Consider the following 57671-nt stretch of genomic DNA (forward strand, 5'->3'; position numbering starts at 1 on the left):
ATCCGCCAGCTGCACCAGCGCCTGATTGATCTGTTCGGCGCCGGTGGCCTGAGCCTGCATGCCTTCGTTGACCATAAGCACACGGGGTGCCAGTGCCTGAACCTGATGAATGATCTGCGACAATTGCTCGCCGACCTGAGTGACCTCGAACATGCCGCGGCGCACCTCTTCGGAAAACTTGTCCATGCCCATCACGCCAGCAGACACCGCCGACTGGATTTCCCGCACCATCTGCTCGATGTCATAAGTGGCGACGGCAGTCTGGTCGGCAAGGCGACGCACCTCGGTGGCAACCACTGCAAACCCGCGACCGTACTCACCCGCCTTCTCGGCCTCGATGGCGGCATTGAGCGACAGCAGGTTGGTCTGGTCGGCGACCTTGACGATGGTGACGACGACCTGATTGATGTTACCGGCCTTCTCGTTGAGGATCGCCAGCTTGGCGTTGACCAGATTGGCAGCGCCCATCACCTGATGCATGGTGTCTTCCATGCGTGCCAGCCCCTGCTGGCCGGAACCGGCGAGAACCGACGCCTGATCGGCCGCCGAGGTGACTTCGGTCATGGTCCGCACCAGATCCCGCGAGGTGGCAGCGATTTCCCGCGACGTGGCGCCGATCTCGGTGGTGGTTGCAGCGGTCTCGGTGGCAGTAGCCTGCTGCTGGCGGGACGTTGCGGCGATCTCGGTGACCGAGGTAGTGACCTGCACCGAAGAGCGCTGCGCCTGCGCAACCAGCGCGGTGAGCTCGGTGACCATGTCGTTGAAGCCGGTCTCGACCGCATTGAACTCGTCCTTGCGCGACAGGCTCAGACGGGTACTCAAATCCCCCTTGCGCATGACGTCCAGGATACCCACGATCAGTTGCATCGGGGCCATGATCGAGCGCATCAGCAACAGCCCGCATGCAGCTGCCGCCATGATAGCGATCAGCAGAGAAAGCACCATGCTGACCTTGGCACCCAGCACAGCATTGACGATATTGGTGGTGGCCTGATCCGCCAGCTGTTTATTGGCCACGATGAGCTCATTGAGCTGCTTGCGGCCCGCGAGCCAGACCGGGTTGACTTCGCCATAGAACTCGGCGCGCGCACCTGCGTAGTCGCCGCGATCGTACTTGGCGTGAACCTCGGCGAGCATGCGCGAATAGGCTTCGCGGCGCTTTTCGAAAAGCGCGAAGCTGTCTCTGTCTGAATCATCGAAGATAGACTTCTTGTAGCCGTCCATCTGTGCCTGCAGGTTTTCGTCAAAACCCTGAAACTGGTCTCGTTCCTGCTTGGTCAGCGGCCGCCCCTGCCCTTCGGCAATCAGCTCCAGCGTGCGGATGTAACTCTCGCCCCAGGCACTGCGCACCAGGGTGCTGTAGTAGACACCGGGCAACGCATCGAGACGAACATCTTCCTCGCTGGACTCGATGGACAACAACCGTGAATAAGATACAACGACCATCAGTAGCATGATTGCGATGATGACGGCGAAACTCGCCAGAATCCGTTGGCGCAAGGTCCAGTTCTTCACAGTCAGCCCTCAAGAGTTCAACGACGGCGTCGGGCCGTGTTCAAGAAGCGGACCGACGAACGGTCCAAACGGCGTGAGTATAGCCCAGCCGTCAAACGTTACATGGGTAATACAGAACGAAGTCACGGCCGCTATCGACCATCGCTCTTTTGCCCTCTTCATGTCTTGTCGGCCATCGTCACCACTACTTGAGCAACGGCCTTCAGAAACAGCAAGCGTACATAGATAGTTAACACTTGAACGGCAAGTCGCGGCCGTAAGCTTTGTCGCCTGTTCATTCACGACAAGGCACTTAAATGCTGGATCTATCTCCGTCGGGCAAGGCGCCTGCGCTCCCGCATCTGCAACTGATAAAAGACAAATCCCCCGCGTGGCTGCTTCAAGCTGAGCCGGCAACTCATGCAGCCTTGCGCAAGGCTTCGCGCCGGCCCGTGCAATGGCTGGCGAGCGCACGCACGTCCAGCCCTGCTCAAGTCGCCGAGCTGCAGCGCCTGTATGCCGAGCACCGCGACCACGAGCAACAGGTACGCCCGACGCTGGATCGCCTGTCGACGCTGGAGGACTTCGCAAGCCCCCTGCTGACAGCCGCCATCAAGGATCGCTTCGGGCTGGAGGTGGACGTTGCCGACACCTGGCTGTTCCACGCCAGTCGTGCGCGAGTCGACCAATCGTTCAATACGGCATCCAGAGACCCGGTAACACAGGCCAACATTGCCCTGAGGGCCGCAACCCAAAGCCTGCTCAAGGCAGCGCTGCAGAATTTCGAAGCCTGGGAAACAGCACCGGGCGCAATGGACTCCAGCACCGGCATCAAGGCCCAGGTGTTTTCTTCCTTTGAAATCCTCGGCCAACAGATCACCGGCAAGTCCTTGCCCATTTCACCGACCGATTTTGCAGCGCTGTGCCGTGAGCTGGACCTGGGCGGCCGATACCAGGCGCATCTTCAGTCCGTCTTCAGCACACCTTTGACACCCGAGGAAACTGCAGACGCTGCGGCATCTAGACTGAGTCAGAGCTTCATGCAACTGGAATCATCGTCGATCCGGCTGCAGTTACAGATTGCATCCCTGCAACAACAGGTCAGCCCGGCGTTGCAAGGCGCCGTTCTGGACATTCTCGATGGCAAACAACATGTCCGGCTCGATAACAGGCCGGTCAACTGCAGCGTACTGTGCCTGGGTGATATCGAACTAACCGGTATTCTGGTTATTGGCAAGGATCGGGATACTGCTACTCAGGCAGAACGGATTGTGGTGTATATCCCGGATGATCCCGTTGCGCCGCTGAAGGAATACGACTCGGTCGAAGTGTTCATAAATGCATTGCGCGACCGGATGTTCATCAACGGCTACCTGAACTTCTTCATGCGCTTCATACCGGCGCGCCATAGAAGTGCCTTGTTTGAAAAGTTGTCTGAACGCCTGCACCCCAAAGTCAAGAAAGGCGGCATTTTCGAGCGTCAGTGGCTGGAGCGTGAAGCCGACCGAAACGCCCGACTCGACCTGAGAGAAAGCGTGCTGCAAGGTCCACTGCTGGACAACCTGTACGAGCGCAAACGCGCAGCCTTGCGCGACGACGCACTGTTTCATGGTGTACCTACCGCGGCGCAGGACCAGAAGACCTTCGATGAGCGCGTGCAGTACTTCATGGACACCGCCTTCAATGTCCTGAATATCGCAGGCTTCGTCGTTCCGGTATTGGGCGAGGTGATGATGGCCGTTACCGCCATTCAGCTGGCTCACGAAGTGTACGAAGGCGTGGAGAGCTGGGCCAAGGACGAGAAACGGCAAGCGTTCGCCTACCTGTTCGATGTGCTCGAGAACGTTGCGCTGATATCGGCGCTTGGCGCCGCAGCGACAGGCGCAGCAGGCATCCCCGCGGTACAGGCGCCCGAGTTCGTGACCAGCCTCAAGCCTGTGGATTTACCGGGTGGCACAACCCGCCTGTGGAAGCCTGACCTGACACCCTTTGCCCATGACATCGTCCTGCCCAAGGGGCTGCAGCCCGACGCTAAGGGCCTGTACACATGGCAAGGCAAACAATGGTTACCACTTGAAGGACGCACCTATTCGGTCAGCTCTGCCGCCAACGGCGACGGTTACCTGATCGAGCATCCGACCCACGCGGACAGCTACCAGCCCGCCTTGCGACACAACGGCGCGGGAGCATGGCTGCATGAGCTCGATCAGCCGCTGGAGATGGAAGGTCTGACCTTGTTTCGACGGCTGGGCTATTCCAGCGAAACGTTTTCCGACAGCACCGCCAGGCGCATCGTCAACGTCAGCAACACGCCTGAATCGGTGATGCGCGAGGCACTCACCGATCAGCGTCGCCCTCCGGCATTGCTTGAGGACACGGCGCGCCGCTTCAAACTGGACCAGGAGATCAATCGTTTCATAGAGCAACTGGAAGCCAACGATGTAAACGCGGCGGCACCGCTTCAACTGGAGCTGCTGAGCCAGGACCGTGGCTGGCCGAGCAATCGCGCGCTGGTCCTGGTAGATGCCGAGGGCCGCACACTCCAGACATTCGCTCCGGTCTATCAGCCGGTCGCGGCTGACACCCTCGACATCACTGTGCGTGCCGATCAACCGGATGCCCTGCGCCAAGTGCTGGAAAAACTGAGCAACAACGAAATCCGCACCCTGCTCAACGAAGAGTTCGGCGCAGGTCAGCTAGGCATGTCACCGCGGCTGATCACGCTACGGGCGCAATTGGCGGTACGCGCACGCGCCACCAGAGGCTGGCTGTTCGAATCCCGTTACCGCGCATTGAACGTCGCCGAGGCGCACGGAGCGCAAACCCTGCAGAAGGCATTTCCCGGCCTGCCAACGTTGGTTGCTCAGGAGCTGGCCAGCCACGCCTCGCCGGCAGAACGGCTGCAACTCACGACGGAACGCCGTGTGCCGCTACCCATTGCCGAAGAGGCCAGCGTCTATCTACAACAGGTGAGGCTGGCGCGAGCCTATGAAGGGCTTTATCTGACCTCAGCCTCCAGCGCTGACACCGACTGCCTTGCGTTGCACAGCCTTGCAGCACTGCCGCAATGGCCGTCACAGGTCAGGCTGGAGGTCCATGACCGGTATTTCGGTGGCCGGCTGATCGACAGCATCGGTCCCGAGGATGCGCCTGTGCGCAAAGTGCTGATCAAGGACGGCAATCGTTACGAGACCCGTGACGCTGACGACCAGCACCTGCACGGGCTGGATGATCTTTACTCGTCCGTGCTGCACGCCCTGCCCGATGCCGAACGCAACCAATTGGGCTTTGCCCACACCGGCCAGGGGCAGGCGCTGGCCGCGCTGATCCAGGACAATCCCCTGCCCCGCCAGCACCTCGCGCCACTGCTGAATATGCAGGCGATCAAGCCTGGCAGCAGATCGCCCATGCGCCTGGCCGACGGTCGCCTTGGTTACCCATTGAGCGGCGACGGCAAGGTCGACTGGCACATGACCGATGAGAGCCTGCTGGACAAGATTCGCATGCTTGAACTGGAAGACGCGTTTCCCGAAGACATCCTCGGCCGTCTGCGCCACGCCGGCTGGGACAACAGAACCATTGATGCACGGCTCAACAACCTGCTGGGCGAGCAAATGCTGCTGCGCGCCAGTCTTGACGCCTGGGCCTATGAAACCGTGGCAATGCCTCCCATGAGTCAGGCTTATATCGACAGTCGCGCGCGCATCAACGACGCGATCTGGAACCACTGGCGCCTCAACAATCTCCCCGAGACAGGACGGACGCTTGAGCCGCTGCGCCTGCAACAGGTCTCGCTGAGTGACTTTCCGCGACATCTGCCGGACTTCGTCTTCAATCGCGTTACCGCGCTGCATCTGGAAAACATATCGGTCGAGCCCAGAGCACGTCCGGGTGCAATTGACCTGACACCTGCCGGCATGAACCTGCCCAGGCAGTCGAACAACAGCGCCGATCTCGTCGCGTTTCTGCAACGTTTCCCGAATACGCGATCGCTGAGCCTGATCAGTGAACCGGCCGCCGGCCTGGCGTCCGAGACCTCGGTGTTTCTCAATCTGCCTCAACACGTCTCCAGTGCCTTGCCGCAACTGACCGATCTGGCGCTGATCAATCAGGGGATTTTTCTGGATCAGGCACAGATAGACCACTTGCGCAGCATGCCCGGCCTGAGAGTGCTCAATCTCAGTGGCAACCGACTGATCAGCATGCTGCCCATGGACCTGAGCTGGCTGCACCTTGATCGCCTGGTGCTGGAGCGGGTCGGCATGCATCGCTGGCCATCCTGGCTGACCGACATGATTCCGAACAATATTCGGGAGCTGTCGGTAGCGCACAACCACCTGACGGAGCTGCCGGGCTGGATCCTCGACAATCCGCCCAGCGCCGGACATAGGACACTGATCGACGTACGCGGCAACATCCTGTCCCGACACAGCGCAATGCATGCACGTATCAATGAAGCGATGTCCGGCAATTCCTTCAGTTTTGTCATGGACACTCCGCTTGCCGTACAGGCCGCTATCAACAGGCAATTGAACGAAGGTGCTGAACTGTCTGCCGCCGTTGATCAGTGGACACATGCCTCCAGTTCGATGGCCGTGCCGAGCGAGCAGATCATCGAATCACGCCGTCAGATCGGCAGGATACTGATCGATCACTGGCGAACCTTCAGCCTGGGGCAGATCCATAGACCCCTGCGCCTGGCAGATATTGCCTTGACCGATTTTCCGCGACAGCTGCCGGATTTTTTTTATCGCCAGGTGCGCTATCTGCATCTGAGCAGAATCACCGGCACGGTTTCTGATCTTGATCAACTGTTGCGCCGCATGACCGACCTGACCTCGCTGGAAATAAACGGGCATGTCACCCCCCTCCTGCAACTGCCACCGGCGCTGCTCGAGCTTCGCTCGCTTCGTTCGCTATCGCTGATGGATCAGGGCATGCTGGTCGATCAACAGCACATCGATTTTTTCGGCCGGATTGCCACGCTCGAGCGGCTGGAGCTGGATGGCAACCGGATAGGCGCCATCAGCCACCTGACCAGCCTCAGTGACACAGCGCTTAACTGGCTGTCACTGAACAATGTCGGATTGGTCGAATGGCCAGCCTGGGTGGAGAGCATGGTTCCGGCGCAAATCAGGACACTGTTGCTGGAGGGCAATCTGATCAGCGAATTGCCAGAGCACATACTCGCCAATCCCGGCAGCGAGTTTGCGCACACGGAAATAAGCCTGCTGAGCAACCCGCTTTCCGAAGACAGCATGCGGCGGGCGCATTTGTCGGAGCGTTACGGACGCTCGTTCACCTTCGACATGGACCTGCCGCCCGAACTCAGCTCGATGGACTGGACAGAACACCATGACTCGGACTCATCAATGTCAGAGTATCTGTCGTCGGCAGGCAGCCGCACATCGACTCCGGAACCCGTCACCGTCGAGCCCTGGCTGGACGACAGCAACCCGCTGAGCGCCGGGCGGCGCGAAATCTGGGAGCAACTGGAAGCCAGCGAGCACACCCGCCACCTGCTCGACCTGATCGACTCGCTGCGTCACAGCGCCGACTATCGCAACATCACCAGCCGCACAGCGCTGCGTGAACGCGTCTGGCGAGTGCTGGTCACCGTGAGTCAGGACCCTCAACTTGGCCAGACCCTCAACGCCATTGCCGAAGAACCGCTCAGGCTGTTCCGTGACAACAACACCTGCCCGGACGGCATCCTTCTGGAGTTCAACCAGATGGAAGTGCTGGTGTTCATCCGCCATTCGCTGCAGGACGTCATAGCGGAGCAGCGAGGTACCCAGTTGTACCGGCTGACCGTCCGTCTGTATCGCCTGTCCGAGCTGGATGCCGCCGCCCGCGAACAGACCGGGAGCCGTGACGAAGCCGAGGTACGTCTGGCGTATCGCACGCACTGGGCCAGCGCGCTGGACCTGCCCGTGCCGCCGGAAGGCATGCTGTACCAGGCCCACGCCGCCATCAGGCCGGGGGAGTTCGATACGGCACTGCTTCGGGTGCAAAACGGAGAGCACGGCGAGCCCTTCCTGCGCTTCGCCCAGCAGCAGGATTACTGGATCAGCTACCTGCGCGAAACCCATGCTGGACGCTTCGAAGCACTCGAACGTGCCTACAGGACTGAACTGAACCAGCTCACCGACGAATTCGAGCAACGCAATATCAGCCTCGACGATCCGGAATACGAAGGACGGATTCTAGAGTTCGAAGCCAGATTCAAGGAGCAGCAGACAGCGTTGATCAGAGAGCTGACCAACGCTGAAGGACTGGAACATCATTGATTGAGCAAGTTGCCTGGCACACAAGGCGTGCCAGGCAACCCGCTGGCGGGAGCGCTCGTTTACTGAGCGTTTCGCACCTGCCCTTCAAGCTCGGTCTTGAGGCCGGGCTCCAGCTTCAACTGACGCGCCAACTCATCGAGGTAGGCGCGCTCCATGAAGTGCTCTTCATCCACCAGCATCACACTGGCGATGTACATCTCCGCCGCCATTTCCGGCGTGGTCGCGGCCCGGGCCACTTCTGCCGGGTCCAGCGGCTTGTTCAGCTCAGTGTGAAGCCACTGCTGAAGCGCCTGATCGTTGTTCAGCTTGGTGAACTCACCCTCGATCAGTTCGCGCTCACGCTCATCGACATGACCATCAGCTTTTGCAGCAGCGACCAGTGCGCGCAGGATTGCCTGGCTATGCTGCTCGGCCTCAGCCTCGGGCAACCGGTCGATGGTTTGCGGCTCGCGCTGTGCGGCGAGCCCCTGACTGGCCTGCCAATTGTTGTAAGCCTTGTAAGCCAGCACCCCCAGCGCCGCCAGGCCTCCGTAGGTCAATACCTTGCCGCCCATCCCGCGTGTGCGTTTGCCACGCAGAAGGCTCATGGCACCTGCAGCCAGCGCACCACCACCAGCGCCGGACAACAGCCCCCCAAGCCCATTCTGGGAAACGCCCTGGCCTTTGCCACCGCCAAGCAGGCTGCCGAGACCATTGATCAGTGAATCGCTGCCCGACGATTGCTTGCCGGATTTGCCTTTGTTCTTGTCCTGCAACATGCTTTGTCCAGACTTGAGCAATTGATCGAGTAAACCACGCGTATTCACAGGAAGCCTCCTACAAGGTTTGTCAGATAATTCATTGACCAACAAGTTGAAGAGAAGTCACTGTCTGGCTATTACTGGTGTGCTTCCGGATGTTACGGGTATAAACACTCTCCGTTCGTCAATCTGCCCCACGCGCCGGCGAAATGTGTGCAACCCGCACCTGCGGCAAAGAGTCAATAATGTACAAGCTGCAGATAAAAGCAGGTATGCAGACCCGCTCCTGAATTGACCAAATACACCCCTGCATTCATATGAATGCCATTGCACCTACATGCAGATTTTCAGGAGCTTGTCTGACGTGATATCACCCACTGGTTTCCCGACCGCCAACGGCAACGCCGCCGGGATTATCCGTTCCAGGGACTGGAGCCAGACCTCACTCGGACCTATCGAGCACTGGCCGGTATCGCTGAAAAACACCCTGAATCTGATCCTCAATTCCCCGGAGTCCATGTACCTGCTGTGGGGGCCGGATCTGGTGTTTTTCCACAATGACGCCTATACCCCGATCCTCGGCCCGCGCAAGGACAACGCCATCGGAGCGCTGATCCCGGATCTGTGGGCGGACGTCTGGGATCAGGTCGCGCCGTTGGTGATCGACGCGCTTGCCGGCAAGCCCTGCCATTACAAGGATTTGCCGCTGATCATGGCGCGCTACGGTGAGGTCGAGCAGACATGGTGGTCATTCTCGTTTTCACCGGTGATCGACGAGCACGGCGTAGTGGTCGGCATGTTCTGCATCACCAACGAAACCACCGCGCATGTCCTCAATCAACAGGCTCTGCAGGAAAGCGAGCGCAAACGTCTGAAACTGATCGATGACCTGGTGAATCTGGAACGACAGCAGACCGCCAGACTTGAACAACGAACGCTGGAGCTGGACACGTTTTGGGAGATATCTCCGGACCCGCTGGCGATCCTCGATTTCAACGGTATCTTCCTGCGCGTAAACCCGGCCTGGACAGCGCTGCTGGGCCACCCGGAACACGAGCTGCTCGGCACCTCCATCATGACCTTGCTGCATCCGGATGATGTCCGCAACACCCAGAACGCCCTGAAACACGCCACCAACCACGTACTGCCGCTGTTTGAAAATCGTTACCAGCATGTCGACGGCAGCTATCACTGGTTCGGCTGGACCGCTGCACCCGGCAATGCAATCATTTTTGCGCTGGGCAAGCACCTGACCCACGAAAAGGACCGCATCAAGGCCCTGCGTATTGCCGAAGAGGCCCTGATTCAATCGCAGAAAATGGAAGCGGTCGGGCAATTGACCGGTGGGCTTGCCCATGACTTCAACAACCTGCTGATGGGTGTGACCGGCAATATGGAGCTGCTGCTGTCGAGGATCAGACAGGAACGCTTCACGGAGCTGGATCGCTACATCAACGCAGCACTGGAAGGATCGAGACGTGCGGCATCCCTGACCCATCGACTGCTGGCATTCTCGCGCCGTCAGACGCTGGCCCCCAAGGCCACGGATATCGACCTTCTGGTCGCGGGCATGGATGAACTGATCCGGCGCACCGTGGGGCCGGCCATCGACATGCAGGTCAGTGCCTCCTGCGGACTATGGTCGACCCTGGTTGATCCGCATCAGCTGGAAAACTCGCTGCTCAACCTGTGCATCAACGCCAAGGACGCCATGCCCGATGGCGGAAAACTGCTGATCCAGACGGGCAACCGCCACCTGACTGCAGCCACGGCAACCAGGTATCAACTGCCCGCGGGCCGCTATGTCGAGCTGTCCGTCAGCGACACCGGCACGGGCATGAGCAAGGACGTCATGGCGCGGGCCTTCGACCCATTCTTCACCACCAAACCGACAGGCATGGGCACTGGTCTGGGGTTGTCGATGATTTACGGGTTTGCCCGGCAGTCAGGCGGCGGCGTGCACATCACCTCGAAGCTGGGAGAGGGTTCGAAGGTCTGCATTTTGCTGCCGATGCACGAAGGTGAAGCTGAAACGGTGGCCCTCGATGAAAGCCCGCTGCAAGTCCCCGCCGCCAGCACCGGCGACGAAACCATTCTGGTCGTCGATGACGAGCCCGCCATACGCTTGCTCATTGCAGAGTTGCTTGAAGACCTTGGCTACGTCGTTTTACAGGCTGAACGAGGCGCCGACGCGCTGACTATTCTGCAATCCAAAGCGGCGATCGACCTGCTGATTACAGACGTCGGTCTGCCGGGCGGCATGAACGGCCGTCAGGTCGCAGACGCGGCTCGCGATGTCCGGCCTGACCTGAAGATTCTGTTCGTGACCGGTTATGCTGAAAACGCTGCGTTGGCGCATGACACACTTGAGCCGGGCATGCATGTACTGCCCAAGCCGTTTGCGATTGCCGAACTGATCGGCCGCGTCACCGAGTTGCTGGAAGGCGAGTAATAAAAAACGAGCGCCGTGCGGCGCTCGTTTTTCGGTATCGCTATCAGCGCGCCGACTGGCGATCAGTCGCGCAGGTCAGACTCATGGATGGGCTGATCACGGTGTGTCGCGCGTTGATACTGCGCAGGCCAGGTGGCCAGGCGGCCACCCAGGTCTTCATCGGCCCGCAGTGGCCAGTACGGATCACGCAGCAGCTCACGCGCCAGCAGGATGATATCGGCCTGACCGGTGCGCAGAATATGTTCTGCCTGAGCCGGGTCGGTAATCATGCCCACCGTACCCGTCGCAATGTCGGACTCTTTGCGAACCCGCTCGGCAAAGCGCGTCTGGTAGCCAGGGCCGACCGGAATTTCAGCATTGGCTGAAGTGCCGCCCGACGATACATCGATCAGATCGGTTCCGATCGCTTTCAACCGACGCGCCAGCTCGACCGTTTCATCGGCGTTCCAGCCGTCTTCCACCCAGTCGGTAGCGGACACGCGAACGAACAATGGCAGCTCTGCAGGCCACACTGCACGCACTGCTTCGGTCACTTGCAGGGTAAGGCGAATGCGGTTCTCGAATGAACCGCCATACTCGTCGGTACGCTGATTGCTCAGCGGCGACAGGAACTGATGCAGCAAATAGCCATGGGCAGCGTGGATTTCCACCACCTTGAAGCCCGCTTCCAGGGCGCGTCGTGCGGAATCGACAAACGCCTTGATCAACTCCTGAATCTGCATCTCGCTCAATTGCACAGGCGAAGTGTGCTGCGGATCGAAAGCAATCGCCGAAGGCCCGACCGGGGTCCAGCCGCCTTCATTGAGGGAAATACTGCCGTGCTTGCCAAGCCATGGGCGCCAGGTGCTGGCCTTGCGGCCAGCGTGCGCCAGCTGGACGCCTGCGACAGCACCCTGAGCGTTGATAAAGCGGGTTATGCGTTGCAACGGTTCGATCTGTTCGTCGTTCCACAGCCCGAGGTCTTCAGGAGTGATACGACCGTCCGGCGTCACCGCCATCGCTTCGGTGATGACCAGGCCGGCACCACCGACGGCACGGCTTCCCAGGTGAACCAGATGCCAGTCATTGGCCAGGCCATCGACACTGGAGTACTGGCACATCGGCGAGACTGCGATGCGGTTGCGAAGGGTCAATTGACGCAGGGTGTAGGGTTCAAGCAGCAGGCTCATGGCGACCTCTCGTAATGAAAATTCAGGTGTCCAGGCCCCGTTCATTCACAGAACAGGTTTGGCAGACTGTGTAGAGTCGACAACCCGGTAGGGAGAGGGGTTCCTGCTATCGTCAGCGTGGTGCGATATGCACCACCATCAATTGCACGGTTTCGTTACCGCGAAACTCGTTGAGGTCGAGTTTGTAGGCCAGCTCGACCCAGCGGATATTCGGATTGGGCCAGATATCGCGGTCGACGCCGAACGCAATGCCATCGAGTTTGACGCTGCCGCACTCGGTCTTGAGCACCATTTTCAAGTGACGCTCGCCCACTACCCGCTGCTCGACCAGCTGAAACACGCCATGGAACAAGGGCTCGGGGAAGTGCTGCCCCCAGGGACCGGCATTACGCAGGGCGCGGGCCAGTTCCAGATGAAACTCCTCGACCGCCAGGGAGCCGTCGGACAGCAGACGACCGGTCAGGTCCTGCTCATCGAGCTGACGACGCACCTCCTGGTCGAACGCGTCGGCAAACGCCGGGAAGTTCTCTTCAGGCAGCGAGAGGCCTGCCGCCATCGCGTGACCGCCGAACTTGCTGATCAGATGCGGATGACTGGCCGCCACGGCGTCCAGCGCATCGCGAATGTGAAACCCCGGTACCGAACGGGCCGAGCCTTTGAGCACGCCCTCCCCCGCGCTGGCGAACGCGATGGTGGGACGGTGGTAACGCTCCTTGAGACGCGAAGCGAGGATGCCGATGACACCCTGGTGCCATTCGGCATCGTACAGGCAGAGGCCGAACGGCATCGACTCCAGCGGCAGGTCCTTGAGCTGCGCGAGCGCTTCACGTTGCATGCCCTGCTCGATGGATTTGCGATCCTGATTCAACTCGTCCAGCTGCACGGCCATTTCCCGCGCCAGTGTCGGGTCGTCGCAGAGCAGGCATTCGATGCCCAGGCTCATGTCATCCAGACGCCCTGCCGCGTTCAGGCGTGGCCCGAGAATGAATCCCAGGTCGGTGGAGGTGATGCGCGCAGGTTCACGTCGTGCAACTTCCAGAATGGCGCGCAGCCCCGGTCGGGCACGCCCGGCACGGATACGCATCAGCCCCTGATGGACCAGAATGCGGTTGTTGGCATCCAGTGGTACCACATCGGCCACGCTGCCCAACGCAACCAGGTCCAGCAGCTCGCCCAGATTGGGCTGGGCACGCTGATTGCTCTCGAACCAGCCGGTCTCGCGCAGACGCGCACGCAAGGCCATCAGTACATAGAAAATGACCCCGACACCGGCCAGCGATTTGCTGGGAAAGGTACAGCCTGGCTGATTCGGGTTGACGATGGCGTCGGCGGCCGGAAGCTCGTGGCCGGGCAAATGGTGATCGGTTACCAGTACCTGCAGGCCTGCCGCCTTGGCCGCCGCCACGCCCTCGACGCTCGAGATGCCGTTATCCACGGTGATCAACAGCTGAGGTTCGCGCTGCAACGCCACTTCGACGATTTCCGGCGTCAGGCCGTAGCCGTATTCAAACCGGTTGGGCACCAGATAATCGACATGCGCCGCGCCCAGCAGACGCAGGCCCAGAACACCCACGGTGCTGGCGGTCGCGCCATCGGCGTCGAAATCGCCGACGATCAGCATGCGCTGACCTTCGCGCAGCGCAGTGACCAGCAGGTCTACTGCAGCATCGATACCCTTGAGTTGCTGATAGGGGATCAGCCGCGCCAGGCTTTTGTCCAGTTCGGCCTCGCAGGCCACACCGCGCGCTGCGTACAGACGAGTGAGCAAGGGCGGCAGGTCGCCAAGGAACGGCAAGGTGTCGGGCAATAGACGAGGTTCGATGCGCATGCGGGTCAGCTGATTCTCTTTGCAGTGTCGATGAATATGTTTTTCGATCGGAACCGGCGGCTGTCAGCCGCGCTCGCCCGCAAGCCATTGCAACTGGACTTCATGCTGGCCGCGGTCGTCAGTGACGAACACCGTCCCTTCACTGATCATCACATCCCACTTGATGACCCGCGGCATGTCCTTGGCCAGCACTTCCAGCACTTCCTGCGGGACGGCGGCGATATTTACGTTTTTCAGGTTCTTGATCGCCGGGATGACCTTGCCTTCCCAGACACGCAGGCTGCCGTAGGCCAGCAGGCTGGTGCGTTCGGTGCGGCGCGAACACCAGGTCAGTCGGTCGGCGTCCGGCTGGCCGACTTCGATCCAGTGCAGAACGCGGTCATCCAGGCTTTTTTCCCACAGAGCGGGCTCGTCCACATCAGACAGACCGCGACCGAACGACAACTGTTCGTTGTACCAGAAGGCATAGGCCAGCAGACGCACGGTCATGCGCTCTTCGGTTTCCGAAGGATGGCGGGCAATGGTCTGCTTGACGCTCTCGTACACGCCGCGATCAAGGTCGGTGAGATTGAGTTCGAATTTGTAAGTCGTGGACGGCTGGGCCATGAACGGGCTTCTAGAGTCTGGAGGGAAGACGGCAAGTCTACCCGATGCCGGGCCTGTGAACGAACTTGCTCGCGCAAGGGTGTGCTTGCCCCCCATTTGCAGGACGAACAAAAATCGATAGTTTGAAACAAATTTCTGATACATATCTGTGCTAAAGACGATCTGCAGCGAGCACCCGGCCGCCCTACCGGGGCAGCTGAATGTGACGCCACTGGCGCAGCGCAACTCAAAGAGCTGCCAACCCTACCTCAGACTGTTGAACCCTTTTCGAGGATGACACCCGCGAATGCCCCTTCCTGCCTCGTACTGTACAACGGCTCGATTGATGCTCGCCCTGTCGCTGGCTGCCATGCCGTGTGTCAGCCAGGCCAGGGAGACGCTGACCTGGCTGATGCGCGACATCCCTCCTTCGACGATTTTTTCCGGTTCCATGCGCGGGCAAGGAGCAATTGATCAGCTGATGCCCTTGCTGACCGCGCAAATGCCCGAATACGATCATGTGCTGATGCGGGTCAACCGCGCCAGGGCTCTGCAAATGCTGAGCGACGACACGTCTCTCAGTTGTGATCCCACCATGCTGTGGACGGCAGAAAGAGCCAGAACCCTGCTTTTTTCCATACCGATCGGCGCCATCCTCAGCAGCGGCCTGATTGTGCGCAAGGAGGAGATGCCGAAGTTCGCGCCCTACGTCGAGGACGGAAAAATCGACTTCGCGGCCTTGATGGCCAGCCGGACAATCAAATTGGGCATCGTTGCCGAACGCAGCTATGGAGAAATGATCGACCACACGCTGCACGACGTCGATGAAGATACCCTCGTGCCGCACTACGGTAACGATGCCGTCGGCAGTCTGGTGCAAATGGAGCGCCTGGGGCGTCTGCAAGCCTTTATCAGTTTCTGGCCGGAAGCACGCTATCAGGCCATGCAACAAGGCATAAGGCCGGAGGAACTGACCTTCTTGCCGATCAAGGGCAATCCTGCGTACCAGTTCGTCTACGTCAGTTGCAGCAACTCGCCCGAGGGCGAGCGGGCCATTGCACTGATCAACCGCGAGATGCGCGTGCTGCGCGAAACCAGCCTGATGGGCTTTTATGCGCAGTGGCTGGAGCCCGCGCAACGGGCCGGCTACCTGGAGGACGTCAAGGCACTGCTGGACAAGGAGTGACTGGACAAAAGAAACCCCGGGCAGAGGAGGACCTGCTCGGGGTAAACATGACCATTCCGGTCAGTACGTCAGCCTTTGATCACCGGAGCACAATGATCAAACCTGACGTAATGGATAGGAGTGCAGCAAACCCGTCAGGTTCCAATATCCTGAACGTCGGTTAAGCAACTGTTAAGCAAATGACGGAGTGCCAACAAATGTGCGGCTGGTTGCAGCATTGCGCATGGCAGCAATGACGCAGGGTTCGATTCGACCCTCGGCAACCATCAGATCGCGGCGCAAACCGTCTACCACGTCGGTGAGCTGACGCTTGTCGCTCAGTTGATCAGCGCCGAAGGCTCGCTCGATCACGCAGGTGCCCGCTTTGTCTTTCAGAGTCACCAGACGTTCGCCCCGAGAGCCGGCCGGGCCAATGCTGGCCTGATAGGGAGCCAGCGCTTCGCTTAGCAGTAAGCTGATATTTTCCATCCGGATCACCACTCAACAGTTTGAATGCAAAGGTGCTAACCAATGACCATCGGCGACAGCAGAAAGTTCTTTCTATCGCCAGATCGCAGCACCTGTCTGTCATTTCGAGCATGCCTGTTGAATGTGACAAGGAAAAAACCGTACGCCGATGACAACAGAATGTGAGCCTGTAGGAAGAATCCAACACAATTCCGCTACACGTCCTACAAGGTGCCTATGCTCTTGATCACTGCTTCAACTCACTGCATCGCGTGCAATACGCGTATAGCCTTTTTGACGGAGCCACCTCTTGAGCGATTCCGCTGATCGCCCGTTGCGGGTCATCGTGGCTGATGACCACCCTATTTTTCTCATCGGCCTGCGGGTCGTACTGGAACAGGACAATCTCGCCAGCGTCATCGCCGAGGCCTGCAATCCGGACGAACTGCTTCAGGTGCTCGAACGCCACGCCTGCGATGTGCTGGTGACTGACTTCATGATGCCCGTCGAACGGCAGAACGATGGCCTGCGTCTGCTGCAGCGCATTCGCCGGGACTTTCCGGCGCTGCCAGTGATCGTCGTGACTACCCTGAGCAATGCCGGGCTGTTTCAGTCCATGCTTGACCTGAATGTGCGGGGTCTGTTGAGCAAGGCCAGCCTTGCCGGGGAGCTTCCTGCTGCCATCCGCAGCGTCAGGCGCGGTGGGCTTTTTGTCGCTGAGTCCGTACGCAGGGTACTCAGAGAGGCTCGGCAGCACGGGCCTGATACGCCGCTGCCGTCAGAACGCCTGTCGCCGCGGGAACTGGAAGTGTTACGCCTGCTGTCGGCTGGCCACACGGTCGGCCAGATCGCGGCGCAACTCAATCGCAGCAAACAGACCGTCAGCGCTCAGAAAGTCGCCGCCATGCGCAAGCTCGGACTGGCCAATGATGCTGCCCTGTTCATTTATTTGCAGGAAAGCGGCATGTCCTGAGGCGAGTCGTCTTGCGAAACGGCTTGCAGATGGCAGCTATCACGCTCCGCCATCCAGCGCATGAACGCCGGCACCGGCATCGGACGGGCAATGAAATACCCCTGGATGGCGGGATCGCCCAACGCAAGCAGACTGTGGACGTCCTCAATCGTCTCGACACCTTCAACCACTACCGACATCGACAACCGCTGCGCCATGAGCAGGGCACCGGCCACCACCGCCGATTTACGCGCGTCGTCGGCCATGCCGCGCACGAACTCGGTCGGTATTTTCAGTTCGCTGAAAGGTAATTGCAGAAGCCGGTCGATATTCGAAGCGCCCATGCCAAAGTCATCGATAGACAACTTGCAACCCTGCATGCACAACCTCAACAGGCCTTCGAGCTGCCAGGTTTCCGGGCGGGCGGCGTCCTGCTCGAGAATTTCCAGGGTCAGCGCGGTTGCCGGTACGCCATGACGGGCGAGCGCTTGCGTGATCTGCTCGGCGAAATCCAGCTGTTGCAGCACTTGCGGGTCAATATTGACGGCAACCGACAGCGGTTCACCCTGCTCGCGCATGACCTGCGCAGAGAACTGCAGGGCCTGATCCAGGACCCGCCAGGTCAACGCAACCGTCAGCCCTTCAGCCTCGATGGCGTCGATGAACCGCCCGGGGGCCAGCAGGCCGTAAAGGGGATGCTGCCAGCGAACCAGCGCTTCGACACCCAGCAACTCGCCCTGCAGACTGACCTTGGGTTGAAAATAGGCGATCCATTGTTCGGCAATGGATGCCACGTCTATAGGTCCATTGCCTGTCGGGTCAAACAACTCAATGGCGGAAAGAGCTCCGAACACGCTGCCGGCAGATGCCTGCGGCACACAGTCTGAGCGGCCGGGCCCATATGCTTCGAGCAGCTCGTACAAGGCCACGGCGGAGGCAGGTTTCTGCATGTAGCCCAGAACGTTCAGGCCTTGGGCGAGCGCCAGCTGCGCGACCCCTTCCAGCACGCAGGCGGCGGAACAGCTGACAATGATCAACGCTCGCGCCAGACCGTTCTCGGCCATGAAGCGGATCAGTTCCAGACCATCGGGCCCTTCCATCTGCAAATCACAGATCGCGATGTCGACAGGACCGCGGCTTTGCAGGGAAAGCCTGGCAACCTCGACACTGTCGGCCGCCAGCACATCGAACACCTGATTGGCGTTGAGCATCTGATGCAGAGCCATCAGCTGAAAGGGATGATCTTCGAGAATCAGAACCTTGAGTGAGTGCACAATCACGCCTGCGGAGTCGGAGCCATCGGCCCGGGATAGCACTCACTGTAGCTCGTCCAGGGCACCCGCCCCATAGGACATGTCCTAAACCCGCCAGATCTTGTCCGCAGGGCTCAATCGCCTGGCACGGCAGTCTCGGGCACGACCACCAGTTGCAATTCGATATCGGCGCGCAGGCCGGTCATGGCCGCCTCCAGTGCCTGCCAGCGTTCAACCAGACTGGTCGCGCTCTGCAGCCGGACACTGTCATCCAGCGCGGCGCAGGCCTTGGCAAGCGGTACTGCGTCAACCAGACTCGCAGCGCCCTTGAGCCGATGCAGACAGGCGCCCAGCGTCTTCCAGTCATTGGCCGACACCGCAGGCTCCAGCAAAGCGTGTTCATGCCTCAGATTCTTCCATAGCTCGCCCAGCAACCGTTGCATCTGCTGCGGGTTGGCCTGAGTCATGGTTTGCAGCGTACCGATGTCGAACGTCGGCTCACGTACCCGATCCGCCAGCTCCTGAGCCAGACGCGCCAGTGACAGGGGCTTGATCAGCAGGCCGTCCATGCCAGCCTGCTCGCAACGTGCCGCCTCGTCGCTCATCGCGTTGGCGGTACACCCAATCACCGGGCAGCGCTGACGCTGCTCTTTTTCTTCAATCTGGCGAATGGCCTGGGTCAATGCGTAGCCGCTGATGCCCGGCATGTTGCAGTCGGTGATGACCGCATCGAACCCCCCTTCACACCAGCTCGAAAGCGCCGCCTTGCCGTCTTCGACAGCCGTTACCTGATGGCCAAGAAACTCCAGTTGTCCGGTCAGCACCAGACGATTGGCCGACATGTCATCGACCACCAGCAGGTGCAGGCTGCGCGTATCGACAGGCGCATCCAGAACATCCTCGGTTGGCGACACCGGCTCGTTCAGCCTGGTCAACGGCAAGTCGACAGTGATCAGTGTCCCCTGCCCCGGCTCGCTATGCAGACTGATATCGCCCTTCATCAATTCCACCAACTGCCGGGTAATACTCAGCCCCAGCCCGCTCCCTCCATAGTGTGCGGCCGTGTCGTCGCTTGCCTGAGTGAAGGGTTGAAATACATGCTGCTGACGCTCCGGCTCGATACCTTCGCCACTGTCCTGAATACTGATACGCACGCGCGTAGAGCCGGATGATTCACTGGTCACATCGACCTTCACGACCACCGCCCCTTGCCGGGTGAACTTCAACGCGTTACCCAGCACGTTGTGCAACACCTGACGCAACCTCATCGGGTCAAGCCAGTAGTCGCCTCGCGCCTGCGCGGAAAACTCCATGCGCAGCTCGACAGACTTCTCCCGGGCCTGCGCGGAAAACAGTTCGATCACGCCGTCGAAAAGGTCGTGCAAGGGGGTGATGGCCAGTGACAACTGCAGACTGCCCGCTTCGATTCTGGCCAGATCAAGACTCTCACCGATCAGCGCTACCAGCTCCGTAGCCGAACGGTACGCCACCTGCAGGCCATGCGAGGGGGTCTCTCCACGGCGCAAAGTATGTTCGCGCTCCAGCTCCAGCAGGCCGATGATTGCCCCCATCGGCGTGCGAATTTCATGGCTCATGCTGGCCAGAAAAGCGCTTTTCGCTTCGTTGGCCTGAGCGGCCATGCGCATGGCGTTCTGAAGTTGCTGTTCCAGTTGCTTGCGCTCGGTGATGTCGATCCAGCCCCCGAGCAGCCCCTGCAACTGCCCGTCGGCGGCGAAGAACGGCACCGTCCATTGCCAGACATCCATACGTTTGCCGGGCAGTTCGAGGGTGCGATCGGAAAAGACCGGCTGATGGTCCTTCAGCAGATTAAGGTAATCGGTGTGCATCTGCTCGGCCAAGGCACGCGGAATCAGATTGACATCTGTGAGGCGTCGGCCATTCATCTGTTCGAAGCTGATGCCCAGACTCTGCTCATAGCTACGGTTGCAGGAAATCAGTCGCCCTTTGAGGTCGCGCACGTAAATAGGATTGGGGATACCGTCGAGCAAAGCGTGTTTGAACGCGAGTTGATCATTGAGCTGCCTTTGCGCCTTTTGACGCTGACGAATCTGCACCTTGAGACGACTGCTCCAGGCCAGCGACACCAGTCCGGCCAGCAGCGCCAGGGATACCACCCAGAATACCCACTGTGGTATGCGCCCCCAAAGGGATGGCTGAGGCAGCGCCGAGCCCAGCCACCGCATACGGATCGAGCGCAACTCGGCCACCGGAAACTCTTCCAGTGCCTTGTTCAGAATACCCAGGAGTTCGGGCTGGGTCTTGATCACTGAAAACCTGTCTGGCGACCACTGTCCTTCGACACTGCGGGCAACCTTCAGCCGTCCGGACGGAAACAGATAGGCGCCCACTTCATTCTGGATGGTCGCGTCAGCAGCGCCGCTTTCCACCAGCGCACGGGCCTGATCATAGGTGTCTACCAACCGCAACTGGATCGTGGGGTGCTCGCGCCTGATCATGTCCTCGAGCGCATGCCTGGCAGGCAGTGCCAGTACTTTCCCGGACAGGCTGTCGAGCGATATGTGCGACGATTGGTCGGAGCGCACCACAAACATCCAGCTATTGCCGCCGAACGAATAGGTAAAATCCAGAAACCGTCGGCGCTCGGTGTTTTCCGCGAGCGTCGTGTTCGTGTCGAACTGACCCGCGCGCAGCACGTCGATAGCCTGCTGCGTGGAAGGTAATTCCTGATGAACGAACTGCAGGCCGGTCATGCGTGAGATGCGTGATAGCACATCAGCGTTCAACCCTACCCAGTGGCCATTATTGTCCTTGTAGATATACGGAGGGTGCTGGACCGTGGCGATGGTCACACTCGGGTGCTTGAGCAACCAGCCCCGCTCGGCACTGGTGAGGCGAATCCGCTGCCCTTCAACATCAGCGCCCAGGCCCATGGTCCAGCGACCGAACACTTCACGACCGGTCGACGGGGCAATGCTGTCCAGGGCCCGATTGATCAGGGCCAGCAAGCGGCGCTCGTCATCACGTACCGCAAAGGAAAACCCCACCGGGGGCAACCGACTTTCGAATTTGATCTGCAGACCGAGATAGGGACGCAGGGCGGTATAGGCACGGACAATGACTTCGTTGCCGATGAACACATCCACTTCACCCTGACTCAGGGCTTCCAGGGCACTGTAAAGGTTGGGCGCAATAATGATCTGGCTGTCAGGATAAACACTGTGCAGCACGTCCGAATCGGCATAGCCATCAAGCAGCACGACGCTCTTGCCGGCCAGGCCCGACGAAGGTCCCAGGTCGTTGCCACGGCCAACGACTACCGATCGATCGGGCATGTATTCGGTTGAGAAGGACAGACCTTTCACACCCCGTTCGAAACCATTGGCACTGGTCAGCAGATCTATCTTGCCGTCGCGCAGCGCTTCGATAGCCTCATCACGCTTGGCATACCCGGTAACCTGCACCGGGAGGTTCAACTGGTCGCTGACCAGCCCCAGGTAGTCGGCACTGATGCCCTGATAACGGTTACGGTCACTGGTGATATCAATTGGCTCGTAGTCGGCAATCGCAATGCCCACCCGAAGGACCTTGCGCTGCTCCAGCCAGGCCCGATCCTGATCTGCGAGACTAAGATCCTCCGAAGCCACGAACGGGGCTGTCAGTGAAAACGGCAAGCTCTGCGCCGCATTGGCTACCCCGGCAAAGACCAGCGCCAGCAATACCCATACCCTGCGCCACGCGCGGCCTCTCGATGTGCTGCCTGCCTCCCTGACTACGCTTTGCATACTTGCCTGCTTCACTACGAATGACCCGACTCTATGGTTCGAAAAACCAGCGAAGTTTGGCACGTAGAAACAGAAAGGCCCGCCAAGTGGCGGGCCTAAAGTTGTTACACGACGCTTCGATCAGAGCGGCTTGCCGCGATTGCCGTGCTGGCTGACAAACGCCTGTATGGCTTTCAGGTCGTTTGGCAGAACAGTACAGCGCTCGTCCCGCTCGAACAAATCAGACAAATGTGCAGGTAGCTCAAGCGCTTTTCCTACACCGGCCTTCTCCACCGCTTCCGGAAACTTGACCGGATGCGCCGTGCCCAGAATCACCATCGGCGTGTCCAGACTGCGTCGGCATTCGCGGGCAGCCTTCACCCCGATAGCGGTATGCGGGTCGAGCAACTCGCCGGTACTGGCGAACACTTCGGTGATGGTGGTGCAGGTGTCTTCGTCGCTGACCGCCAGCGAATCGAACAGTTTGCGGGTCTCGGTCCAGCGCTCTTCTTCGACGCTGAAGCCGCCACCCTGGCGGAACGTGCTCATCAACTCGGCAATGGCAGCGCCGTTGCGACCGTGCATATCGAACAGCAGACGCTCGAAGTTGGACGACACCATGATGTCCATGGAAGGCGACAGCGTGGCGTGCAGGGTCTCCTTGACGTACTGATTGCCGCTCATGAAGCGGTGCAGGATATCGTTGCGATTGGTGGCAACGATCAACTGGTTGATCGGCAGCCCCATGTTGCGCGCCAGGTAACCGGCGAAGATATCGCCAAAATTACCGGTCGGCACCGAGAACGACACCGAACGCGCAGGCCCACCCAATTGCAGTGCTGCATGGAAGTAGTAAACGATCTGAGCCATGATCCGCGCCCAGTTGATCGAGTTGACCGCGACCAGACGCGTGCCCTTCAGGAAGCTTTGATCGGCGAAGCTGTCCTTGACCATTTCCTGGCAGTCGTCGAAGTTGCCTTCGACGGCGATGTTATGAATGTTGTCGCCGAAGATAGTGGTCATCTGCCGACGCTGTACATCCGATACCCGATTGTTCGGATGCAGGATGAAGATATCGACGTTGTCGCAGCGACGGCAGCCTTCGATGGCCGCAGAACCGGTGTCGCCCGAAGTCGCGCCGATGATCACGACACGCTCGCCGCGCTTGGCCAGTACGTAGTCCAGCAGACGACCAAGCAGTTGCAGTGCGAAGTCCTTGAAAGCCAGCGTCGGACCATGGAACAGTTCGAGCACCCACTCGTTGCCGTGGAGCTGGCGCAGCGGCGCAACAGCGCTGTGGGCAAACACGCCGTAGGTCTCTTCGAGAATCTTTTTGAAGTCGGCATCCGGGATGCTGCCAGCCACGAAGGGGCGCATCACCCGGAAGGCGAGTTCGTGATAAGGCAGACCTGCCCAGGAAGCGATCTCTTCCTGCGTGAAGCGTGGCAGGTTTTCCGGCACATAGAGGCCGCCATCGCTGGCCAGACCAGTCAACAGCACGTCTTCGAAATTCAGGGCCGGCGCCTGGCCGCGAGTACTGATATAGCGCATGGGATCAAACCTTTGGTCTGGGCTGAAAGCCAGGGCCCTCAGGCTGCAAAATCGAAACGATCGGCTTGCAGCCTGGAGCTGACAGCTTGCAGTTGATGTTAATTAAGGTGCTCGACGCGAATACGAACCACCGGTCCCACTACGTCATGCAGGGCTTCCAGGGCTTGAATGGCGTCATTGATACGCTGCTCCACTACCCGGTGAGTCAACAGAATCATCGGTACCAGGCCATCGTGTTCCTCGACTTCCTTTTGCATGATCGATTCGATGTTGATGCCACGCTCGGACAGGATGCTCGCGACCTGAGCCAGCACGCCCGGATGATCCTTGGCCTGAATGCGCAGGTAGTAGGCGCTCTCGCAGGCTTCGATCGGCAGGATCGGATGGGCGGACAGCGAATCGGGCTGGAAGGCCAGGTGAGGCACACGGTTTTCCGGGTCAGAGGTCATGGCACGGACCACATCGACCAGATCGGCCACCACGGAGGACGCGGTAGGCTCCATGCCGGCACCCGCGCCGTAGAACAGCGTCGAACCGGAGGCGTCGCCATTGACCATCACGGCATTCATGACGCCATTGACGTTGGCGATCAGGCGATCGGCCGGGATCAGCGTCGGGTGTACGCGCAGTTCGATACCCTGAGCAGTGCTGCGTGCAACGCCCAGATGCTTGATGCGATAGCCCAGCGCTTCGGCATAGTTGACGTCTGCAGTCGTCAGTTTGGTGATGCCTTCGGTGTAGGCCTTGTCGAACTGCAGCGGAATGCCGAAGGCTATGGAGGCAAGGATGGTCAGCTTGTGCGCCGCATCGATCCCTTCGACGTCGAAGGTCGGATCGGCTTCGGCATAACCCAGGGCCTGAGCCTCGGCCAGAACATCCGCAAAGGTGCGGCCCTTCTCGCGCATTTCGGTGAGGATGAAGTTGCCAGTGCCGTTGATGATGCCGGCAACCCAATTGATACGGTTCGCCGACAGGCCTTCACGAATGGCCTTGATGACCGGGATACCGCCGGCGACAGCCGCTTCGAAAGCGACGATCACGCCCTTCTCGCGTGCCTTGGCGAAAATTTCGTTGCCGTGAACGGCTATCAGCGCCTTGTTGGCGGTTACCACATGCTTGCCGTGTTCAATGGCCTTGAGCACCAGTTCGCGGGCAATGGTGTAACCACCGATCAGTTCTACGACGATGTCGATCTCAGGGTTGGTCGCAACGGCGAATACATCGCTGGTGGTCGGCGTACCGGTAATCTGGCAATTGGGGTTTGGTGTACGAACCGCAATTTGCGCGACTTCGATTCCACGCCCGGCACGGCGGGCAATCTCCTCGGCGTTACGCTGAAGTACGTTGAAAGTACCGCCACCGACAGTACCCAGCCCACATATGCCTACTTTGACCGGTTTCACTGATGAACTCCCCGAAAAACAGCCGAACCTGAATCGGCTGTGGAAAAACGGCCGCATGGCGCCATGCGGCTGAAAATTTGACGACCCGCCGGACACGTGCACCCTGCATGCACAAGGCGCACCCGATACACCGGCTTACTTGGCGCTCAAGGCCAGCTTGGCAACCTGCGCTGCTGGCTGATAACCCGGAATCACCTGACCGTCGGCCAGGACAATGGCAGGCGTGCCGTTGACGCCGATCGACTGGCCAAGCTCGTATTGCTTGCTGACCGGATTGTCGCATTTGGCGGCCTTGATGTCCTTGCCATCGACCATGCGGTCCATCGCGCCTTTGCGGTCCTTGGAGCACCAGACGGCCTGCAACTGCTCGTCACCCGGAGAGCCAAGCCCCTGACGCGGGAAGGCCAGGTAACGGACTTCGACACCCATCTTGTTCAACTGAGCGACTTCCTGATGCAGCTTGTGGCAATACGGGCAGGTGGTGTCGGTGAATACCGTGATGTGAGACTTGGTCTCGCCCACCGCCGGATAGATCACCATCTCGGAAGCAGGAATGGCATTGATGGTCTTGGAAATGGCCAGACGCTCGGTCTTCTCGGTCAGGTTGACCGGCTTGCCGTTCTGCACCTGAAACAGATAGCCCTGAACCACGAATTGACCGTCGGCACTGGCGTAAAGGACGCGGCCACCCTTGAGCTTCACTTCGTAGAGGCCATTGAGGGGGCTCGGCGAGATGCTCTCGACCGGCAGCTGCAATTCCAGCGAGTCGAGGGTCTTGCGGATAGCCTGATCGGGGGCTGCATCAGCCAGGGCAGACATACTGAAGGTGCCGGCCAGCATTAAAGCGGCGGCAGCGAAAATCTGTGGCAAACGCATGAAAACTCCTATGACGGCGGACAGGCTGGCGACTGTCGAAAAAGGAGCGCCAGCCTTGATAGGCGAAACCGGCAAAGCCTACCACATAAGCCTCGCGGGGCCGACTCGGAGCGACGTAAGAAGCTTCGCAAAATGCGTCGTGAATCAGCCGCGCGGATGGTGCCTGGCGTGCATTTCCTGCAACCGCGCACGCGCAACGTGGGTGTAGATCTGCGTGGTGGAAAGATCACTGTGCCCCAGCAGCATCTGCACCACGCGCAAATCAGCCCCGTGATTGAGCAGATGGGTGGCGAAGGCATGGCGCAGGGTGTGCGGTGACAGGGATTTGCCGATGCCCGCAACCGTTGCCTGATGCTTGATGCGGTGCCAGAAAGTCTGCCGGGTCATCTGATCGCCGCGCGTGCTGGGGAACAGCACGTCGCTGGGTTTTCCGCCAAGCAACTCGTCGCGGGCACCGCGCAGGTAGCGCTCGACCCAGACGATGGACTCCTCTCCCATAGGCACCAGCCGCTCCTTGCTGCCTTTGCCCATCACGCGCAGCACGCCCTGACGCAGATTGACCTGCTCCAGGGTCAGGCTGATCAATTCGGTCACACGCAAACCGCAGGCATACAGCACTTCAAGCATGGCGCGGTCACGCTCGCCGATGGGCTCGCTCAGGTCGGGAGCAGCAAGTAATGCTTCGACGTCAGCTTCGGAAAGCGATTTGGGCAGCGGTTTGCCTAATTGAGGCATGTCGATCTGCAGGGTAGGATCGACAGAGATCAGCTTCTCGCGCAACAGATAGCGGTAGAAACCACGTGCGCCAGACAGGAAACGCGCCGTGGAGCGCGGCTTGTAGGCATTTTCAACGCGCCACGCAAGATGATCGAGAATGACTTCACGCCCGGCACTGATCAGGTCAACGTTGCGCTCCTGCAGCCAGCCGTGGAACAGCGCCAGATCACTGCGGTAAGAATCCCGGGTGTTGTCGGACAGCCCCTTCTCGAGCCAGAGCGCATCCAGAAACTGGTCAATCAAAGGGTGGTCGATGGCAGCCATGTTTACTCAGTGCGTGGGTCGGTAGACAAGGGATGAATCATCAAACAGCAGGCAGCAAAAAGGCAGCCCTGAGGCTGCCTTTTTTATGCATCGAAAAACTGTATCAGGACAGTTTTTCCTTGATGCGCGCTGCTTTACCGGACAGGTCACGCAGGTAGTACAGTTTGGCCTTGCGAACGTCACCGCGACGTTTCACAGCCATGCTGTCGATTTGCGGGCTGTAAGTCTGGAAAGTACGCTCAACGCCAACACCGTTGGAGATTTTACGAACAGTGAAAGCACTGTTCACGCCACGGTTACGCTTGGCAATTACAACGCCTTCGAATGCTTGCAGACGAGCGCGGTCGCCTTCCTTCACTTTAACCTGGACGACAATGGTGTCGCCTGGTGCAAAGGTAGGGATCTCTTTGGTCATCTGCTCTGCTTCGAGGGCAAGAATGATTTTGTTAGTCATGCTGGTGCTCCTAAGGTAATCCGTCTGGATCGACCATCGATACGTTAACTATCGTCCCGCTCGCGGATGTATTCCGCCAGCAGCTTCTTCTCTTCTCCAGAAAGCGAGCGGCTTTCCAGAAGATCAGCGCGTCGTTCATAGGTCCGCCCAAGGGACTGCTGTAAACGCCAACGCCGGATGTGCGCGTGATTGCCACTTAGCAACACGTCGGGAACACGCTGATCCGCATACACCTCAGGTCGGGTGTAATGCGGGCAATCCAGCAGACCGTCCGTGAAGGAATCTTCCTCCGCGGAGTCCACATGCCCTAAAGCTCCAGGCAGCAGCCGCGTAACCGCGTCAATCAGGACCATAGCCGGCAGCTCGCCACCGGAAAGAACATAGTCACCAATCGACCACTCTTCATCGACATGAGCATCAATAAAACGCTCGTCAATGCCTTCATAACGACCGGCGATGAGGATAATCGCTTCCTCCTGCGCCAGTTCGCGTACCGCAGACTGATTAAGCTTGCGGCCTTGTGGCGACAGGTAAATCACCTTCGCCGCATCCCCTGCCGCTTGCCTGGCCTGAACCAGAGCATCTTCAAGGGGCTTGATCTTCATCACCATGCCCGGACCACCGCCAAATGGGCGATCATCCACAGTGTGATGGCGATCAGTGGTGTAATCCCGCGGATTCCAACAAGTCAGCTGCAACAGCCCTTGTTTCACCGCACGGCTGGTAATGCCGTATTCGCTGATGGCGGAAAACATCTCGGGAAACAGACTGATGACTTCTATGCGCAGGCTGGCCATGGCATTCAGAAGTCCGCGTCCCAATCCACCTTCATCTCGCCAGCAGCCATATCGATTGCCAACACGCATTGCTCCGTATAGGGCAACAGGCGTTCGCGATCATCCAGGCTACCCGCGCAGGGCTTTACAACCATTACATCGTTCGAACCGGTTTCGAGCAGGTGATCGATTTTCCCGAGCAGTTGCCCAAGTTGGTCGATGACCTTGAGGCCTTCAAGCTGGTACCAGTAGTACTCGCCATCGTCCAGATCAGGGAACAGGTTACGCGGCACGCAGATTTCGTAACCGGACAGAAGACGTGCTTCTTCACGATCATCGAGACCCTTGAGCTTTGTGACCAGAAACTTGCTTTGCAAGCGTCCGCTGACCAGCTCCACCTGTTTATCAACGCTGCCTTCGCGCCGAAGCGTCCAGGTTTTGTAGTCCAACAGGTTTCCAATCGGATCAGTAAAGGAATAAACCTTCACTTCGCCGCGAACGCCATGAACCGAGTAAATCTTGCCAATGACGATCAGATCGTCGGCAGATGCAGGCGTCGCGTTCATAAGACTCAGGCCGCGGCCTTGGTCTTGTTGTGCTCTTTAAGCAGCTGGGCAACGCGCTCGGAAGTTTGTGCACCCACGCTCAACCAGTAGTTGACGCGTTCTTCGTTAACGGACAGACGGATTTCCTGACCACGGGCAACCGGGTTGAAGAAACCAACCTGTTCCTTGTGGGAACCGTCACGAGCGTTGCGGCTGTCGGTTACGGTCAGGTGGTAAAACGGGCGCTTTTTGGAGCCGCCAAGGGCAAGACGGATGGTTAGCATTGAACATCGTTCCTGTAGTCGGTGCTGCAAATCTAAGATGCACAGCGGGCATAGGTGCCCGAAAGGCCGCATATTCTAAGGAATATCCCGACTTTTGCAAATGTCTTTTTCCGGCGCCTATCGGCATGCCATCCAGATTTGCGAGGGAGCTGTCGGTATGACAGCCGGCAAAAGCCCGCATAGCGCGGGCTGACTGGGGGTCACCCCCCAGATGGGAAGCGTGCAAAGCCTCTTGCACGCGACGCAATTACATTTTTGGCATGCCGCCGCCGGGGAACATTCCACCCATGCCGCGCATCATTTTGGCCATTCCGCCCTTGGCGGAGAATTTCTTCATCATCTTCTGCATCTGTTTGTGCTGCTTGATCAGACGCCCGATGTCCTGAACCTGAGTGCCCGACCCCATTGCAATGCGGCGCTTGCGCGAGCCACTGACCAGATCCGGATCACGACGCTCGGCAGGGGTCATCGAGTTGATGATGGCTTCCATCTGCTTGAACTGCTTTTCCGCCGCGCCCTGGGCATTGCCCATCTGTGACAGGTTGACGCCGCCGATGCTCGGCAGTTTGTCCATGAGGCCACCAAGGCCACCCATGTTCTTCATCTGCTGCAGCTGGTCGCGGAAGTCTTCGAGATCGAAGCCCTTGCCCTTCTTGAGCTTTTTCGCCAGCTTGTCGGCCTTGTCCTTGTCGAGGGTCTGTTCGGCCTGCTCGATAAGGCTGAGCACATCGCCCATACCGAGGATGCGTGACGCGATGCGGTCCGGGTGAAACGGCTCCAGCGCTTCGCTCTTCTCGCCCATACCGATGAACTTGATCGGCTTGCCGGTAATGGCACGCACCGACAGAGCCGCACCACCGCGCGCATCGCCGTCGACCTTGGTGAGGATCACGCCGGTCAGCGGCAATGCGTCACCGAAGGCCTTGGCGGTGTTGGCCGCATCCTGACCGGTCATGGCATCGACCACGAACAGCGTCTCGGCCGGCTTGACCGCCGCATGCAGCGCCTGGATCTCGCCCATCATCTCGACATCGACGTGCAAACGACCGGCGGTATCGACGATGACCACGTCGATGAACTTGAGCTTTGCTTCTTTAATGGCAGCCTGGGCGATGTCCACCGGCTTCTGGCTGATGTCGGAGGCGAAGAACGTCACACCGATGTCATTGGCCAGGGTTTCGAGCTGCTTGATGGCCGCGGGACGATAGACGTCGACCGATACCACCATCACGGTTTTCTTCTTGCGCTCTTTAAGGAAGCGCGCCAGCTTGCCGGCAGTGGTGGTCTTGCCCGCACCCTGCAAGCCCGCCATCAGGATGACGGCAGGCGGCGTGACATTGAGTACCAGGTCTTCGTTGGCAGCGCCCATCAGGCTTTCGAGTTCTGCCTGGACGATCTTCACGAACGCCTGACCTGGCGTCAGGCTGCGCGACACCTCGGTGCCGACAGCGCGCTCCTTGACGTTGTTGACGAAGTCTTTGACCACCGGCAAGGCGACGTCGGCTTCGAGCAACGCCATACGCACTTCGCGCAAGGTATCTTTGATGTTGTCCTCGTTCAGCTTGGCCTTGCCAGTAACATGGCGCAGCGTCTGCGAGAGGCGGTCAGTCAGATTTTCAAACATGCGCGATCCTTTCAGGCTCTCGTCGAACCCCGGTTGATGCGGCCCGGCCCGTAATGCAGAAATGGCGCTCGGCGAGCCTGCGGCTTGAGCAGGTCGCGGATTATAGCGAAGACTCCGTCGCACGGACACCACGCAGACTGCTTCTGTGGTCTTTCGTGATTTACCGGTTCTATGCCAAACTCAGCGTCTTTTCAGGCCCGTCCATCAGGATCTATGTCCCCTTTGCCACCCAGCCTGCTTCCCAGCCTCGCCGCCGCCATCATTTATGCCGCTGCGACCGTCTATCAGAGCCTGCGTCTGAGCCAGGCCATCAAGCCCGACAAGCGGCTGCTTTGCCTGCTCGGTACGCTGGCGGTCATCGCCCATGCCATCGGTCTGTTTTCCCAACTGACGCACTCGGTCGGCCTTGGCCTGGACTTTTTCAACTCCGCCAGCCTTATCGCGGCTTCGGTGATCGTCGTCACCCTGATCGCCACGTCGCGCATCCCGGTGGAAAACCTGCTGGTGCTGCTGTTCCCTCTGGGAATGGTCACCGTATTGCTCGCCCAGTTCGCCCCTAGCGGGACTGTGCAGCCCATCATGGAAGAGCCCGGCATTCTCAGCCATATCCTGCTGTCGCTGCTGGCGTACGGGATGTTCACCATCGCCGCATTCCAGGCGCTTTTGCTGCTTTTGCAGGACTACCGGCTCAAGCACAAGCACCCTTCCGGGCTGATCAAGAACTTCCCGCCGTTGCAAACAATGGAAAGCCTGCTGTTCGGCTTCCTGTGGGCTGGCTGGTCATTGCTTTCGCTGTCGCTGATTTCCGGATGGCTGTTCGTCGAAAACCTGTTTGCCCAGCATCTGGTACACAAGACCCTGCTGGCCTGTCTGGCCTGGATAGTGTTCAGTGTGCTGCTGTGGGGGCGTAACCGCCTTGGATGGCGCGGTCACAAGGCCATTCGCTGGACCCTGGGCGGTTTCTGCCTGCTGATGCTCGCCTATTTCGGCAGCAAGCTGGTACGCGAATTCATCCTGCACATCTGACGGGCCCTGATCATGGATAATCTGCCCCTGGGCCCATTGCTCGGTGTCCTCGCCCTCCTCCTGCTTTGGGCCGGCCTGCTGACCGCAGTCGAAGCCGCTCATCATCAGGTCAAGGCGATGCGCGCCGCCAGCCGCCCGGAAAAATCGGCGCCACTCCCCGAGCTGGCGTTCAACCTGAACAGCCTGATTCTGGGCAATACGCTGATCAGGGTACTGATCACCGTCATCGCGACACTTATTGCCGCCAATTACTGGTTCTACAACGGCCCGACCGTGGCCTGGCTCGCAACCGTGAGCATCATGCTGGTGTTCGCCGAATACATGCCCCGTCGCCTGGCGAACCGCCATCCTGTCTCGACACTGCTGCTGGGCAACGGCGTACTGCGCATTCCGATGAAGATCGTCTGGCCGCTGGCCTACGTGTTCAATGTCCTGGCCAAGACACTGCTGCGTCCCTTCCTGTCACGCGCCGTACAGCAGCAGGATCAGGCTTTCGAGGACGACACGCAAAATACCCCGCGCAACGACGCTGCCCAGGAATATTCTCCACGCGCCAGCGTGCTGTCAGGCATTCGTGCGCTGGACAGCATTACGGTCAATGACATTCTGATCCCGCGCAACGAAGTGGATGGCGTCAATCTTGATGACCCCATGGAAATGATCATCGAACGCCTGATCATTTCACGGCACACGCGCCTGCCGGTCTATCACAACGACATCAATCAGGTGCAAGGCGTCATCAATACCCGCGACATCAGCCACCTGCTGCCCAAGGGCACCTTGACCAAGGAGCAGTTGCTGGCGGTCTGCTACGAGCCTTATTTCGTGCCGGAAAGCACCCCGTTGCAGTTGCAGTTGCTGAATTTCCACAAACAGCAACGGCGTCTCGGCGTGGTGGTCGATGAATACGGTGAAGTGCTGGGCATCGTCACCCTCGAGGATATTCTCGAAGAGATTGTCGGCGAGTTCGAAAGCGAGCAGCGGCTGGATAACCCGCACGTCAAACAACAGGAGGACGGGCGTCTCGAAGTCGAAGGCGCAGCGTCCATCCGCGATTTGAACAAGAGCCTCGGCTGGCACCTGCCGTCAGACGGTCCGAAAACCGTCAACGGCCTGGTTACCGAAGCGCTGGAGACCATCCCGGATGCTCCGGTCTGCTTGAAAATAGGGCCTTACCGGCTGGAAATCCTCGAGACCGAGGACAACCGCGTCAAACGTGTGGCCATGTGGCAGAACACGCTGGTGCGCACCTTCAAATAGCTGTCTGCCTTTAAATAGATCGCTGCACCGCCCTTGCCTCCCGGTCCATTCGGGTTACTCTGCTCGACGCTGCACCCACAATCACAATAAATGCATGCTTGCCGGAACTCTGTTCTTGCCGACCGGCAAGTCGACTGTCAGGAAATCCGCATGACCAGCACCCCGCTCTCTCGCGAAGATCACGACACCTACACAAAACCGGTGAACTCGACGACCCGCGTCGCCACGGCCAGCTTCATCGGCACGGCCATCGAGTTCTACGACTTTTACGTTTATGCGACCGCCGCCGCCCTGGTGATCGGTCCGGTATTTTTTCCACAGACGTCGGGCACTGCACAGATGCTGTCGTCATTTCTGACCTTCGGCATCGCCTTTCTCGCTCGCCCTCTGGGGTCGGCGCTGTTCGGTCACTTTGGCGACCGGATCGGGCGCAAGTCGACGCTGGTGGCCTCGCTGCTGTTGATGGGAATCTGCACCACGCTGATCGGCGTATTGCCCGGTTACGCGACCATCGGGGCATGGGCGCCGATTCTGTTGTGCGTGCTGCGCTTCGGTCAGGGGCTTGGCCTGGGGGGCGAATGGGGTGGCGCGGCGCTGCTGGCGACCGAGAATGCCCCGAAAGGCAAACGCGCCTGGTTCGGTATGTTTCCGCAACTCGGCCCCTCAATCGGCTTTCTCGCCGCCAACGGTCTGTTTCTGGCGCTGGCCATGACCCTCGATGACGAGCAGTTCCGTTCATGGGGCTGGCGGATTCCCTTCCTGCTCAGCACCGTACTGGTCATGGTCGGGCTGTACGTGCGCCTTAAACTGGAAGAGACACCCGTGTTCGCCAAGGCCATGGCTCGCCACCAACGGGTCAGCCTGCCAATCGTGGAGACCTTCAGCCAGCACTGGAAACCCATGCTGCTCGGTGCGGCGTCGATGGTGGTCTGCTACGCGCTGTTTTATATCTCGACGGTGTTTTCGTTGAGCTACGGCGTGGCCACGCTGGGCTATACCCGTGAAACGTTCCTGGGGCTGTTGTGCTTTGCGGTGCTGTTCATGGCGGCGGCCACACCACTGGCCGCATTGGCGAGCGATCGCTTCGGGCGCAAGCCGGTATTGATTGCGGGTGGCGTGCTGGCGATCCTGTCAGGCTTCACCATGGAGCCGCTGTTGACCCACGGCAGCACCTGGGCTGTGGCGCTGTTTCTGTGCATCGAATTGTTTCTGATGGGCATCACGTTCGCCCCGATGGGCGCGCTGCTACCGGAGCTGTTCCCGACACAGGTGCGCTACACCGGCGCATCGGCGGCCTACAACCTGGGCGGAATCGTCGGAGCGTCGGTTGCCCCCTTCTTCGCCCAGAAACTGGTGGCGATGGGTGGCCTGAGCTGGGTTGGCGGGTATGTGTCTGCAGCAGCGCTGATCAGCGTGCTGGCGGTGTTGAGCCTGAAGGAGACGCGGGACAGCGAACTTTAGGCTGGAAGTCCTGTTGAGTGCAGGCGACAAGAAATACGCGCAGCGTTGTTTCTTGCCGCCTGCGGCCTGAGCCTTACAACTTGACGGTTACTGCCTGCGAGGCACGAGTGGCCTTGGCACGGGCGGCTTCGATGGACTCGTCACGCGCCAGGGCAACGCCCATGCGGCGCTGACCGTTGACTTCCGGCTTGCCGAACAGACGCAATGCCGTGTCAGGCTCGGCCAGCGCGGCGCCGAGGTTGGCGAACGCGGTTTGCGTGGACTGGCCTTCGACCAGAATCACTGCCGAAGCCGAAGGGCCGAACTGGCGAATCAACGGAATCGGCAGGCCCAGAATTGCGCGCGCATGCAGGGCAAACTGGGACAGGTCCTGAGAAATCAGGGTCACCAGACCGGTGTCGTGCGGGCGCGGTGAGACTTCGCTGAACCACACCTGATCGCCCTTGATGAACAATTCAACGCCAAACATCCCGCGCCCACCCAATGCCTCGGTCACCGCCTTGGCAACGCGCTCGGACTCTGCCAGCGCAACCGGGCTCATGGCCTGCGGCTGCCAGGATTCCTGATAGTCGCCCTTTTCCTGACGATGCCCAACCGGCGCACAGAACGTGGTGCCACCGATGTGACGCACGGTCAGCAGGGTGATTTCGTAATCGAAGTCGATGAAACCTTCGACGATGACGCGCCCCTTGCCAGCACGACCGCCCTCTTGCGCGTAGTCCCAGGCTTTCTGTACGTCATCGGTGCTCTTGAGCAGGCTCTGCCCTTTGCCCGAAGAACTCATGACCGGCTTGACCACACACGGGAAACCCAGGTCTTCGACCGCCTTGCTGTAAGCCTCGAAGGTGTCGGCAAAGTGGTAGGGCGAGGTCGGCAGCTTCAGTTCTTCGGCGGCCAGACGACGAATGCCTTCGCGGTTCATGGTCAGCTGCGCGGCGCGTGCGGTCGGGATCACGGTGAAGCCTTCGGCCTCAAGCTCGACCAGCGTCGCGGTGGCGATGGCTTCGATTTCCGGAACGATGAAATCCGGCTTCTCGGCCTCGATGACTGCGCGCAGTGCCGCACCGTCGAGCATGTTGATCACATGGCTGCGATGCGCGACCTGCATGGCCGGAGCGTTCTCGTAGCGGTCAACAGCGATCACTTCAACGCCAAGGCGCTGCAGCTCGATCACGACTTCCTTGCCCAGTTCGCCGCTACCGCAGAACAGTACGCGCGTCGCGGTGGGCGACAGTGGAGTTCCGATTTGAGTCATCTCAGGTCCTCGTGAAGCAGATGTCGAGGGCTGCCCGCCGTATGCAAGCAACCGCTGTGGAGAAAGGCGCGCAATTTACCACGAAGCCCCGGCAAATGGGCGCTCAGCCTGGACAGGCACTGTTGCGAGCCCGCCAGGCCATGATCATCCAGACAATGGTAACGCCGGCGAACTTCGATGCCAGAGCGGTGAGCACGACCGGCGCCGTCAAGGCGTCGATCATGCCGAAGAAGATAAAGGTATCCAGTGGAATGCTGAGGGCAGAGCTGATCCACAACCGATCACGTAACGGGCGTCTGGTAATGCTGAACACCAGCCAGTCAATGCATTCGGAAACCGCAAACGCCGTGGCGCTGGCCAGCGCGATAGTGGGATCGCTGGTGACATAGGACAGGACCAGCGCCACGAGCATGGCAATGATCGCGCCATGGCCGAAGCGAATCTGCACCATGTCCCGCAACACGAACACCAGCCCGCCCCAGGCAGACCAGATCATGTCCAGATGCGGCGCACTGGAAAAGGCGAAGTTGATCAGCACGACACTGCTGATGTAAGCGATCAGGAAAAGCATGGAGGGTTATACGCTTGGGGAAACGGATGGCAATGATAGCAAAGCTGGCTGCCCACACGCTTCGCACTCAGTCTCAACTATAGTGCGACGCAGAGCGTCGAGAACTGCATTCCCACGCTGGAGCGTGCGGAACGATCATCGCAACTATCGTGCGACGCTCCGCCTCGGCATGCCTTTCCGGACGTTCTGCGTCCTCTTGACGACGCAGAGCGTCGAGAACTGCATTCCCACGCTGGAGCGTGCGGAACGATCATCGTAACTATCGTGCGACGCTCCGCGTCGCATGCCTTTCTGGACGCTCCGCGTCCTCTTCGTGACGCAGAGCGTCGAGAACTGCATTCCCATGCTGGAGCGTGCGGAACGATCATCGTAACCATCGTGCGACGCTCCGCGTCGGCATGCCGTTCTGGACGCTCCGCGTCCTCTTTGCGACGCAGAGCGTCGAGAACTGCGTTCCCACGCTGGAGCGTGCGGAACGATCATCGTAACTATCGTGCGACGCTCCGCGTCGGCATGCCGTTCTGGACGCTCTGCGTCCTCTTTGCGACGCAGAGCGTCCAGAACTGCGTTCCCACGCTGGAGCGTGAGCAACGATCATCGTAACTATCGTGCGACGCTCCGCGTCGGCATGCCGTTCTGGACGCTCTGCGTCCTCTTTGCGACGCAGAGCGTCCAGAACTGCGTTCCCACGCTGGAGCGTGAGGAACGATCATCGCAACTATCGTGCGACGCTCCGCGTCGGCATGCCTTTCCGGACGTTCTGCGTCCTCTTGACGACGCAGAGCGTCGAGAACTGCGTTCCCACGCTGGAGCGTGCGAAACGATCATCGTAACTATCGTGCGACGCTCTGCGTCGCATGCCTTTCTGGACGCTCCGCGTCCTCTTCGTCACGCAGAGCGTCGAGAACTGCGTTCCCACGCTGGAGCGTGAGCAACGATCATCGTAACTATCGTGCGACGCTCCGCGTCGGCATGCCGTTCTGGACGCTCTGCGTCCTCTTTGCGACGCAGAGCGTCGAGAACTGATCAGCGTGCCTCGCCCACTGTCCACATCAGGCCGCTGGCTCTGGCGCGCTCGTCGCAAAGACCGAGCACCACGCGGCGCTCGTCATTGCTCATGCGGCTCCAGCGGGTGATCTCGGTGACGGTTCGCTGGCAACCGGTGCATATATCCTGCTCGTCCAGTGCACAAATACTCACACACGGAGAACGGACCGGCTTTTCGATCGGGGTATCAGTGCTCATCAATCTTCCTGCACCACCAGGTCACGGGCGTAACGCTGGGCATTGTGTACGTAATGGGCTGCGCTGGCTTCAAGCATCTTCTTCTGCACGTCGGTAAGTTCGCGCACCACTTTACCCGGCGACCCCATGACCAGCGAGCCATCAGGAATGACCTTGTTTTCGCCGATCAGCGAATTGGCGCCGATGATGCAATATTTCCCGATCTTCGCCCCATTGAGGATGACCGCGTTGATGCCGATCAGGCTGTAATCGTCAACGCTGCAGCCATGCAGCATGGCGTTGTGGCCGATGGTCACGCCCCTGCCGATACTCAGCGGCGACCCCATGTCGGTGTGCATCACCGTACCGTCCTGCACATTACTGTTTTCACCAATGTGAATCAGCTCGTTGTCGCCACGCAATACCGCGCTGAACCACACACTCGCGCCGGCCTCAAGCCTGACATTGCCGATCAGCGTTGCATTGGGAGCCACCCAGCTCTGCGGATCAGTCTGAACACGGGATTCTCCCAGGCGAAATTTCATGCAGCCTCCTCGGGCGGGTCGTACTCATGGGGACGAAAAATAAAAGATTACGCTTCAAGTAAAAGCGCCTCAGATCGTCGACCGCTCCGGCGGATGATGCAGGCTGATTCTGGTGTCGTACAGCACGTTGATCAGTTCGACGATCATGATCGCGGTAAGCCCCCAGATCTTGTACTCGCCATAACGGTAACTGGGCACGTACCAACTGCGGCCTTCGTAATCGATACGGTGAGTATGCTCGCGAGTGTCCTGACGGAAGAACTCCAGCGGCACGCTGAAGACTGCCGCGATCTCGCCGTCATTGGGCTGGTATTCGACGAAGTCGGGTATCACCCCCACGTAAGGCGTGACCTTGATACCGTGCTTGGAGATCAGCGGACTTAACGGCCCGATCACCTCGACCAGCCCGGGAGGCAGGCCGATCTCCTCCTCGGCTTCGCGCAGCGCAGTGAAAATCAGATCGGGGTCGCCCGGGTCGCGACGGCCACCCGGAAACGCCACTTCACCGCCATGCGTCGACAAGCCACTGGCGCGCAGGGTCAGAATCAGCTCGGGTTGCTCGCTGCGGGTAATCGGCACCAGAACAGCCGCCTCGGGGAACTGTCGATCCGAGTCGAGGGTTTCTGGCGTGTGACTGACTACGCGGTGAAGTAGCTCATCCAGCATGGGAAATCTCGATCTGTTGCCTGCCTGGCATCATGCACCAAAGCAACGCTGTGCCCAAGCCCTTGTAGGACAACTCCTGTCACACAGAGGGTTGCCGAGCCGCAGCACGACAGGCCAAGATAGCGACTGCGTTCACTATCGACTGATCCCATGAAATTTTGCAGCCAGTGCGGCAACCCTGTTATCCAGCGTATTCCCGAAGGCGACAGCCGTTTGCGCTATGTCTGCGAGCATTGCCACACCGTTCATTACCAGAACCCGAACATCGTTGCGGGCTGCCTGGTGACGCTGGGCGGCAAAGTGCTGCTGTGTCGCAGGGCCATCGAGCCGCGCCTGGGTTTCTGGACGCTGCCGGCAGGCTTCATGGAAAACGGCGAAACCATCGAACAGGCTGCCCGGCGCGAAACCATGGAGGAAGCCTGCGCCACCCTGAGCGAACTGCATCTGTACACCTTGATCGACGTGCCGCATATCAATCAGGTGCATGTGTTCTACCGTGGTGAGATGGCGAATGAGGCATTCGCCGCAGGCATCGAGAGCCTGGAAGTGCAGTTATTCGACGAAGCAGACATTCCGTGGTCGGACCTGGCTTTCATGACAGTCGGGCGTACCCTAGAATACTTCTTTGCGGATCGGCGTCGGCAGACCTACCCGGTTCATACCAGCGCCCTTCCCCCGTCACGTCCGTTGCTGGACACCTGAAAGCCAGGGTCGCACACAACATCGGCGCTTTTGTTAAAGAAGTATCTTCAGGGAAATCGTAATGCGCTGGTTGCTCGCACTCTTTTGCATGTCGTTCGTGCCGCTTTCGCAGGCCGCCTTCACTCAAACCATCGTGCCCAAGGGCAGCGAACAGAAAATCATCAATAACAAGGTCATCAATACCGAGAGTATCGCCAGCAAGCCGATCGATAAGGTGCTGGTACTCAAGTCAGCGCGCCAATTGCAGCTGATCAGCGGTGGCGAGGCCTTGAAGACCTACCGAATCTCGCTGGGCAAAAACCCCAAGGGCACCAAGCTGCAGGAAGGCGACCAACGCACGCCGGAAGGTTTCTACTGGATCGACTGGCGTAAACCCAGCAATAACTACAACCTGTCGATGCACATTTCCTACCCGAATGTCTCGGACTCGGCACGCGCACGCTCCGAGGGCGTGAAACCGGGCAGCATGATCATGCTTCATGGCACACCGGTGGATGAAGAATATCCGGAATGGTATTTCCACACGCTGGACTGGACCAACGGCTGCATCGCGCTGAAGAACAACGACATGCGGGAAATATGGGATCTGGTGAAAGACGGGACGATGATCGAAATCCGACCTTGAATGTGCGGCGTTGCGCATTCGCGAGCAAGCTCGCTCCCACAAGACTCAAGATGATTATCGTCCCCACGCTCCAGCGTGGTGACGCATTTTTGGACGCTCTGCGCCCAGCCCTGGATGCGCCTCAGAACTCTGCCAGCTTCCATATCTCGTAAGCAGGCGTTTCGTAAGGATGGCTCTGCTTGAGAGCCAGCACCACTTGCTGAATCAGCTCGTCCGCGACGACCAGCTCGACCTTCCACTCCTCCACGGACTCGACCACACCGCTCTGCCCGATAAATGGCTGACTGCCATCCAGCGGACGGAACTGGCCCTGGCCGAGTACTTGCCACGAGCAATGATCGTAAGCGCCGATTCGCCCTGCACCAGCAGCGAATACGGCGCTCTTGACCTCGTCCACATGGCTCGGTGGAACAAAGAAAGCGAGCTTGTACACGCGCCTTAGTTAACCCAGGCGCGCGCGTTGCGGAACATGCGCATCCAGGCACCGTCCTCGTTCCAGTCCTCGGGACGCCACGAGTTCTGCACTGCACGGAACACACGTTCCGGGTGCGGCATCATGATGGTCACACGACCGTCGAGGGTGGTCAGGCCGCCGATACCGCGTGGCGAGCCGTTCGGGTTGGCCGGGTAGGTTTCAGTGACCTTGCCGTGGTTGTCGACGAAGCGCAGTGCCACGGTGCCGGAAACGTCAGCTTCAAGCAGCGCATCGTCATTGCGGAACTCCGCGTGCCCTTCGCCATGCGCGATGGCGATTGGCATGCGCGAACCGGCCATGCCCTGCAGGAAGATCGACGCCGACTCCTGAACCTGAACCATGGCCACGCGCGCTTCGAACTGCTCGGAGCGGTTACGCACGAAATGCGGCCAGAACTCGCTGCCCGGAATCAGCTCGTGCAGGTTGGACAGCATCTGGCAACCGTTGCACACGCCAAGCGTGAAGCTGTCGGAACGTTCGAAGAAGCCCTGGAAGGCATCGCGCGCACGGCTGTTGAACAATGCCGACTTGGCCCAGCCTTCGCCAGCACCCAATACGTCACCGTAGGAGAAACCACCGCAGGCGACCATACCCTTGAAGTCGTTCAGGTCGACACGACCGGCCAGAATATCGCTCATGTGCACGTCGATTGCGTTGAAACCGGCACGATCAAAGGCTGCCGCCATCTCGACCTGACCGTTGACGCCCTGCTCGCGCAGCACGGCAACCTGAGGCCGAACGCCCGTCTTGATGTAAGGGGCGGCGATATCTTCGTTGACGTCGAAGCCCAGCTTGACGGTCAGGCCCGGGTTGTCTTCTTCCAGCAGCGCATCGAATTCCTGATCCGCGCATTCGGCGTTGTCACGCAGGCGCTGGATCTGATAGCTGGTCTCGGCCCACTGACGTTGCAGCAGACGACGCTGACCACTGAATACCGGCTCGCCATGGAAGCTGATCGAGACTTCATCGTTGTTGATCGGCTGACCGATCACTGCCACGCAATCTTCCAGACCGGCCGCGCTGAACTGCGCCAGCACCAATGGAGTAGCGTCCTGACGCACCTGGATGACCGCACCCAGCTCTTCGTTGAAGAGGATCGCGCTCAGTTCGGAAACATTGTCGGCCAGACCGTCGAGGTGCAGGTTCAGACCGCAGTGACCGGCGAAGGCCATTTCCAGGGTGCTGACCAGCAGACCACCGTCGGAACGGTCGTGATAGGACAGGATATGACCGTCGGAATTGAGGCCCTGAATCACGGCGAAGAAGGCCTTGAGGTCTTCAGCGTCGTCGACGTCCGGAGCGACGCGGCCGAGCTTGCCGTGAGTCTGCGCAAGAATCGAGGCGCCCATGCGGTTCTGGCCACGACCCAGATCGATCAGGATCAGGTCGGTGATGCCCTTGTCCATGCGCAGCTCGGGCGTCAGGGTCTGACGGATGTTGACCACTGGCGCAAAGCCCGTCACGATCAATGACAGCGGCGAGGTCACGCTCTTTTCGGTGCCCTCGTCGCTCCAGCGGGTCTTCATGGACATCGAGTCCTTGCCCACTGGAATGGTGATTCCCAGTTCCGGACACAGCTCCATGCCGACCGCTTTCACGGTGTCATAAAGGCGCGCGTCTTCACCAGGGTGGCCAGCAGCCGACATCCAGTTGGCCGACAGTTTGATGTCAGAGAGCTTTTCAATACGCGAGGCCGCGATGTTGGTCAGCGTTTCGCCGATTGCCATGCGACCCGACGCCGGAGCATCCAGCAACGCCAGCGGAGTGCGCTCGCCCATTGCCATGGCTTCGCCGGTGTTGACGTCGAAGCTGGTGGCGGTGACGGCGCAGTCAGCCACAGGCACCTGCCATGGACCGACCATCTGATCGCGAGCGACCAGGCCGGTGATGCTGCGGTCACCGATAGTGATCAGGAAGCTTTTGCTGGCGACTGCCGGGTGGCGCAACACACGCTGTACACTTTCTTCGATGTCCAGCGTGCTCGGGTCGAAATCATCGCCGATCTCTTCTTCGCGTGCGACCGAACGGTGCATGCGCGGAGCCTTGCCCAGCAGGACTTCCAGCGGCATGTCTACCGGACTGTTACCGAAATGACTGTCGGTGACGGTCAGTTGCGGCTCTGCAGTGGCTTCGCCGACAACCGCAAACGGGCAGCGCTCGCGCTCGCAGATAGCCTTGAAGCGCTCGAAATCCTCGACGCCCACGGCCAGCACGTAACGTTCCTGGGATTCGTTGCTCCAGATTTCCAGCGGGGCCATGCCCGGCTCGTCATTGGGTACGTTACGCAGTTCGAAACGTCCGCCGCGATCGCCATCGTTGACCAGTTCGGGGAAGGCGTTGGACAGACCACCGGCACCGACGTCATGGATGAAGCTGATCGGGTTACGGTCGCCCAACTGCCAGCAGCGGTCGATGACTTCCTGGCAACGGCGCTCCATCTCGGGGTTTTCGCGCTGAACCGAAGCGAAATCCAGGTCTGCGGAGCTGGTGCCGGTCGCCATCGAGGAGGCCGCGCCGCCGCCCAGGCCGATCAGCATCGCCGGGCCACCCAGTACGATCAGCTTGGAACCTACAGTGATCTCGCCCTTCTGGACGTGATCTTCGCGGATATTGCCCATACCGCCCGCCAGCATGATCGGCTTGTGGTAACCACGAACCTCGTCACCATGCGGTGTAGTGATGGACTGCTCGAACGTACGGAAATAGCCGGTCAGCGCCGGGCGACCGAACTCGTTGTTGAACGCCGCGCCACCCAGCGGGCCTTCAATCATGATGTCCAGCGCAGTCACGATGCGCTCGGGCTTGCCGTACGGCACTTCCCAGGGCTGCACGAAACCGGGGATCTGCAGGTTGGAGACGGTGAAACCGGTCAGACCTGCCTTGGGCTTGGCACCGCGACCGGTTGCACCTTCGTCGCGAATCTCGCCGCCGGAGCCGGTCGCTGCACCAGGAAACGGCGCAATGGCGGTCGGGTGGTTGTGCGTCTCGACCTTCATCAGAATGTGCACCGGCTCCTGAACCGCGCCGTACTGACGGGTTTCAGGGTCCGGGAAGAAACGACCGGCGACGTTGCCGACGATCACCGAAGCGTTGTCCTTGTAAGCGGACAGCACGCCTTCGCTGTGCATCTGGTAGGTGTTCTTGATCATGCCGAACAGGCTTTTTTCCTGGCTCTGGCCGTCGATGTCCCAACTGGCGTTGAAAATCTTGTGGCGGCAGTGCTCGGAATTCGCCTGGGCAAACATCATCAGCTCGATGTCGTGAGGGTTGCGCCCCAGACCATTGAAGCTGGTGATCAGGTAATCGATTTCATCTTCGGCGAGGGCCAGGCCCAGCTCGACGTTGGCTTTTTCCAGCGCCGCGCGGCCGCCACCCAGAATGTCCACGGCGGTCAGCGGCTTGGGCTGAGCGTGGCTGAACAGGTTGGCAGCCTGCTCGAGGTCGCCCAGGACCAGTTGCGTCATGCGGTCGTGCAGGCTGTCGGCGATTGCCTGGGCCTCGGTCTCGCTGAACTGGCCTTCTACATAGAAGGCAATCCCGCGCTCGAGGCGCTGGATTTTGCTCAGGCCGCAGTTGCGAGCGATGTCGCTGGCCTTGCTCGACCAGGGGGAAATGGTGCCAAAACGCGGCAACACCAGAAACAGACGGCCGCTCGGCTCTTGAACCGGCACGCTGGGGCCGTATTTCAGGAGGCGATCGAGAACCTGCTGTTCTTCGCTGGTCAGAACGTCGTTGACGTCAGCGAAGTGGGCGAATTCGGCGTACAAGCCACTGACAGCTGAAACTTTTTGTTTCAGTTGTTCTAGTAATTTGCTGTGGCGGAAAGCAGAAAGGGCAGGAGCACCGCGCAGGATCAACATCTTCGGGACAGCCTCGAGAAGGGGGTGTGCTTTGAGGCCGCGTATTCTAGCCTAAACCGGGCATTTGATCACCCAAAACGGCGGCATCCGCTGCGCCCGAATGTCGCCCCACGCAAAAAAAGTCCGGAAATGCCCGTAAAAGCCACTCGCCTATCAGACGCAAGCTTCACTGTCGAGATATGGCGCCCGGTGCGCTTTGCGTATACTGCACCGATGTTCTTCAAACCAGATTTCCGCCCACGTTGCGCCAAATGGCTCATCGCAACCGGACTCTTCCTGATGCTCGGCGCCTGTGTGGAAAAACCCACCACACTGGAGCGAGTCAAGGAGGACGGCGTACTGCGGGTGATCACTCGCAACAGCCCGGCGACTTATTTCCAGGATCGCAACGGTGAAACCGGCTTCGAATACGAGCTGGTGAAGCGCTTTGCCGAGGACCTGGGCGTCGAATTGAAGATAGAAACGGCTGACAATCTGGACGATCTTTTCGACCAGATGAACAAACCGGGCGGTCCGGTACTCGGTGCCGCCGGCCTGATCGAGACGCCAAAGCGCAAATCGCAGGCGCGTTTCTCGCATTCTTATCTGGAAGTCACCCCTCAGGTGGTCTATCGCAACGGCCAGTCGCGGCCAACCGATCCCGGCGACCTGGTGGGCAAGCGCATCATGGTGCTCAAGGGCAGCGCGCACGCCGAGCAACTGGCGGCGCTCAAGGCGCAGAATCCGCGCATTGAATATGAAGAATCCGACGCGGTCGAGGTCGTTGATCTCCTGCGCATGGTCGACGAAGGCCAGCTCGACCTGACCCTGGTGGACTCCAATGAGCTGGCAATGAACCAGGTCTACTTCCAAAACGTGCGCGTCGCCTTCGACCTGGGTGAAGCGCGTGCGCAGCGCTGGGCCGTCGCGCCGGGTGAAGACAACAGCCTGCTCAACGAAATCAACGCCTACCTCGACAAGGTCGAAAAGAACGGCACGCTGCAACGCCTGAAGGACCGCTACTACGGTCACGTCGACGTGCTTGGCTATGTGGGTGCCTACACCTTTGCCCAGCACCTTCAGGAACGCCTGCCCAAATACGAGAAGCACTTCCAGACATCGGCCAAGAAAGAACAGGTCGACTGGAGACTGCTGGCTGCCATCGGCTATCAGGAATCGATGTGGCAGCCGACCGTGACCTCGAAAACCGGCGTGCGCGGCCTGATGATGCTCACCCAGAACACTGCGCAAGCCATGGGCGTGTCCAACAGGCTGGATGCGCGCCAGAGCATTCAGGGCGGGGCAAAGTACTTTGCCTACATAAAGGATCAGTTGGACGACTCGATCAAAGAGCCGGATCGCACTTGGCTAGCTCTCGCTTCCTACAACATTGGCAGCGGTCACCTCGAAGATGCACGCAAATTGGCGCAGAACGAGGGGCTGAATCCTGATAAATGGCTCGACGTTAAAAAAATGCTGCCGCGTCTGGCGCAGAAGAAGTGGTACAGCAAAACCCGATACGGCTACGCCCGTGGCGGTGAGCCGGTGCATTTTGTGGCCAACATTCGCCGTTATTACGACATTCTGACCTGGGTGACGCAGCCACAGCTTGAAGGAAGTCAGGTCGCCGATGGCAATCTGCATGTTCCTAGCGTCGACAAGACCCAACCGCCCGCCCCGCCAGCCTCCCCCGTCCCCTCGTCCAGCAATACGGACGAATCTGCGCTCTAAACGCTGCCTTGGCCTTTGCCAGCATCCTTGGCTGCCCGCCGCATTCTGAAAAACTCGCTCAACATCGTTCCGCACTCCTCGCCCAGTACTCCGCCTTCGAAGAGCACGCGGTGATTGAGAAATGCCTGGCTGAAAAACTGCCCCTGGCTTTGCACGATGCCCGCCTTGGGCTCAAGCGCCCCGTAGACCACACGCGCCACCCGTGAGTGCACGATCAGCCCCGCGCACATGCTGCACGGCTCCAGCGTCACGTAGAGTGTGCTGCCCGGCAGGCGATAATTGTCCAGCGCCTTGGCGGCTTGACGAATCGCGACCATTTCGGCATGCGCACTCGGGTCGCTGCCGCTGATCGGGCAGTTGTAACCACGACCGATGATCTCGCCGTTCTGCACCACCACTGCCCCGACCGGCACCTCGCCCAGCAGTGCGCCTTGCGCGGCGAGCGCCAGCGCCTCGCGCATGAAGTACTGGTCCTTGCTGCGGTCGATGATCTGCGGTTGCCGCATCATGCCACCTCGATGGCGGCCATCAGGCCGGTTTCCATGTGATCGATCACGTGGCAATGGAACATCCATACACCGGGGTTATCCGCCACCAGCGCCACTCGCGCCCGCTCGTTACGACCCAGCAAAAAGGTGTCGGTAAAGTACGGAATGATCTTGCGCCGATTGGAGGCGATCACCTTGAAACTCATGCCGTGCAGGTGAATCGGGTGCTGGTACTGAGTCATGTTCTTCAACTCGAAGATGTAGCTCTTGCCCAGCTTCAACCTGGCGATAGGCCGATCGGCGCAGGTCTTGTCGGTAATGTCCCACGCTTCGCCATTGATCTGCCACAGGCTGGGCGGCTTACCATTGTCGGTGTTGACCGACACCGAGCCCACCCACTCGAAGTTGAAATTGATCTTTTCGGCGTTAGCCATATCAGGCTCGGCCACCGGATTGGCCGGCAGCTCCGGTGGCCACTGGCCTGGCGCATCGTTATTGGCGACCGAGCGGAACGTGCCCAGGCGTACCGGGCCGTTACGCAGCGAGATTTCCTCGCCTGCCGGCGGGGCCTTGATCGCCAGACAGATGCGCATGCCCGGCCCCAGCCAGTATTCGTCGCCGAAGGGACGCGGCTTCACCGGGTTGCCATCCAGCGCATAGATCTGCGCCTCGGCGTCTGGCAGGTTGAGTCGATAGGTCACGGTGTTATCGAGATTGAGCAAGCGCACGCGAGTGATTTGCCCGGCAGGCAACTCAATCACCGCCTGCGGAATGCCGTTCAGCGTTGAAAGCCGCCCTGCCGTGCCCTCACGCGCCGCTTCGCGCAGCACGCTGAACTCGGTAAAGGCGCCTTGCTCGTCCACGTGCCAGCTTTTCAGACTGACCGTGCGCTCATGGGCGAAACCGGTCGGCTCGCGCTCTTCGACAATCAGCGGCCCGACCAGCCCGCGGCCCAGCTCTTCACTGCTGCTGACGTGCGGGTGATACCAGTAGCTACCGGCGTCCGGCACACGGAATTTGTAATCGAAGTATTCACCCGGCTTGACTGGCAACTGCGAAACGTAAGGCACGCCGTCCATCTCCAGCGGCAAGCGAATGCCATGCCAGTGAATGGTCGTCTCGACCGGCAACTGATTGATGAAGCGCAGCCGCAGCCACTCGCCCTGCCGGACGCGCAACTCGGTGCCCGGCGCAGAACCGCCGAAGGCCCAGGCAGGCGTCTTGTGACCCGCCACCAGTTCCACATCCAGCGGAGCGGCGATCAGCACAAAGTCAGAGCCGGCTTCAGACTCGCGTCGCCCCATCCAGTAACGCGAAGCCCCACCGGCGCCAAGACCGACTACGGCCAGACCGGCGATGCCTGTAAGGATTTGACGACGGGTAAAGGACATGAACGGCACAACCTCGAAAACGACGACTAAGTGCATCTGCGAGCAAATGCGAGGGGCGAATACGATACACCTGCATTTGCGTAAAGATAAGGGTGGATACCACGAACTGAAGTCGAGGCGTAAAAAAGCCGGCCAAGGCAGTGACACCCCGCTCCGGCTTTTTGCATCGATCAACGGCTACAACTGACTAACCCGCTCCAGCCATTCGACATACGCCGGCTCTGCATCAGGCGGCATATTGTCGCGGTAATCCTCCAGCTCTGCCTGCATGCCGAACACCTTCCATACCAACGGTGCCAAGCGCGATGCAGGGCTGTTCGCCCGTTCCAGTTCGCTCAGCACTTGCAGGCTTCGTTGCTTGTGCTCGGCCACTGTCTCCGAGTGGTAATCGAAAGCCTTTCCCAGCCCGGAGATGTACATCAGCTTTGCGGTTTCTATCTCAGGCCACTGGAGCGCCATATTCAGGGGCCATTCGAGCATGGCCCGCTCACCCCACATTGACGACTTGGGCAAATGGTCGTTCGCAAGCAACGTCAGCATGAATGATTGGCCCAACTGGGTCAGATACACCGGCAAAACCTCGGCTGCAGGCTGCCGGTAAAACACATCCAGTGGCTGTTCACGCTTGAGTCCGATACTGGCCAGCAAGCGCTGTTGAAGATCAAGTACCAGTGCACCAAGTTCTGCCTTGCCTGCACTACCGTTTTCAACGGTTTGCCGGGTGCGGGTCGCACAATCCCATAGGCTCAGTGAAATCCGCCACTGAGCCTGATCGCCCTCACCCGAACAACCCACCTCGCCCGTCACGAAATACTTCGTCGTTGGCGGGACAATATCGAACAGTGTGTTGCCGTCGACCTCAACCCCCGATACAACCGGCCCCGCACCCTCCGCGACCTGAAAATAACAATTGGCTACATAGTCATTCCCGTAGTGAACCGACTCAGCCATGTAAAGAGGGATGGCACGCGTATAGCGCCCGACATCATCCTCGCGCTGCGATTCGGCAGGCTCTGCTTTCTCCATGATTTTGGACAAGGCGAAGAAACCGATTTCTGGCGCACCTTCCGGTTTTTGCGCGAAGAGCCAGTCAGCATTGCGCAAACCGTAGTGCCAGACCGGCTTGTTCAGCGCCAAGGTATTAATCGCCACGCTGGCAGGATCAATCGGAATGCCTTTGTCTTCCTGCCTGCGCACGTCCTCGAAAGCATGCGCAAACTGGTCAAGGTGACTTTTGATTGGCGCAAAGCCGAGTGCATACAAGCGAGTAAGCAACGCCTCGCCTTCATCCACCCTGCCCAGTTCCTGATAGGCACGCAGCAAGTTGAGACCTGCCGTCGAATCATGTTTGTGCTCATCATAAGCCGGCCCGACAAGCTCGATGATCAGCGGAATGTGGCCATTGTTGCCTAGGTCACCCGATATCATCTGCAAGGCACTGCGGTCGAAGTGACCTCCCGCCAATACCTCTTCATACAACACACGCGCCTGCTCGACGTTCTGCTGTTGCAGGTAGTGCCGCGCCATCCACAACTGCGCACGCCAACTGCCCGGCAACGCCGCCACAGTGCGTAGAGCATCGAGATAGGCCGACTCACCGCCCCGCTCCTGCTGAATGCTCAGCCACCACAACAGGCCGTTTTCCTGATTCGGATCGGCTTCAACCGCCTGCCAAAGCGTTGCATCCGCCACTGATTGCTCACCACGCTCGGCAAACACCTTGGCCAGATTGGTCAGGATGATTCCCGATACGCCGACTTTAGCCAGCCCTTCGCGCAGCGTCGCTTCTGCTGCATCGAGCCGGGCGTTATGCATCAGCACGATGCCATTCACCACATGACTGCGCTCGGGATTAGCGTCGATCGCGACCAGTCGTTCGGCGGCAGGCATCAGGTCAGTCGCAAATCCATCGTTCAGGCCCGAAACAATAAGGTTGTAGAGCTCGTCCGCATCACCCCACTGCTGTTGCAGATTGGGCAGGAACACCTTCTCGCGCCACTCGCTCCGAGTAATCTTCATCTCGCGCCCGTAACTGTCGTAAGCGGTGATCAACTCGCCGTCGTGAGCTTCCGGAGACGTCGTATCAGCAGTCGCGTTATCTGCTGAAGCTTGAGATTTCTTGCCGCTGAGGGCGGACAGAATGCGTTTGAACATAAATGGAATCGCCGCGGTTTGGGGTTAATGGGCAAGTGGCTTCAGGTGCTTCAAGTCATAACGTGTGCGGAGGGCCAGCGTGTACATTTGCCACTGGTGATATTGTGGCGTTTGAACCTGGTGAGGCTGGCATCCCGGGAGCAGCCGCCATAGCCTAGTACAGTTACAGCGGTAGGCCTGCTCGCGCAATGCGCCATGCCCAGAGTAGGCCAGAACAAAACGCTGGATGACACAAGAAAGGATTACTGCCCGAGATGAGCACTATTTACGATCCAGACGCACGAACGGTCAGGCAAGTATCGACAGCGATATTCTTGCTCACCGGGACCTTTGGCGTCATGGGTCCAGTGAGCTTTTCAGGTGGCTGGTGGATTTACGGCTGCATGTTGCTGACGGCATTCATTTACGCGCTTTATATAAAGTATGCGTGTGAGCGCTACACATTGTTCGCCTCTGGCTACTTAACACTGTTGATCTTTCTCCTGGCATTCGCGCCCGCGTGCGTCAGCTATAGCGTTGTCACAGATGATCTGAGCGGTTCCATGCTTGCGGGCGGGTTTACCGCTGCCTCGCTGTTGGCTGCCATGATGCTGCTCTATTTGTTTATCTATCTGACGCCGACAAAAGAGTTTCCATTCGAGGTATCCGGCAATAAAGTTTCCTTCAGTTCGCCCGACACATCCAGCGTCAGCGGCGGAGTGATCGCAGGCCTTGGAACACTGGTCGCTTCAGCGGTTATAAAGTCTTTCACGCCACTGACAACAGGCATCCTTATTATTCTGCTGTTTATATTTGGATGCACGTTCATGCTCATCCACTCTCGTCACCTCATCAGAGGCCTGCGCACCCTAAGCATCCAGGAAAAGACGATGCCCACGCCTTACACTTTCATGCAAATAGACGAAATACGCGACGCTCGCGCCCGCTGGTGGCTGAGCAGGTTGTTCAGGTGGGTTGCTTCCCGGGGAAAGCGGCAAGCGGATAGTTGAAGAGTTGGCGGTGACATAGCCTGCCCCGCAATCGTCGAGCACGCATGGCTCGGTTGCCGAGCGCAGCGCTTGGACCCACTAGCCGACTTTGAGTCCTTATCGCACTGGTCACAGCGCGGGCACCTTTTTTCAGGAGACCCTTCACAGCGCTATGCGAAGGGCCTGCCGGTGATCAGTCTCGCACGAGCTTCAGCAGTCCGCCGTCATACCAGGAAAGAGCTAACGCCCCGTCCTGTGCCAGGAAAAATGCCGGCGTTTCTTTATCAAAAGGCCCCCAGCTTCCAGATTTGCATTCAACGCTATAGCGCACAGCTTTTTCGATGCCAAGCTTATGGAGCTGCGGCTCCAGTTCAGCCCCACTTATCGCCGGAAGCTTATGAAAAACAGGCCCCTTGCACACATCTTCCGTAGAGTCTGTGGACGCTTTCCATGCAAGCTGGTCGTGATTGAAGCTGAGAAGTCGCCCCATAAAGCTCGGATCATCATCCCCCAGTGCCTGCACGCCCGAGTCTGATACCGCTACGCCTGCAACATGCCAGCTGCCGTAAAGCGCGCTTTCTCCAGGCTGATCGTGCTTTGGAGCATCCATATTCGCTGCGCACCCTGTCAGCGACAACATGATCAGAAAGGATGAACTGAAAGAAAATCGGGACTTCATGAACGGGTTCCTTGGTTTGGGCGGATGCGAATATTGACTCTTTTTGCTGGGCTGCCCCGGCGTCGACATTGGGGCTTGGGGTGCCTTTGAGCGGATTTTCCGTAATGATTTTCCTCGAACTTCAGATCAGTTTCAAATGAGGTGCTTTGCCGTCGGCAAGGTGAGCGTCGTTCGTCACGGCGGCAGCGAAGGATTCCTTTGTGTAGGCGTAAAGTAGCGCTGTTTTTTTTTTGCAGGCCGGGGCTGTCTGATAAATCACGCAGTACAAACGCGGTGTTTGAAGATGTACAAAACTGCCAGAATTTGCCAGCCCCAAAAAGCCAAAAGCCCGAAATTACGCGGGCTTCAGGGCATTTAGTACTAATCGGAGTCGGATATCACCAGCCTCTCAATCATTCCACTCTATTACAAACAATAAATTATTATCTTTAATTATCAACATGTTATGACCTATTCACTCTTAAATATCATGAAAGGTACCATGCTTAGCGCATTCCTAACGTGCTTGCTTTTTGGACAAAAAAGCAAGATTGATCTATATAAATGGGGCTCCGGGAAAAGCTAAAGCCAGCCGTTGCTGTAGGGCCTATCACATAGAAAATAAAGGATGCTTAGAAATGGCTGACAAGAAACGAGTATTTGTTGCTTTTGCGATTGAAGATGAGCGCCAGCGCGACCTTTTGAAAGGGCAATCGCTGCATCCCAGGTCGACCTTTGAGTACGTCGACCTGTCGGTAAAAGAAGCCTATGAGACCGGTTGGAAAGAAAAGGTGCGCACGCGCATTAAGGGCTGCCACGGGGTGATAGCGCTGGTCAGCAAGAGTTCTGCGGCCTCCGAAGGGCAAAAATGGGAGATTTCCTGCGCCCAAGAGGAGAAGAAGCCAATCATTGGTGTCAGCGCTTATTCGGACGACAGGAGTACAATTTTCGGAATCACGGTGAAAGACTGGACTGCGGACAACCTTACCAACTTCATAGACGGACTGTGAGTAAGCGCGATGCGGAAGGCTCTAATTATCGGCATCGACTATTACGCGTCAGGCAGTTCGCTCGCTGGCTGCGTTAATGATGCGCACCGGGTGGCAACAATGCTGGAGGGCCATTCCGATGGATCTCCAAATTTTGATGTGCGGCTGGTTACAGCTAGCAGCGATCGGGACCAAATAACTTTCCGCACGCTGAAAGACCTAATCGTTGAACTGTTCAACTCAAAAGACGATATCGCTCTGCTCTACTTTGCAGGTCATGGGCACGTGGAAGCAACCGGTGGCTACATTTGTGGCAGCGACAGCCGCCGAGGTGACGAAGGCTTGGCGCTCAGCGAGATTATGGCGCTTGCTGGTCAATCTGAGGCCAAGAACAGGATCGTCATCCTAGACAGCTGCCACAGCGGCGCTGCGGGCGCGGACCCGCTGAAGCCGGGAGTTTCAGAAGTAACTACCGGCACGACCATCCTGACCGCCTCGCGCGCGGATGAGACCGCTGCCGAGGTTGGCGGAGGGGGTATATTTACAGATCTGCTGGTGGACGCGCTTGGGGGTGCGGCCGCCAACCTCGTTGGGGAAGTCACCCCCGGCAGCGTCTACGCCCACATTGATCAGTCGCTCGGTTCCTGGGCGCAACGTCCAGTCTTTAAAACTAATGTCTCCGGTTTCGTGTCTCTGCGGAAGGTCCGGCCTCCGATTGATCCCGAAATTCTGCGCGCTCTGCCTACGTTGTTTCCGGACTATGGTTTCCAGCTACAGCTCGATCCCAGCTTTGAACCAGAACTTCCCAGCCAAGGCCTCAATCCAAGCGCAGATCCCGTGAAAACAAAGATTTTTGCCCAACTGCAAAAGCTTAATCGGGTCAATTTACTCATCCCTAATTCACAACCACATATGTACCATGCTGCTGTGAACTCTGACACGGTCCGGTTAACCGCCCTAGGCGAGCACTACCGGCGTTTGGCTTTGAAAAGGCGGATTTGAGATGACTGAAAAAGCAAAATTGCTAGAGGAGCTTGCCGCGATAGAACATGAGCGATGGGCGCATTGGCAGCGATTTGTGCATGAGCAGGGAGAACGTCAGCCGGACGGAAGCTTGCTACTGCCTCCTGAGCTTGTCGCAAAATGGGACCGACTGATCGATATACCATACGCAAAATTGACAACCAAGGAACAGGAAAGTGACCGGGATCAGGTCAGAAGGTACCTGCCAGTAGTTGAGCGAGCGTACGGAAAACCAAAGTTTTAGGTAACCTTAATCTCATCGACTAAAGATTGGTATTGACGTCACGGTATCCCATACGAAATTATTAAGAGGATTACTTTCAATCTAAATTTGAGCCTAGCTCTGGCAACATCAACCATATTTAACTCAATTTGTGAAATAAAATGCCACACAGTTGAAAAATACTAGCCCTGACCCTCAACTCTGCGAGTGCATTCGTGCAAACGTCTGTCGTCCGAAATTTAGCTTCTATGCTCCTGAAGATGCTCAATATCAAAATCCCGCGATTAAGCGGGCTATTGGTACAGGCGAGAAAGCTGACTCTAATTCTAAAATCAGTTAAAACGAGATCACCACAGAAGGTAGGCAGAGAGCAACCCTCTGACGCCACGAAAACTTCATCCGCTTTATTACACTGCGCTATAGAAGCCGACTATTCAGTCATCCTCGCTCTCACCTTCGCTCGATAGCGGTGGATCTTCATGGCGCTCAATTCGACGGACGAAATCACCCAGTGAGATACTTAGCTGATTACCTTCAAGCTTTGTGGCTAGATTCAACAGAACAAGACTTCTGCGCTTAGGATCTCCCTCGACCATACGCTCAAAAGCAGATATTTCTGCAACCGGTTGACACACGTACTTCTCAATAAATGCTGCCATAGTTCTACCGGCTTCGTTTTTCAAGTGGCGCCAGGCATTATCACCAACATAACACTTGCCGCCAACCCGCCTGTAAGCAGCCTGAAGGTCAGTTAGCTTGTTATTCTCAGTAGGATCCAGAACTACAAGCCCGGGTTTTACCCCGGACGCCTTGCAGTCTTCCGCAAAGCTGAGTTCCTCAGCAAAGCGGCCCTGGCCACTAGCTGCGATGGTAACCCTAAGTTTCAACTCATACGCAAGAGGCTGGCCATCTGCACCGACCCTCCAGCAATCAACCTGTCGGCCCTTAGAGCTATCATCGGATGATGAATAAATGCGAGAAAACGCCGAGCACATTCGATCCTTTTCTAGAGCGCCTAGTTAGGGAAAGCGATACATCGTCTGACCGCATCCGTGCCAAGCTCAGCAACGCCTATGACTGGGGCTTTTGCGAACTATGCTGGCGATCCACCGAATACTCGATCAGCGTAGGGGCTCAAAAAGTCTTCAAGCGTCTACAACGAGGAAGCGTCAAAGTCGCTCCGCTAACGGATGCCATTCGTGCGGCAGCTCAGAAAAAAGCCGACGTCTTAGTGGCGCGTTACTAGCAGGCATGGAAAGGTAAGTTCGGCCGGTACGAGCCCGCCCGCATGTTGATAGCCTACTGTGACATGGTGGAAATGCGCGGTGACCGATCGGTTTCAGCCTTCAGGGAGCACGTCGAGCGGCGAACACTCATTGCCGCGTGGGCACGGCATGGTGACTTGCTCCGCCCCACCAAGTTACCGGGTCAGCCCGAAGGCGCAGCGAAGCCCAGCAAGCTCTACTGCGAGGCACACAACCCATGGCGAAGCGATGAATCTCGCCGCGCATACCAACGCGACAGACGATTTGCGCAAGAGTATGACGAGTTGATTGCCAAAATCTGGTCACAGGAAACCGGCACTCTCCCTGGGTGGGACATTGAAGCCCACGCATATGTCAGGAGAGAAGCCTACCGACTGCTCCAGGCACTCAAGTACCCCACCAGTACGATGTAACCCAAGGCACCATGAGTCAAGCTGAAATAGCGCGCCTGCTTGGCGTATCACGCCAAGCAGTTTCCGCCGCTATCAAGCGGCGAGCGCAGAAGCAGACGACACGCTGAAGACAACCATGATCTAGCTGCGAGATTACAGTGCACTTGACCAGGCACCTGCATACGACCTGGCCAGGCACTACCATTGAACCTAGCCAACGATTATAGAAAATCTGACAGTCAGACGTCAAAGCTGAGAGGCACAACGATCCGAAGCGGTCTGTAAACCGAGTAAATGTAATCGAGTGAGGGGGAGAGTAAGAAATTTATGGTAAATTCGGCCAAATTTGACTGATCGCATCAGAGAGAAAACTTCCAAAAGCTGTTATTTACAAGAAAAGGAGAGAAATAGCTATGCTGTTGAGACAAACTTGGATTGATGAAGTCCGTCTTGGACTTGCTATTTTGCAGGGATACATTCGACCAGGAGGCCCACTCAGTCTAACCGAGATCAATATTCATGCGGAAGACTTTGTAGGCCAGATTCTAAAACTGTTATACGGCTGGAATTTGGTTAACACAAATACCGTAAAATCAAACTACCCATGCATAGACCTACTAGACAAAGATGGAAAAATAGGAGTCCAGGTTACCACTGAGCAGGGTGTAGGAAAAGTTAATGACACCTATTCCTGCTGTGCCAATAAACTCATGGGTACAATAACCCAACTATATGTCTTCTCCTTGATACCCAAGCAGAGCACCTACGCGCTCAAAAATATCGGGAGCACGATCTCTTTCAGTAAAAAAAATATTTGGGACTTCGATGACATACTAAAAAAAATCAAGGCGAGTCCGGACGAAAAGGTTCTCGATATTCATAGCTACGTTGTAAGTCAGATGCCAGCAGTGTTTGCAAACTCCCGGTCCAAAATGCAGGCGTTTCGTCGCGAAATCGCGTCTTGTTTAAACATATTAAATAGAGAGGTACTCAAAGCTCCGGAAAGATTCGAGCAGCCAATACAAATGCTCGACGCAATAAAAGAAATAAGGATTGACTTGCAGAAGATTGGTGCGAGCAGAATTGCGTCTCCGACAGTGGCAGCCGAGTTTGAAAAAATCACCGAGGAGCTGCGTCAGTGTTACTACAAAATCATGGATGAATTTCCATATTTTGCAGACTTTCCTAAAGGGGTTAATCCACCTTACAATCAGTTCAGGGCAGACGATTATGCACGGTCGATCAAAAGAATGATGGAAATTCGTCATCCAATCAATTCCAGTATTGCAGCGATTGAGAACGAGTTGAAAGCTATCGATGCAGCTTTAGCTTAGCCGGACGATGAGGCCAGCCCTGTATCGCGCGCGGCCATTTATTGGAATCGTTGTGGTACGTCCGACTTGAGGCGATAGTTGTCTGGCGCACCAAGCCACCGCTGTCGCTTAACTGCTGAATTATGCGACAACTCATTCGGGCCTGATGGCAAAAGCATTTCGATGTCACGTGATTCTGTCGCAGGTACTCAAATACCTGCGACATGACATGCGAGAAATGTGGGATTGAGACTTAGGGATATACCGATACCTGTCACGACTAACCGGAAATTGCCGATTTCTGCCTGTCGTCACTACCGGCTTCGGGCCGCTTTTGCCAAAGCGTGGACGCGAGACGCGCAGGTCGAGTCTGATGCAAATGACCGTTCAGATCACATACAAAAATGTAGTCAAATCAATGTAATTAACCCACTAACCTGCGGTGCTTACCGTGGCTGTTTGAGCATCCAATCATCAATCATATCCGCCCAATCCTGCAACATCGCCCGACGCTGATCGCTGTATTCAGCCTTGTTATAGACGGCCCTTACACCCTTCTGCTCGTGCGCACGGCACTTCTCAATCCAGTCTGAGTTGTAACCCGCCTCATGCAGCAGCGTGCTTGCTGTGCGCCTCAAATAATGCGGTCCGAACTTACTCAGTGGCTGCCCTTCTTTTTGCGCAAGCCGATAGGTCAGCGTCAACACCTGATTGATCGTCGCGGTGCTCATTGG

45 protein-coding genes and 1 pseudogene (2 of these 46 cut by a window edge) are annotated in these 57671 nt (G+C 58.5%); 16 read left to right on the forward strand and 30 right to left on the reverse strand.

Going from position 1 to position 57671, the window contains the following annotated elements; all coding sequences use genetic code 11:
• Window positions 1-1515: the 5' portion of a methyl-accepting chemotaxis protein gene (locus JOE33_RS07785; RefSeq protein WP_096126184.1), read on the reverse strand. Its footprint begins 108 nt before the window's first position; only the first 1515 of its 1623 coding nucleotides appear in the window; its start codon is at window positions 1513-1515; its stop codon lies off the left edge, out of view.
• 296 nt (window positions 1516-1811) lie between these two features.
• Between JOE33_RS07785 and JOE33_RS07790 the strand changes: the two genes are divergently transcribed.
• Window positions 1812-7784, forward strand: a complete 5973-nt coding sequence (locus tag JOE33_RS07790; protein ID WP_187625106.1) for an NEL domain-containing protein — start codon at window positions 1812-1814, stop codon at window positions 7782-7784.
• 59 nt (window positions 7785-7843) lie between these two features.
• On the opposite strand, the gene JOE33_RS07795 is transcribed toward JOE33_RS07790, so the two are convergent.
• Complete coding sequence (locus tag JOE33_RS07795) at window positions 7844-8590, reverse strand: tellurite resistance TerB family protein (RefSeq protein WP_025990825.1); 747 nt, start codon at window positions 8588-8590, stop codon at window positions 7844-7846.
• 298 nt (window positions 8591-8888) lie between these two features.
• Between JOE33_RS07795 and JOE33_RS07800 the strand changes: the two genes are divergently transcribed.
• Window positions 8889-10976: a PAS domain-containing sensor histidine kinase gene (locus JOE33_RS07800; RefSeq protein WP_187625107.1), complete on the forward strand. Its 2088-nt coding sequence runs from the start codon at window positions 8889-8891 to the stop codon at window positions 10974-10976.
• A gap of 62 nt (window positions 10977-11038) precedes the next feature.
• Here the strand turns inward: JOE33_RS07800 and JOE33_RS07805 are convergent, their stop codons facing one another.
• The 3 genes from JOE33_RS07805 to JOE33_RS07815 all read right to left on the reverse strand — a co-directional run bounded on the left by JOE33_RS07805 (window position 11039) and on the right by JOE33_RS07815 (window position 14579).
• Window positions 11039-12145, reverse strand: a complete 1107-nt coding sequence (locus tag JOE33_RS07805; RefSeq protein WP_032615971.1) for an NADH:flavin oxidoreductase/NADH oxidase — start codon at window positions 12143-12145, stop codon at window positions 11039-11041.
• Window positions 12146-12257: 112 nt separating this feature from the next.
• Entirely contained in the window at window positions 12258-13973 is a 1716-nt protein-coding gene (recJ, locus tag JOE33_RS07810; protein ID WP_122590828.1) for a single-stranded-DNA-specific exonuclease RecJ, read from the reverse strand.
• Window positions 13974-14036: 63 nt separating this feature from the next.
• Window positions 14037-14579, reverse strand: coding sequence for a YaeQ family protein (locus tag JOE33_RS07815; protein ID WP_003314240.1), 543 nt, complete (start codon window positions 14577-14579; stop codon window positions 14037-14039).
• 325 nt (window positions 14580-14904) lie between these two features.
• On the opposite strand from JOE33_RS07815, the gene JOE33_RS07820 reads away from it, so the two are divergent.
• A complete protein-coding gene (locus JOE33_RS07820; protein WP_187625180.1) occupies window positions 14905-15744 on the forward strand; it encodes a TIGR02285 family protein in 840 nt (279 codons plus the stop codon).
• Between the two features lie 171 nt (window positions 15745-15915).
• On the opposite strand, the gene JOE33_RS07825 is transcribed toward JOE33_RS07820, so the two are convergent.
• A complete protein-coding gene (locus tag JOE33_RS07825) occupies window positions 15916-16212 on the reverse strand; it encodes a DUF3509 domain-containing protein (protein ID WP_010427951.1) in 297 nt (98 codons plus the stop codon).
• A gap of 289 nt (window positions 16213-16501) precedes the next feature.
• Here JOE33_RS07825 and JOE33_RS07830 point away from each other — a divergent pair, with 289 nt between their 5' ends.
• Window positions 16502-17164 (forward strand): response regulator transcription factor, encoded by a 663-nt coding sequence (locus JOE33_RS07830; RefSeq protein WP_010427949.1) that lies wholly within the window; start codon window positions 16502-16504, stop codon window positions 17162-17164.
• Here JOE33_RS07830 and JOE33_RS07835 read toward each other — a convergent pair.
• The 11 genes from JOE33_RS07835 to ffh form a co-directional block, all read right to left on the reverse strand.
• On the reverse strand, window positions 17137-18423 hold the full coding sequence (locus JOE33_RS07835; protein ID WP_163023646.1) for an EAL domain-containing response regulator: 1287 nt from the start codon (window positions 18421-18423) through the stop codon (window positions 17137-17139). The genes JOE33_RS07830 and JOE33_RS07835 overlap by 28 nt on opposite strands.
• 107 nt (window positions 18424-18530) lie before the next feature.
• Entirely contained in the window at window positions 18531-22160 is a 3630-nt protein-coding gene (locus JOE33_RS07840; protein WP_240009361.1) for a transporter substrate-binding domain-containing protein, read from the reverse strand.
• A 120-nt stretch (window positions 22161-22280) separates the two neighbouring features.
• Window positions 22281-23690, reverse strand: a complete 1410-nt coding sequence (gene thrC / locus JOE33_RS07845) for a threonine synthase (protein ID WP_010427943.1) — start codon at window positions 23688-23690, stop codon at window positions 22281-22283.
• Between the two features lie 98 nt (window positions 23691-23788).
• Entirely contained in the window at window positions 23789-25093 is a 1305-nt protein-coding gene (locus JOE33_RS07850; RefSeq protein ID WP_010427941.1) for a homoserine dehydrogenase, read from the reverse strand.
• A gap of 135 nt (window positions 25094-25228) precedes the next feature.
• Window positions 25229-25969: a bifunctional protein-disulfide isomerase/oxidoreductase DsbC gene (gene dsbC / locus JOE33_RS07855; protein WP_096138791.1), complete on the reverse strand. Its 741-nt coding sequence runs from the start codon at window positions 25967-25969 to the stop codon at window positions 25229-25231.
• A 144-nt stretch (window positions 25970-26113) separates the two neighbouring features.
• Entirely contained in the window at window positions 26114-27010 is an 897-nt protein-coding gene (xerD, locus tag JOE33_RS07860) for a site-specific tyrosine recombinase XerD (RefSeq protein ID WP_054994298.1), read from the reverse strand.
• 103 nt (window positions 27011-27113) lie between these two features.
• Window positions 27114-27464 (reverse strand): 50S ribosomal protein L19, encoded by a 351-nt coding sequence (rplS, locus tag JOE33_RS07865; RefSeq protein ID WP_002552524.1) that lies wholly within the window; start codon window positions 27462-27464, stop codon window positions 27114-27116.
• A 44-nt stretch (window positions 27465-27508) separates the two neighbouring features.
• Entirely contained in the window at window positions 27509-28261 is a 753-nt protein-coding gene (trmD, locus tag JOE33_RS07870; protein WP_025258886.1) for a tRNA (guanosine(37)-N1)-methyltransferase TrmD, read from the reverse strand.
• A gap of 5 nt (window positions 28262-28266) precedes the next feature.
• On the reverse strand, window positions 28267-28806 hold the full coding sequence (rimM, locus tag JOE33_RS07875; protein WP_004406396.1) for a ribosome maturation factor RimM: 540 nt from the start codon (window positions 28804-28806) through the stop codon (window positions 28267-28269).
• 5 nt (window positions 28807-28811) lie between these two features.
• Window positions 28812-29069 carry a 30S ribosomal protein S16 gene (gene rpsP / locus JOE33_RS07880; protein ID WP_002552521.1) on the reverse strand — a complete coding sequence of 86 codons (258 nt, stop codon included), beginning with the start codon at window positions 29067-29069 and terminating at the stop codon, window positions 28812-28814.
• A 247-nt stretch (window positions 29070-29316) separates the two neighbouring features.
• On the reverse strand, window positions 29317-30693 hold the full coding sequence (gene ffh, locus JOE33_RS07885) for a signal recognition particle protein (protein WP_010427934.1): 1377 nt from the start codon (window positions 30691-30693) through the stop codon (window positions 29317-29319).
• A 213-nt stretch (window positions 30694-30906) separates the two neighbouring features.
• On the opposite strand from ffh, the gene ccsA reads away from it, so the two are divergent.
• The 3 genes from ccsA (at window position 30907) to JOE33_RS07900 (ending at window position 34440) form a co-directional block, all read left to right on the forward strand.
• A complete protein-coding gene (ccsA, locus tag JOE33_RS07890) occupies window positions 30907-31719 on the forward strand; it encodes a cytochrome c biogenesis protein CcsA (RefSeq protein ID WP_010427932.1) in 813 nt (270 codons plus the stop codon).
• A 12-nt stretch (window positions 31720-31731) separates the two neighbouring features.
• Window positions 31732-32979 (forward strand): CNNM domain-containing protein, encoded by a 1248-nt coding sequence (locus tag JOE33_RS07895; RefSeq protein WP_010427930.1) that lies wholly within the window; start codon window positions 31732-31734, stop codon window positions 32977-32979.
• Window positions 32980-33129: 150 nt separating this feature from the next.
• Complete coding sequence (locus tag JOE33_RS07900; protein ID WP_187625108.1) at window positions 33130-34440, forward strand: MFS transporter; 1311 nt, start codon at window positions 33130-33132, stop codon at window positions 34438-34440.
• Between the two features lie 73 nt (window positions 34441-34513).
• On the opposite strand, the gene purT is transcribed toward JOE33_RS07900, so the two are convergent.
• From purT to JOE33_RS07925, 5 genes are all read right to left on the reverse strand, one after another.
• Window positions 34514-35695, reverse strand: coding sequence for a formate-dependent phosphoribosylglycinamide formyltransferase (purT, locus tag JOE33_RS07905; RefSeq protein ID WP_010427926.1), 1182 nt, complete (start codon window positions 35693-35695; stop codon window positions 34514-34516).
• A gap of 103 nt (window positions 35696-35798) precedes the next feature.
• A complete protein-coding gene (locus JOE33_RS07910; protein WP_003391204.1) occupies window positions 35799-36266 on the reverse strand; it encodes a preQ0 transporter in 468 nt (155 codons plus the stop codon).
• A 1026-nt stretch (window positions 36267-37292) separates the two neighbouring features.
• Window positions 37293-37511, reverse strand: coding sequence for a DUF1289 domain-containing protein (locus tag JOE33_RS07915; RefSeq protein ID WP_003415455.1), 219 nt, complete (start codon window positions 37509-37511; stop codon window positions 37293-37295).
• Window positions 37511-38035 (reverse strand): gamma carbonic anhydrase family protein, encoded by a 525-nt coding sequence (locus JOE33_RS07920; protein ID WP_122530338.1) that lies wholly within the window; start codon window positions 38033-38035, stop codon window positions 37511-37513. The genes JOE33_RS07915 and JOE33_RS07920 overlap by 1 nt, the downstream gene beginning before the upstream one ends.
• 69 nt (window positions 38036-38104) lie before the next feature.
• On the reverse strand, window positions 38105-38701 hold the full coding sequence (locus JOE33_RS07925) for a CoA pyrophosphatase (RefSeq protein WP_187625109.1): 597 nt from the start codon (window positions 38699-38701) through the stop codon (window positions 38105-38107).
• A 150-nt stretch (window positions 38702-38851) separates the two neighbouring features.
• On the opposite strand from JOE33_RS07925, the gene JOE33_RS07930 reads away from it, so the two are divergent.
• Window positions 38852-39403, forward strand: a complete 552-nt coding sequence (locus JOE33_RS07930) for a zinc ribbon domain-containing protein (RefSeq protein ID WP_010428262.1) — start codon at window positions 38852-38854, stop codon at window positions 39401-39403.
• A gap of 61 nt (window positions 39404-39464) precedes the next feature.
• Window positions 39465-40028, forward strand: a complete 564-nt coding sequence (locus JOE33_RS07935; RefSeq protein ID WP_010428264.1) for a L,D-transpeptidase family protein — start codon at window positions 39465-39467, stop codon at window positions 40026-40028.
• A gap of 121 nt (window positions 40029-40149) precedes the next feature.
• On the opposite strand, the gene JOE33_RS07940 is transcribed toward JOE33_RS07935, so the two are convergent.
• Both JOE33_RS07940 and purL read right to left on the reverse strand, forming a co-directional pair.
• Window positions 40150-40461, reverse strand: coding sequence for a YqfO family protein (locus tag JOE33_RS07940; RefSeq protein WP_054994301.1), 312 nt, complete (start codon window positions 40459-40461; stop codon window positions 40150-40152).
• 5 nt (window positions 40462-40466) lie between these two features.
• Window positions 40467-44363: a phosphoribosylformylglycinamidine synthase gene (gene purL, locus JOE33_RS07945; protein WP_187625110.1), complete on the reverse strand. Its 3897-nt coding sequence runs from the start codon at window positions 44361-44363 to the stop codon at window positions 40467-40469.
• Between the two features lie 213 nt (window positions 44364-44576).
• Between purL and mltF the strand changes: the two genes are divergently transcribed.
• Window positions 44577-46073 (forward strand): membrane-bound lytic murein transglycosylase MltF, encoded by a 1497-nt coding sequence (gene mltF, locus JOE33_RS07950; RefSeq protein WP_187625111.1) that lies wholly within the window; start codon window positions 44577-44579, stop codon window positions 46071-46073.
• On the opposite strand, the gene tadA is transcribed toward mltF, so the two are convergent.
• The 3 genes from tadA to JOE33_RS07965 form a co-directional block, all read right to left on the reverse strand.
• Window positions 46070-46579, reverse strand: coding sequence for a tRNA adenosine(34) deaminase TadA (tadA, locus tag JOE33_RS07955; RefSeq protein ID WP_010428272.1), 510 nt, complete (start codon window positions 46577-46579; stop codon window positions 46070-46072). The genes mltF and tadA overlap by 4 nt on opposite strands.
• Window positions 46579-47952, reverse strand: a complete 1374-nt coding sequence (locus JOE33_RS07960; RefSeq protein WP_010428274.1) for a multicopper oxidase family protein — start codon at window positions 47950-47952, stop codon at window positions 46579-46581. Before JOE33_RS07960 ends, tadA begins: the two co-directional genes overlap by 1 nt.
• Before the next feature lie 177 nt (window positions 47953-48129).
• Window positions 48130-50106 (reverse strand): tetratricopeptide repeat protein, encoded by a 1977-nt coding sequence (locus JOE33_RS07965; protein WP_187625112.1) that lies wholly within the window; start codon window positions 50104-50106, stop codon window positions 48130-48132.
• Window positions 50107-50360: 254 nt separating this feature from the next.
• On the opposite strand from JOE33_RS07965, the gene JOE33_RS07970 reads away from it, so the two are divergent.
• Window positions 50361-51095, forward strand: coding sequence for a hypothetical protein (locus tag JOE33_RS07970; RefSeq protein ID WP_187625113.1), 735 nt, complete (start codon window positions 50361-50363; stop codon window positions 51093-51095).
• Between the two features lie 172 nt (window positions 51096-51267).
• Here JOE33_RS07970 and JOE33_RS07975 read toward each other — a convergent pair whose 3' ends face one another.
• Window positions 51268-51753, reverse strand: a complete 486-nt coding sequence (locus JOE33_RS07975) for a hypothetical protein (protein WP_187625114.1) — start codon at window positions 51751-51753, stop codon at window positions 51268-51270.
• Between the two features lie 617 nt (window positions 51754-52370).
• On the opposite strand from JOE33_RS07975, the gene JOE33_RS07980 reads away from it, so the two are divergent.
• From JOE33_RS07980 to JOE33_RS07990, 3 genes are read left to right on the forward strand one after another with little or no spacing between them, the layout of a single operon-like run.
• Window positions 52371-52742: a TIR domain-containing protein gene (locus tag JOE33_RS07980; RefSeq protein WP_187625115.1), complete on the forward strand. Its 372-nt coding sequence runs from the start codon at window positions 52371-52373 to the stop codon at window positions 52740-52742.
• A 9-nt stretch (window positions 52743-52751) separates the two neighbouring features.
• Window positions 52752-53723, forward strand: a complete 972-nt coding sequence (locus JOE33_RS07985) for a caspase family protein (protein ID WP_187625116.1) — start codon at window positions 52752-52754, stop codon at window positions 53721-53723.
• A gap of 1 nt (window position 53724) precedes the next feature.
• Complete coding sequence (locus JOE33_RS07990) at window positions 53725-53988, forward strand: hypothetical protein (RefSeq protein WP_187625117.1); 264 nt, start codon at window positions 53725-53727, stop codon at window positions 53986-53988.
• Window positions 53989-54401: 413 nt separating this feature from the next.
• On the opposite strand, the gene JOE33_RS07995 is transcribed toward JOE33_RS07990, so the two are convergent.
• Window positions 54402-54854, reverse strand: coding sequence for a hypothetical protein (locus tag JOE33_RS07995; protein WP_187625118.1), 453 nt, complete (start codon window positions 54852-54854; stop codon window positions 54402-54404).
• A gap of 802 nt (window positions 54855-55656) precedes the next feature.
• On the opposite strand from JOE33_RS07995, the gene JOE33_RS25770 reads away from it, so the two are divergent.
• Window positions 55657-55752 carry a winged helix-turn-helix transcriptional regulator gene (locus tag JOE33_RS25770; RefSeq protein WP_240009362.1) on the forward strand — a complete coding sequence of 32 codons (96 nt, stop codon included), beginning with the start codon at window positions 55657-55659 and terminating at the stop codon, window positions 55750-55752.
• A gap of 285 nt (window positions 55753-56037) precedes the next feature.
• Window positions 56038-56958, forward strand: coding sequence for an SMEK domain-containing protein (locus JOE33_RS08005; RefSeq protein WP_187625119.1), 921 nt, complete (start codon window positions 56038-56040; stop codon window positions 56956-56958).
• A 425-nt stretch (window positions 56959-57383) separates the two neighbouring features.
• Here JOE33_RS08005 and JOE33_RS08010 read toward each other — a convergent pair.
• Window positions 57384-57671: pseudogene (locus tag JOE33_RS08010) on the reverse strand (integrase arm-type DNA-binding domain-containing protein) (it continues 889 nt past the right edge of the window).

Origin of the sequence: Pseudomonas sp. PvP027 (genome assembly GCF_017833005.1) — a bacterium.
In the GTDB taxonomy this organism is placed as follows: domain Bacteria; phylum Pseudomonadota; class Gammaproteobacteria; order Pseudomonadales; family Pseudomonadaceae; genus Aquipseudomonas; species Aquipseudomonas congelans.

Bases quoted from the DNA above. Each gene is read 5' to 3' on its own strand.
- JOE33_RS07790 (WP_187625106.1), top strand. From the start codon at position 1,812: ATGCTGGATCTATCTCCGTCGGGCAAGGCGCCTGCGCTCCCGCATCTG.
- JOE33_RS07805 (WP_032615971.1), bottom strand. From the start codon at position 12,145: ATGAGCCTGCTGCTTGAACCCTACACCCTGCGTCAATTGACCCTTCGC.
- recJ (WP_122590828.1), bottom strand. From the start codon at position 13,973: ATGCGCATCGAACCTCGTCTATTGCCCGACACCTTGCCGTTCCTTGGC.
- JOE33_RS07815 (WP_003314240.1), bottom strand. From the start codon at position 14,579: ATGGCCCAGCCGTCCACGACTTACAAATTCGAACTCAATCTCACCGAC.
- JOE33_RS07820 (WP_187625180.1), top strand. From the start codon at position 14,905: ATGCTCGCCCTGTCGCTGGCTGCCATGCCGTGTGTCAGCCAGGCCAGG.
- JOE33_RS07825 (WP_010427951.1), bottom strand. From the start codon at position 16,212: ATGGAAAATATCAGCTTACTGCTAAGCGAAGCGCTGGCTCCCTATCAG.
- JOE33_RS07840 (WP_240009361.1), bottom strand. From the start codon at position 22,160: ATGCAAAGCGTAGTCAGGGAGGCAGGCAGCACATCGAGAGGCCGCGCG.
- thrC (WP_010427943.1), bottom strand. From the start codon at position 23,690: ATGCGCTATATCAGTACTCGCGGCCAGGCGCCGGCCCTGAATTTCGAA.
- dsbC (WP_096138791.1), bottom strand. From the start codon at position 25,969: ATGCGTTTGCCACAGATTTTCGCTGCCGCCGCTTTAATGCTGGCCGGC.
- xerD (WP_054994298.1), bottom strand. From the start codon at position 27,010: ATGGCTGCCATCGACCACCCTTTGATTGACCAGTTTCTGGATGCGCTC.
- rplS (WP_002552524.1), bottom strand. From the start codon at position 27,464: ATGACTAACAAAATCATTCTTGCCCTCGAAGCAGAGCAGATGACCAAA.
- trmD (WP_025258886.1), bottom strand. From the start codon at position 28,261: ATGGCCAGCCTGCGCATAGAAGTCATCAGTCTGTTTCCCGAGATGTTT.
- rimM (WP_004406396.1), bottom strand. From the start codon at position 28,806: ATGAACGCGACGCCTGCATCTGCCGACGATCTGATCGTCATTGGCAAG.
- rpsP (WP_002552521.1), bottom strand. From the start codon at position 29,069: ATGCTAACCATCCGTCTTGCCCTTGGCGGCTCCAAAAAGCGCCCGTTT.
- ffh (WP_010427934.1), bottom strand. From the start codon at position 30,693: ATGTTTGAAAATCTGACTGACCGCCTCTCGCAGACGCTGCGCCATGTT.
- ccsA (WP_010427932.1), top strand. From the start codon at position 30,907: ATGTCCCCTTTGCCACCCAGCCTGCTTCCCAGCCTCGCCGCCGCCATC.
- JOE33_RS07895 (WP_010427930.1), top strand. From the start codon at position 31,732: ATGGATAATCTGCCCCTGGGCCCATTGCTCGGTGTCCTCGCCCTCCTC.
- JOE33_RS07900 (WP_187625108.1), top strand. From the start codon at position 33,130: ATGACCAGCACCCCGCTCTCTCGCGAAGATCACGACACCTACACAAAA.
- purT (WP_010427926.1), bottom strand. From the start codon at position 35,695: ATGACTCAAATCGGAACTCCACTGTCGCCCACCGCGACGCGCGTACTG.
- JOE33_RS07910 (WP_003391204.1), bottom strand. From the start codon at position 36,266: ATGCTTTTCCTGATCGCTTACATCAGCAGTGTCGTGCTGATCAACTTC.
- JOE33_RS07915 (WP_003415455.1), bottom strand. From the start codon at position 37,511: ATGAGCACTGATACCCCGATCGAAAAGCCGGTCCGTTCTCCGTGTGTG.
- JOE33_RS07920 (WP_122530338.1), bottom strand. From the start codon at position 38,035: ATGAAATTTCGCCTGGGAGAATCCCGTGTTCAGACTGATCCGCAGAGC.
- JOE33_RS07925 (WP_187625109.1), bottom strand. From the start codon at position 38,701: ATGCTGGATGAGCTACTTCACCGCGTAGTCAGTCACACGCCAGAAACC.
- JOE33_RS07930 (WP_010428262.1), top strand. From the start codon at position 38,852: ATGAAATTTTGCAGCCAGTGCGGCAACCCTGTTATCCAGCGTATTCCC.
- JOE33_RS07935 (WP_010428264.1), top strand. From the start codon at position 39,465: ATGCGCTGGTTGCTCGCACTCTTTTGCATGTCGTTCGTGCCGCTTTCG.
- purL (WP_187625110.1), bottom strand. From the start codon at position 44,363: ATGTTGATCCTGCGCGGTGCTCCTGCCCTTTCTGCTTTCCGCCACAGC.
- mltF (WP_187625111.1), top strand. From the start codon at position 44,577: ATGTTCTTCAAACCAGATTTCCGCCCACGTTGCGCCAAATGGCTCATC.
- tadA (WP_010428272.1), bottom strand. From the start codon at position 46,579: ATGCGGCAACCGCAGATCATCGACCGCAGCAAGGACCAGTACTTCATG.
- JOE33_RS07960 (WP_010428274.1), bottom strand. From the start codon at position 47,952: ATGTCCTTTACCCGTCGTCAAATCCTTACAGGCATCGCCGGTCTGGCC.
- JOE33_RS07965 (WP_187625112.1), bottom strand. From the start codon at position 50,106: ATGTTCAAACGCATTCTGTCCGCCCTCAGCGGCAAGAAATCTCAAGCT.
- JOE33_RS07970 (WP_187625113.1), top strand. From the start codon at position 50,361: ATGAGCACTATTTACGATCCAGACGCACGAACGGTCAGGCAAGTATCG.
- JOE33_RS07975 (WP_187625114.1), bottom strand. From the start codon at position 51,753: ATGAAGTCCCGATTTTCTTTCAGTTCATCCTTTCTGATCATGTTGTCG.
- JOE33_RS07980 (WP_187625115.1), top strand. From the start codon at position 52,371: ATGGCTGACAAGAAACGAGTATTTGTTGCTTTTGCGATTGAAGATGAG.
- JOE33_RS07985 (WP_187625116.1), top strand. From the start codon at position 52,752: ATGCGGAAGGCTCTAATTATCGGCATCGACTATTACGCGTCAGGCAGT.
- JOE33_RS07990 (WP_187625117.1), top strand. From the start codon at position 53,725: ATGACTGAAAAAGCAAAATTGCTAGAGGAGCTTGCCGCGATAGAACAT.
- JOE33_RS25770 (WP_240009362.1), top strand. From the start codon at position 55,657: ATGAGTCAAGCTGAAATAGCGCGCCTGCTTGGCGTATCACGCCAAGCA.
- JOE33_RS08005 (WP_187625119.1), top strand. From the start codon at position 56,038: ATGCTGTTGAGACAAACTTGGATTGATGAAGTCCGTCTTGGACTTGCT.